The organism is Janthinobacterium sp. GW460-12-1-14-LB5 (assembly GCF_059423585.1).
The window spans coordinates 57,672-114,622 of the sequence record NZ_JBWKYD010000021.1; the positions used below are offsets into that span (position 1 = coordinate 57,672).

At 64.9% G+C, this 56,951-nt stretch carries 53 protein-coding genes (2 of these 53 cut by a window edge); 24 read left to right on the plus strand and 29 right to left on the minus strand.

Going from position 1 to position 56,951, the window contains the following annotated elements; genetic code table 11:
- The 4 genes from AC07X6_RS21020 to AC07X6_RS21035 form a co-directional block, all read left to right on the plus strand.
- Positions 1-498, plus strand: partial view of a peptide MFS transporter gene (locus tag AC07X6_RS21020; protein WP_494792284.1) — the 3' end only. Its footprint begins 951 nt before the window's first position; only the last 498 of its 1,449 coding nucleotides appear in the window; the start codon falls outside the window, past its left edge; it ends in the stop codon at positions 496-498.
- 131 nt (positions 499-629) lie between these two features.
- The gene (locus AC07X6_RS21025) at positions 630-1,316 is read left to right on the plus strand and encodes a UPF0149 family protein (protein ID WP_494792243.1); all 687 of its coding nucleotides are present in this window, start codon (positions 630-632) and stop codon (positions 1,314-1,316) included.
- 12 nt (positions 1,317-1,328) lie between these two features.
- Positions 1,329-3,032 (plus strand): hypothetical protein, encoded by a 1,704-nt coding sequence (locus AC07X6_RS21030; RefSeq protein ID WP_494792244.1) that lies wholly within the window; start codon positions 1,329-1,331, stop codon positions 3,030-3,032.
- Between the two features lie 13 nt (positions 3,033-3,045).
- Positions 3,046-3,429, plus strand: coding sequence for a hypothetical protein (locus AC07X6_RS21035; protein WP_494792245.1), 384 nt, complete (start codon positions 3,046-3,048; stop codon positions 3,427-3,429).
- Here the strand turns inward: AC07X6_RS21035 and AC07X6_RS21040 are convergent.
- Together AC07X6_RS21040 and AC07X6_RS21045 are read right to left on the minus strand one after the other, a co-directional pair.
- On the minus strand, positions 3,416-3,937 hold the full coding sequence (locus AC07X6_RS21040) for a GNAT family N-acetyltransferase (RefSeq protein ID WP_494792246.1): 522 nt from the start codon (positions 3,935-3,937) through the stop codon (positions 3,416-3,418). The genes AC07X6_RS21035 and AC07X6_RS21040 overlap by 14 nt on opposite strands.
- Positions 3,938-4,034: 97 nt before the next feature.
- Positions 4,035-4,262: a hypothetical protein gene (locus AC07X6_RS21045; RefSeq protein ID WP_230539487.1), complete on the minus strand. Its 228-nt coding sequence runs from the start codon at positions 4,260-4,262 to the stop codon at positions 4,035-4,037.
- Positions 4,263-4,402: 140 nt separating this feature from the next.
- On the opposite strand from AC07X6_RS21045, the gene AC07X6_RS21050 reads away from it, so the two are divergent.
- The gene (locus AC07X6_RS21050; RefSeq protein ID WP_494792247.1) at positions 4,403-5,596 is read left to right on the plus strand and encodes a prenyltransferase/squalene oxidase repeat-containing protein; all 1,194 of its coding nucleotides are present in this window, start codon (positions 4,403-4,405) and stop codon (positions 5,594-5,596) included.
- Complete coding sequence (locus AC07X6_RS21055) at positions 5,589-6,512, plus strand: AAC(3) family N-acetyltransferase (RefSeq protein WP_494792285.1); 924 nt, start codon at positions 5,589-5,591, stop codon at positions 6,510-6,512. Before AC07X6_RS21050 ends, AC07X6_RS21055 begins: the two co-directional genes overlap by 8 nt.
- A 79-nt stretch (positions 6,513-6,591) precedes the next feature.
- Here AC07X6_RS21055 and AC07X6_RS21060 read toward each other — a convergent pair whose 3' ends face one another.
- A complete protein-coding gene (locus AC07X6_RS21060) occupies positions 6,592-8,859 on the minus strand; it encodes an OPT family oligopeptide transporter (protein WP_494792248.1) in 2,268 nt (755 codons plus the stop codon).
- A 188-nt stretch (positions 8,860-9,047) separates the two neighbouring features.
- Here AC07X6_RS21060 and AC07X6_RS21065 point away from each other — a divergent pair, with 188 nt between their 5' ends.
- Positions 9,048-11,372 carry a penicillin-binding protein 1A gene (locus AC07X6_RS21065; protein WP_494792249.1) on the plus strand — a complete coding sequence of 775 codons (2,325 nt, stop codon included), beginning with the start codon at positions 9,048-9,050 and terminating at the stop codon, positions 11,370-11,372.
- Positions 11,373-11,468: 96 nt separating this feature from the next.
- Here the strand turns inward: AC07X6_RS21065 and AC07X6_RS21070 are convergent, their stop codons facing one another.
- The 4 genes from AC07X6_RS21070 to AC07X6_RS21085 form a co-directional block, all read right to left on the minus strand.
- On the minus strand, positions 11,469-11,723 hold the full coding sequence (locus tag AC07X6_RS21070; RefSeq protein ID WP_230539482.1) for a hypothetical protein: 255 nt from the start codon (positions 11,721-11,723) through the stop codon (positions 11,469-11,471).
- 114 nt (positions 11,724-11,837) lie between these two features.
- On the minus strand, positions 11,838-12,317 hold the full coding sequence (locus AC07X6_RS21075; protein WP_230539481.1) for a cupin domain-containing protein: 480 nt from the start codon (positions 12,315-12,317) through the stop codon (positions 11,838-11,840).
- Positions 12,318-12,357: 40 nt separating this feature from the next.
- Complete coding sequence (locus AC07X6_RS21080; protein ID WP_494792250.1) at positions 12,358-12,654, minus strand: hypothetical protein; 297 nt, start codon at positions 12,652-12,654, stop codon at positions 12,358-12,360.
- A 33-nt stretch (positions 12,655-12,687) separates the two neighbouring features.
- The gene (locus AC07X6_RS21085) at positions 12,688-13,341 is read right to left on the minus strand and encodes a TetR/AcrR family transcriptional regulator (RefSeq protein WP_230539479.1); all 654 of its coding nucleotides are present in this window, start codon (positions 13,339-13,341) and stop codon (positions 12,688-12,690) included.
- 358 nt (positions 13,342-13,699) lie between these two features.
- Here AC07X6_RS21085 and AC07X6_RS21090 point away from each other — a divergent pair, with 358 nt between their 5' ends.
- Together AC07X6_RS21090 and AC07X6_RS21095 are read left to right on the plus strand one after the other, a co-directional pair.
- Positions 13,700-14,614, plus strand: a complete 915-nt coding sequence (locus AC07X6_RS21090; RefSeq protein WP_494792251.1) for a lipase family alpha/beta hydrolase — start codon at positions 13,700-13,702, stop codon at positions 14,612-14,614.
- A 10-nt stretch (positions 14,615-14,624) separates the two neighbouring features.
- Positions 14,625-15,551 (plus strand): lipase secretion chaperone, encoded by a 927-nt coding sequence (locus tag AC07X6_RS21095; RefSeq protein ID WP_494792252.1) that lies wholly within the window; start codon positions 14,625-14,627, stop codon positions 15,549-15,551.
- A 3-nt stretch (positions 15,552-15,554) separates the two neighbouring features.
- On the opposite strand, the gene AC07X6_RS21100 is transcribed toward AC07X6_RS21095, so the two are convergent.
- The 4 genes from AC07X6_RS21100 to AC07X6_RS21115 form a co-directional block, all read right to left on the minus strand.
- Positions 15,555-18,269 (minus strand): ATP-binding protein, encoded by a 2,715-nt coding sequence (locus AC07X6_RS21100; protein WP_474291715.1) that lies wholly within the window; start codon positions 18,267-18,269, stop codon positions 15,555-15,557.
- 114 nt (positions 18,270-18,383) lie between these two features.
- The gene (locus tag AC07X6_RS21105; RefSeq protein ID WP_494792253.1) at positions 18,384-19,421 is read right to left on the minus strand and encodes a putative bifunctional diguanylate cyclase/phosphodiesterase; all 1,038 of its coding nucleotides are present in this window, start codon (positions 19,419-19,421) and stop codon (positions 18,384-18,386) included.
- Positions 19,421-21,019 (minus strand): methyl-accepting chemotaxis protein, encoded by a 1,599-nt coding sequence (locus AC07X6_RS21110; protein WP_329958050.1) that lies wholly within the window; start codon positions 21,017-21,019, stop codon positions 19,421-19,423. Before AC07X6_RS21110 ends, AC07X6_RS21105 begins: the two co-directional genes overlap by 1 nt.
- 344 nt (positions 21,020-21,363) lie before the next feature.
- The gene (locus AC07X6_RS21115; RefSeq protein WP_230539474.1) at positions 21,364-23,127 is read right to left on the minus strand and encodes a methyl-accepting chemotaxis protein; all 1,764 of its coding nucleotides are present in this window, start codon (positions 23,125-23,127) and stop codon (positions 21,364-21,366) included.
- A gap of 352 nt (positions 23,128-23,479) precedes the next feature.
- Here AC07X6_RS21115 and AC07X6_RS21120 point away from each other — a divergent pair, with 352 nt between their 5' ends.
- From AC07X6_RS21120 to AC07X6_RS21150, 7 genes are all read left to right on the plus strand, one after another.
- On the plus strand, positions 23,480-24,424 hold the full coding sequence (locus AC07X6_RS21120) for a 5'-nucleotidase (RefSeq protein ID WP_474291716.1): 945 nt from the start codon (positions 23,480-23,482) through the stop codon (positions 24,422-24,424).
- An 87-nt stretch (positions 24,425-24,511) separates the two neighbouring features.
- The gene (mfd, locus tag AC07X6_RS21125; protein ID WP_494792254.1) at positions 24,512-27,955 is read left to right on the plus strand and encodes a transcription-repair coupling factor; all 3,444 of its coding nucleotides are present in this window, start codon (positions 24,512-24,514) and stop codon (positions 27,953-27,955) included.
- A 55-nt stretch (positions 27,956-28,010) separates the two neighbouring features.
- Entirely contained in the window at positions 28,011-28,853 is an 843-nt protein-coding gene (gene serB, locus AC07X6_RS21130; protein ID WP_494792286.1) for a phosphoserine phosphatase SerB, read from the plus strand.
- Positions 28,854-28,944: 91 nt separating this feature from the next.
- On the plus strand, positions 28,945-29,673 hold the full coding sequence (locus AC07X6_RS21135; protein ID WP_494792255.1) for a hypothetical protein: 729 nt from the start codon (positions 28,945-28,947) through the stop codon (positions 29,671-29,673).
- Positions 29,670-30,584 (plus strand): TIGR04222 domain-containing membrane protein, encoded by a 915-nt coding sequence (locus AC07X6_RS21140; protein WP_494792256.1) that lies wholly within the window; start codon positions 29,670-29,672, stop codon positions 30,582-30,584. Before AC07X6_RS21135 ends, AC07X6_RS21140 begins: the two co-directional genes overlap by 4 nt.
- Complete coding sequence (locus AC07X6_RS21145) at positions 30,574-31,428, plus strand: MbnB/TglH/ChrH family RiPP precursor modification enzyme (RefSeq protein ID WP_494792257.1); 855 nt, start codon at positions 30,574-30,576, stop codon at positions 31,426-31,428. Before AC07X6_RS21140 ends, AC07X6_RS21145 begins: the two co-directional genes overlap by 11 nt.
- Entirely contained in the window at positions 31,425-31,691 is a 267-nt protein-coding gene (locus AC07X6_RS21150; protein WP_230539468.1) for a hypothetical protein, read from the plus strand. The genes AC07X6_RS21145 and AC07X6_RS21150 overlap by 4 nt, the downstream gene beginning before the upstream one ends.
- 4 nt (positions 31,692-31,695) lie before the next feature.
- On the opposite strand, the gene AC07X6_RS21155 is transcribed toward AC07X6_RS21150, so the two are convergent.
- Positions 31,696-33,573 carry a serine hydrolase domain-containing protein gene (locus AC07X6_RS21155; RefSeq protein WP_494792258.1) on the minus strand — a complete coding sequence of 626 codons (1,878 nt, stop codon included), beginning with the start codon at positions 33,571-33,573 and terminating at the stop codon, positions 31,696-31,698.
- An 86-nt stretch (positions 33,574-33,659) separates the two neighbouring features.
- On the opposite strand from AC07X6_RS21155, the gene AC07X6_RS21160 reads away from it, so the two are divergent.
- Positions 33,660-34,022 (plus strand): DUF4870 family protein, encoded by a 363-nt coding sequence (locus tag AC07X6_RS21160; RefSeq protein ID WP_230539466.1) that lies wholly within the window; start codon positions 33,660-33,662, stop codon positions 34,020-34,022.
- Between the two features lie 38 nt (positions 34,023-34,060).
- On the opposite strand, the gene AC07X6_RS21165 is transcribed toward AC07X6_RS21160, so the two are convergent.
- The 4 genes from AC07X6_RS21165 to phaC all read right to left on the minus strand — a co-directional run bounded on the left by AC07X6_RS21165 (position 34,061) and on the right by phaC (position 39,415).
- Positions 34,061-35,227, minus strand: a complete 1,167-nt coding sequence (locus AC07X6_RS21165) for a cystathionine beta-lyase (protein ID WP_494792259.1) — start codon at positions 35,225-35,227, stop codon at positions 34,061-34,063.
- Between the two features lie 113 nt (positions 35,228-35,340).
- Positions 35,341-36,696 carry a 30S ribosomal protein S12 methylthiotransferase RimO gene (gene rimO, locus AC07X6_RS21170; protein ID WP_494792287.1) on the minus strand — a complete coding sequence of 452 codons (1,356 nt, stop codon included), beginning with the start codon at positions 36,694-36,696 and terminating at the stop codon, positions 35,341-35,343.
- Between the two features lie 194 nt (positions 36,697-36,890).
- On the minus strand, positions 36,891-37,454 hold the full coding sequence (phaR, locus tag AC07X6_RS21175) for a polyhydroxyalkanoate synthesis repressor PhaR (RefSeq protein WP_219116002.1): 564 nt from the start codon (positions 37,452-37,454) through the stop codon (positions 36,891-36,893).
- A 224-nt stretch (positions 37,455-37,678) separates the two neighbouring features.
- Positions 37,679-39,415 (minus strand): class I poly(R)-hydroxyalkanoic acid synthase, encoded by a 1,737-nt coding sequence (gene phaC / locus AC07X6_RS21180; protein ID WP_494792260.1) that lies wholly within the window; start codon positions 39,413-39,415, stop codon positions 37,679-37,681.
- A gap of 138 nt (positions 39,416-39,553) precedes the next feature.
- On the opposite strand from phaC, the gene AC07X6_RS21185 reads away from it, so the two are divergent.
- Positions 39,554-39,787: a hypothetical protein gene (locus AC07X6_RS21185; protein WP_227741988.1), complete on the plus strand. Its 234-nt coding sequence runs from the start codon at positions 39,554-39,556 to the stop codon at positions 39,785-39,787.
- A 16-nt stretch (positions 39,788-39,803) separates the two neighbouring features.
- Here the strand turns inward: AC07X6_RS21185 and pgeF are convergent, their stop codons facing one another.
- Complete coding sequence (gene pgeF, locus AC07X6_RS21190) at positions 39,804-40,589, minus strand: peptidoglycan editing factor PgeF (protein ID WP_494792261.1); 786 nt, start codon at positions 40,587-40,589, stop codon at positions 39,804-39,806.
- Positions 40,589-41,614: an RluA family pseudouridine synthase gene (locus AC07X6_RS21195; RefSeq protein ID WP_034781141.1), complete on the minus strand. Its 1,026-nt coding sequence runs from the start codon at positions 41,612-41,614 to the stop codon at positions 40,589-40,591. The genes pgeF and AC07X6_RS21195 overlap by 1 nt, the downstream gene beginning before the upstream one ends.
- 89 nt (positions 41,615-41,703) lie before the next feature.
- Between AC07X6_RS21195 and AC07X6_RS21200 the strand changes: the two genes are divergently transcribed.
- On the plus strand, positions 41,704-42,507 hold the full coding sequence (locus tag AC07X6_RS21200) for an outer membrane protein assembly factor BamD (RefSeq protein WP_494792262.1): 804 nt from the start codon (positions 41,704-41,706) through the stop codon (positions 42,505-42,507).
- Between the two features lie 37 nt (positions 42,508-42,544).
- Here AC07X6_RS21200 and yaaA read toward each other — a convergent pair whose 3' ends face one another.
- Complete coding sequence (gene yaaA, locus AC07X6_RS21205; RefSeq protein WP_494792263.1) at positions 42,545-43,315, minus strand: peroxide stress protein YaaA; 771 nt, start codon at positions 43,313-43,315, stop codon at positions 42,545-42,547.
- Between the two features lie 30 nt (positions 43,316-43,345).
- Between yaaA and AC07X6_RS21210 the strand changes: the two genes are divergently transcribed.
- The 3 genes from AC07X6_RS21210 (at position 43,346) to AC07X6_RS21220 (ending at position 46,193) form a co-directional block, all read left to right on the plus strand.
- Entirely contained in the window at positions 43,346-43,780 is a 435-nt protein-coding gene (locus AC07X6_RS21210; protein WP_474291730.1) for a putative toxin-antitoxin system toxin component, PIN family, read from the plus strand.
- 83 nt (positions 43,781-43,863) lie between these two features.
- Positions 43,864-45,042, plus strand: coding sequence for a pyridoxal phosphate-dependent aminotransferase (locus tag AC07X6_RS21215; protein ID WP_494792264.1), 1,179 nt, complete (start codon positions 43,864-43,866; stop codon positions 45,040-45,042).
- 47 nt (positions 45,043-45,089) lie between these two features.
- Complete coding sequence (locus tag AC07X6_RS21220; protein ID WP_230539461.1) at positions 45,090-46,193, plus strand: HD-GYP domain-containing protein; 1,104 nt, start codon at positions 45,090-45,092, stop codon at positions 46,191-46,193.
- A gap of 27 nt (positions 46,194-46,220) precedes the next feature.
- Here the strand turns inward: AC07X6_RS21220 and AC07X6_RS21225 are convergent, their stop codons facing one another.
- Together AC07X6_RS21225 and AC07X6_RS21230 are read right to left on the minus strand one after the other, a co-directional pair.
- Positions 46,221-46,679, minus strand: coding sequence for a nuclear transport factor 2 family protein (locus AC07X6_RS21225; protein ID WP_494792265.1), 459 nt, complete (start codon positions 46,677-46,679; stop codon positions 46,221-46,223).
- 236 nt (positions 46,680-46,915) lie between these two features.
- Positions 46,916-47,587 (minus strand): DUF2625 family protein, encoded by a 672-nt coding sequence (locus tag AC07X6_RS21230; RefSeq protein ID WP_494792266.1) that lies wholly within the window; start codon positions 47,585-47,587, stop codon positions 46,916-46,918.
- Between the two features lie 207 nt (positions 47,588-47,794).
- On the opposite strand from AC07X6_RS21230, the gene AC07X6_RS21235 reads away from it, so the two are divergent.
- Both AC07X6_RS21235 and AC07X6_RS21240 read left to right on the plus strand, forming a co-directional pair.
- Positions 47,795-48,646 (plus strand): helix-turn-helix transcriptional regulator, encoded by an 852-nt coding sequence (locus AC07X6_RS21235; RefSeq protein ID WP_494792267.1) that lies wholly within the window; start codon positions 47,795-47,797, stop codon positions 48,644-48,646.
- Between the two features lie 29 nt (positions 48,647-48,675).
- Positions 48,676-49,710: a serine hydrolase domain-containing protein gene (locus AC07X6_RS21240; protein ID WP_494792268.1), complete on the plus strand. Its 1,035-nt coding sequence runs from the start codon at positions 48,676-48,678 to the stop codon at positions 49,708-49,710.
- Between the two features lie 7 nt (positions 49,711-49,717).
- Here the strand turns inward: AC07X6_RS21240 and AC07X6_RS21245 are convergent, their stop codons facing one another.
- The 8 genes in view from AC07X6_RS21245 to AC07X6_RS21280 are tightly spaced (at most 38 nt apart) and all read right to left on the minus strand, a layout consistent with a single transcriptional unit that may run on beyond the window.
- Positions 49,718-50,620, minus strand: coding sequence for an alpha/beta hydrolase (locus tag AC07X6_RS21245; protein ID WP_494792269.1), 903 nt, complete (start codon positions 50,618-50,620; stop codon positions 49,718-49,720).
- A gap of 25 nt (positions 50,621-50,645) precedes the next feature.
- A complete protein-coding gene (locus AC07X6_RS21250; protein WP_494792270.1) occupies positions 50,646-51,689 on the minus strand; it encodes a tetratricopeptide repeat protein in 1,044 nt (347 codons plus the stop codon).
- Between the two features lie 17 nt (positions 51,690-51,706).
- A complete protein-coding gene (locus AC07X6_RS21255; protein ID WP_494792271.1) occupies positions 51,707-52,612 on the minus strand; it encodes an ExeA family protein in 906 nt (301 codons plus the stop codon).
- Entirely contained in the window at positions 52,613-54,397 is a 1,785-nt protein-coding gene (gene mshL, locus AC07X6_RS21260) for a pilus (MSHA type) biogenesis protein MshL (RefSeq protein ID WP_494792272.1), read from the minus strand. It abuts the gene before it with no gap.
- Between the two features lie 38 nt (positions 54,398-54,435).
- Positions 54,436-54,813, minus strand: a complete 378-nt coding sequence (locus tag AC07X6_RS21265; protein WP_230539452.1) for an MSHA biogenesis protein MshK — start codon at positions 54,811-54,813, stop codon at positions 54,436-54,438.
- Positions 54,798-55,481, minus strand: a complete 684-nt coding sequence (locus AC07X6_RS21270) for a type II secretion system protein M (protein WP_230539451.1) — start codon at positions 55,479-55,481, stop codon at positions 54,798-54,800. Before AC07X6_RS21270 ends, AC07X6_RS21265 begins: the two co-directional genes overlap by 16 nt.
- Positions 55,481-56,149 carry an MSHA biogenesis protein MshI gene (locus AC07X6_RS21275; RefSeq protein WP_494792273.1) on the minus strand — a complete coding sequence of 223 codons (669 nt, stop codon included), beginning with the start codon at positions 56,147-56,149 and terminating at the stop codon, positions 55,481-55,483. Before AC07X6_RS21275 ends, AC07X6_RS21270 begins: the two co-directional genes overlap by 1 nt.
- Positions 56,146-56,951 carry the 3' portion of a type IV pilus biogenesis protein PilM gene (locus AC07X6_RS21280; RefSeq protein WP_230539449.1) on the minus strand. 154 nt of this gene lie beyond the right edge of the window, so 806 of the gene's 960 nt are visible here — the last part of the coding sequence; its start codon lies off the right edge, out of view; it ends in the stop codon at positions 56,146-56,148. The genes AC07X6_RS21275 and AC07X6_RS21280 overlap by 4 nt, the downstream gene beginning before the upstream one ends.

Here is a 56,951-nt window from a genome sequence, read left to right on the forward strand (position 1 = left end):
AACTCGGTCGCCATCATCGTCTTCGCGCCGATCATCGCCGCCGTCTGGGTCTTCCTGGCGCGCCACAACGTCAACCCGTCGATCCCGCGCAAATTCGGCCTGGGCTTGCTGGGCAATGCGCTGGCCTTCGGCCTGCTGATCTTCGCTCTGTCGAGCCTGGTTGGCGCCGATAACAAGATCCCGTTCTGGACCCTGACCACCGTCTACGTGCTGCAATCGATCGGCGAGCTGTGCCTGTCGCCTATCGGCCTGTCGATGGTGACCAAGCTGGCGCCAGTGCGCCTGGTGGGCCTGGGCATGGGCGGCTGGTTCCTGTCGACCGGTATCGGCAACAACCTGTCGGGCATCTTCGCCAGCCACGTCAGCGGCGAAAGCGGCATGTCGGTGCAGTCGGCCCTGTCCGGCTACACCTTCGGCTTCTGGTCCCTGCTGGGCGCCGGTGTCGTGCTGTTCCTGATCGCACCGCTGATCAACAAACTGATGCACGGCGTGAAATAAGGGTCTTGTTGTAGATCAGAACGGCGGCCTGCGGGCCGCCGTTTTTCATTCCCGCGCCGGTTGTTGCCTTGGCGGGCGGTACAATACCGCCAGGGCCACCGGCCACTCCACCCACATCACCAAAGAATATTATGTCCAGCATCTCCACCACCACGCCCCTCTCCGACGACGAATACGCCGAACTCGACACCCTGCTGGCCGCGCCCGCGCTGGAAAGCCGCGCCATGGACGTGTCGATGCTGGAAGGTTTTCTCACGGCCGTCGCCCTGAGCCCGAAACAGATCGCGCCGGAACAGTGGTTGCCATGGGTATGGGACAAGGCGGCCGGCAGCGCCGCGCCCGCAGCGGATGCGGCCAGCGAACGGGCGGCCAGCCTGGCCCGGCGCCACCACGCCTACATGGTCGAATGGCTGGCGAAGGATCCGGACAGTTTTGAGCCCATCTATGTGTGCGGCCCCGAATGGAGCGTGCCCGCCTGGTGCGCCGGTTTTATGCTGGGCACGAGCCTGGACAAGCCCCAGTGGGCGGCCCTGGCCGTCAGCCATCCCGAGTACCTGGCGCCGTTCCAGCACCTGGCCACGGCCACCGAACTCGATGACGATGCGGCCGAAACGGCCATGGATGGCGTGATTCCTGCCGTCATCGCCATCAACGCCGCCTGGGCGCGCCAGCGCCACCTGAAAAGCCAGGCGCAAAGCCAGCCCGGCGCCACCGTGCTGCGCGAACTGCCGAAAACGGGCCGCAACGACCCGTGCCACTGCGGCAGCGGTAAGAAATACAAGAAATGCTGTGCCGACGCCGATAGCGCGGCCGGCTAAGGACGCATCTCCTTGCACCTGCTGCTGACGGCCATCCTGCGCTTCCTGCTGCGCCACGCGCTGCAGTTCGCCCTGTTCATCGTCATCCTGCTTGCCGGCCGCCTGCTGCTGGCCGAATGGCGCGCCTACAGCGCCGGCAGCGAGGCCGTCGCCGCACTGCGCCAGGCTTCCGGCAGCGCCGGCAGCCATGGCGCCAGCCTGGCCGAGGCGGCCACGCTGCGCGTCAACGCCCTGCGGCTAGCATCACAAGCAAGCATCGCCACGCGCCTGACAGAAGTACAAGCGCAATTGACGGCCTTGCGCGCGCGGCAGCAACCGTCGCTGTTTACTATTCCCCTGCCCGACACGCACACCCTGGCCCTGCACGCGCAGGACGAAGCGGCGCGCCGCGTGGAAATCGAAGTGCTGGCGCAGGAAGCCCGTTATCTGGTCGCCCTGCAGGCGGCGCTGAGCGGTGAAGATGCACGCCAGACGCTGGCGCGCCTGCATGCGGAACACGTCAGCGCATATGCCGAACTGCAACACAACCTGCGCCAGCGCCGGCAGCTGGAAGCGCAGCACCCGCTGGCCGCGCGCCTGCCCGGCAGCGACGCTTACGCGCAGCTGTCGCGTCTCGAAGCGCAGGGCCAGCGCTTGCGCGAGGTCAACCTGCAAGCGTATCAGGCCTGGCTGGCGCAGCGCGCGCGCAGCAGCAATACCACCAACATCACCCGCCCCGCCCCATTCGCCATCGACAGCGCGGCGCTGGCTGGCGCGCTGGCGCCCGTACAAAAGGCGATTGCGGTCGGCGAAGAACAACTGGCGCGCAACTGGATCGCCCGCTGGCGCGCTCCCGTGCTGGACGTGGCGCCCACGGCCGCCCTGCTGGTGCTGTCGGCCATCCTGCTGCCCGTCGCCATCAAGGCCTTCTTTTACTTCGTGCTGGCGCCCATCGCTTCGCGCCTGAAACCCTTGTCCATCGCGCACGCGCTGAACGTGACGGCCACTGCGCTCCCCCTGCCGCCCGATGGCCAGTCGCGCATCTCCGCCGTCTCGCAGGCATTGCAGCTCAAACCCGGCCAGCGGATGCTGATCCATCCCGAATACCTGCAATCGTCGCCCGTCGGCACGCGCAAGCGCACGCAGTGGCTGCTGGACTGGCGCTATCCGTTCACCAGCCTGGCCGCCGGCATGGCGGCGCTGACGCGGCTGGAAAGCGATGCCCCGGCATCCGTGACGATTTCCGCCAGCGACGACCCGCTGCTGGAAGTAGCCGTCGTGCACCTGCCGGCCGGCAGCGCCCTCGTGTTCCAGCCGCGGGGCCTGGCGGGCCTGGTCTGCGACTCTGGCCATCCGCTGGCGCTATCGAGCCACTGGCGCCTGGGCAGCCTGCATGCCTGGCTCACCCTGCAGCTGCGCTTCATCGTCTTTCGCGGCCCCGTCACCCTGATCGTGCGCGGCTGCCGCGGCGTGCGCCTGGAGCGCGCGGGCCAGGGCCGCTCCATCAGCCAGTCCGCCACCCTGGGCTTTACTACCGACGTGCTGTACTCGACGCTGCGCAGCGAAACCTTCCTGCCCTACCTGCGCGGCCAGCAGGCGCTGCTCAACGACCGTTTCGACGGCGACAACGGCGTCTACCTGTACGAAGAAACCCCGCGCCACGGCAAGCAGCCGGGCAAGGTGGGCAGCTGGTTCGAGGGTTTTACGGACGCCATCTTGAAAGTGTTCGGCATCTAGCCGAGAAAACCTTATGAACGACTTCCTGTTTGCCGATTTTCTCGAGGATCAGGCCGTGTATGCGGCACTGCAAGCGTACTGGCAAACGCGCCTGGCCTTCCTCGACGGCCTGTGTTCGCCGTATCTGCGCACCAGCTTTGCCAACGGCCAGCCATTCAATGACGGCAATCCCATCGTCAACCTGGCGGACCGCAACGCCGGCAAGGCGGCGCGCATCGTGCAGCAATGCCCGCAGGAGTTCGGCCCCTGCTACACGAGCTTCGGACAAGCCATCGAGCTGGCCGGCAGCGATGGGCAGCTTCGTCCGGCGCAGGAAAAGATCATCGTGCTGACCTTGACGCAGGCAACGGCGCAGAGGGCCGGGGATGAACTGCGCGCCTGGTTCATGCCAGGCTAAGGGCGGCGCCATCCGGCACAAAATCGGGCTGCAGCAAGCCGTAGACGTGCAGGTCGACAAATACGCCATTCAGGCATTCCGCCTGCCGCAACACGCCTTCGTGCGCGAATCCCAGCCGTTCGGCCAGCGCCATGCTGGCGTGATTGCCGGCCGCGCACTGCAATTCGACGCGGTGCAATTGCAGCGCGCCAAACGCGTGCGCGAGGACGGCGCGCACCGCCGCGCTGGCGATGCCCCGGCCCTGGAACTGCTGCCCGAGGTAATAGCCGATGCGGGCATTGCGGTCCGCTGTGTCGATGTCTTTCAGGCGGATGCTGCCGCACAAGGCCGTGCCGGAGAAAACATGCCATTCCAGTACCTCGCCGCTGGCCGCGCGGGCGGCGGCGGCCTGCAGATAGGCCTGCGCCTCGCCGAACGAGTCCAGCTGCAGCACGGCAGGCAGGTAAGCGCGCAGGTGCTCGCGGTTGTGCGCCACCAGCCCGGCGAGGGTTTCGGCGTGTTCAGGCAAGGTTGGAACAATAGAAATATCAGGAAATTTTGAAGGATTCACGCGCAAAGAGCCCTGGCGGGCCGGTAAGTTAAAGAAACGGCACTGGGTTCGCAGGCTAGGCGGCGATCGAATGCGACACCGTCAGCCACTCGCCCGGCTGCAGATTCGCCGCCGCCTCGCGCGTGGCCAGCACGCTGTCCGGGTTCAGGTCGGACCGGTTCAGCTTGTAGGAATAGGCGAAATCGTCGGCATCGAAGGCCTGTCCCGCCTTGACGTAATACTTGAAGCCGACAAACGAGTCGGGATTGGTGACGACCGAATACTCAAGCGTGACATTGTTCATGGCGGGCCTCGTCGGCGATGGTGATACGGCCATTATGCGTCAATTCCGGCGGCGGCGACGCAACGGTCCTTGCGGCAAGTCAATAGCCCTGCCGGCTGCCGGCGCTACAGTAGCCTGAGTCCACCACCGAATGGAAAGCCATGCGCGCCTTGCTCGCGAAAATCAGGAACACACTGGCGCCGCAGGCGGGCCTGCCGGCGGCGGCGCGCATGGAGCGGACGGCGGACCGGCGCGGCCTGCCCGCCTTTGACCCCGGGCCGCAAGCCGTCGTCAAGGCTTGCACGGCCTGGCTATGCGCGGCGCAAGACCATTCCAGTTCAAGCGACGGCGGGGTCGCGCGCGACTACAGCCTGCTGACGGGCTGGGCTAGCTCCTATCCCGAAACCACCGGCTACATCATCCCCACCATGATCGCCCTGGCGCAGCGCGCTGGCGACGAGGGTGGGGATGATGCCCTGCACGCACGGGCGCGCCGCATGCTCGATTGGTGCGTCGCCATCCAGTTCCCCGCAGGCGGTTTCCAGGGCGGGAAGATCGATTCGCTGCCGCGCGTGCCCGTCACCTTCAACACGGGCCAGATCCTGCTGGGCCTAGCCGCCGGCGTGGCAGCGTACGGCGCGGCATACGAGGACGCCATGCACCGCGCGGCACGCTGGCTGCGCGACAGCCAGGATGCCGACGGCTGCTGGCGCCGGCATCCGACGCCGTTCGCCAGCGCCGGCGACAAGGTGTATGAGACGCACGTGGCGTGGGGCCTGTTCGAAGCGGACCGCATCGCGCCTGGCCACGGCTATGGCGCGGCGGGCCTGCGCCAGGTCGACTGGGCGCTGACAAAACAGCGTCCCAACGGCTGGTTCGCCTCGAACTGCCTGGACAACCCGCTGCTGCCCCTGACCCATACCATCGGCTACGCCTTGCGCGGCCTGCTCGAAGCGCAGCGCTTTTCGGCCCGCGCCGACCTGCTGGACGCGGCCAAGCGCACCGGCACGGGCGTCGCCAGGGCCGTGGCGGCCGACGGCTACCTGGCCGGCCGCCTCGGCCCGGACTTCCAGCCTGGCGCCGATTACGCCTGCCTCACGGGGTCCGCGCAAAACGCGCATTGTCTGTTCCTGCTGTACCAGCTCACGGGCGAGCGGCCCTACCTCGACGCGGCCCGCCGCCTGAACCGTTACGTGCGGCGCTCCGTCAGCATCGACGGTCCCGCGCACGCGCGCGGCGGCGTCAAGGGTTCGTTTCCCGTCGATGGCGACTATGGCAGCTGGGCTTACCTGAACTGGGCCGCCAAGTTCTGCATCGATGCCAACCTGCTGGAAATGCACATTGGCGATGCTTGAGCAGGCCAAACACGCCGCCAGGGCCGCGCTGGAAGCGTGGCGCCGCGCCGCCGGCGCCCGGCAAATGCGCCACGACGCCCCGCACGTGACGCGCGCCGCGCTGGCGTCCGGCCTGGCGCGGCTCGGCGTGGCGCCAGGCGATACGCTGTTCGTGCATTCTTCGCTGAAAAGCCTCGGCTACGTGGAAGGCGGCGCGGCGGCCGTCATACGCGCCCTGCAGGACGCCGTCGGCCCGCACGGCACCCTGCTGCTGCCCACCTACTATCTGCCCGGCGGCACCGTGCGCGCCACCTGCGCCATGCCGGGCTATGTGTTCGACCCGCGCCGCCATGGCACGCACATGGGGCGTCTGCCGGAAGCGTTCCTCGCCAGCGGCAATATCCTCCGCAGCATCCACCCGACCCACTCCGTATCCGCGTGGGGCCGCCATGCCGACGCTCTGACCGAGGCGCACCACCGCGCACCGTCGATCTTCGGCGTGGGCTCGCCCTGGCAGCGCTTCATCGGCTGCGACCAGGCCAAGGTGCTGGGCCTGGGCATTTCCATGGGACCGGTGACGTTCTATCACGCGCTGGAAGACGCCATGGGCGATGCCTTTCCCGTGCCCGTGTGGGAGGACGATACAAAGCTGCTGGCCTGCCTGGACCACGCCGGCCGGCGCTGGAACGTGCCCGTGCGCCCTTTTGATATGGCAATCGCACAGCGCCGCATCGACCATCCGGGCCGCGGCGACTTGCGCGATTACTTTGCGCGCGAATTCGACGCCGCCGGACTGCGCGTCAACGGGCAGGTCGGCGATGCCGCGTCGTGGCTCATTCCGGCGCAGGCGTTTTATGACCACCTGCGGCGGCTGGCGTCCGACCACGTGACGATCTACGCGAGCGCGGCGCAACTGGCGGCGCGGCCGATACCGTAGTCATCGCCGCCATGCGCACATAAAAAAACCGCCCGGATCGTCATGACACCGGGCGGTTTTCCTTGGGCTGGCTACAACATCAAGCCTGCGAACTGCCCGCTTTCTTCTCTCTTGCGACGATATACAGCAGCACGATGATGACGGCATACGGCAGCAGGGACAGCGCGTCCGAGTGCAGGCCCGCATAGAACGGATTGCCGTGCTCGGCCCAGTCGGCCATCATCTGGTCGAAGTGCGTCAGCACGCCGGCCGTGATGGCGATGATGATGCCGGCCAGCGCGCCGCCGGCGATGTAGCCGGACGCCAGCAGTACGCCCGAACTGCGGTCGCCCGCCAGCTGGCGCTCTTCCTCGTTCAGTTTCGCGTTGTGTTCCAGCTTGTTGTTGCGGCGGTCCGCCAGCCAGCGCACCAGGCCACCGACGAAGATCGGCAAGGTGGACGACAGCGGCAGGTACACGCCCACCGAAAACGCCAGCGACGGAATGCCGGCCATTTCCAGCACCACGGCGATCATCACGCCAAACAGCACCAGGGTCCACGGCAGCTGCTGGTCGAGGATGCCCTTGATGATGTAGGACATCAGCACGGCTTTCGGCGCATCGTATTTCTTCACTTCCGAACCGTCGGGGCGCTTGCTGTAGTGGCCATTGATGCCCGGGTCGACCAGGTACGCGAGCTGGCCGTCTTCCTTGACGAAGTATTTGCCGGCCGGGCCGCCCACGGTATCGGTCTTTTGCCAGACTTTATACGTATTGTGGTCGCTCTCGGCTTGCGGGCCATGCAACTCGCCCGTCACCGTCAGCTTCGATGCATCGACCGTCAGGCCAGGCGCCACTTGCGCGGCCGGCACGTAGACGGTGCTCGCTTCGTTCAGCTTCAGCAGAATCGGACCGAGGATCAGGGCCGACGACAAGGCGCCCGCCAAAATCGCGTACTGCTGCAGGCGTGGCGTGGCGCCGACCAGGTAGCCGGTCTTCAAATCCTGCGACGTGGTGCCCGCATTGCTGGCAGCGATGCACACGATGGCGCCCACCGACAAGGCAGTCACATAATAGCGCCCGCCCGTCCAGCCCATGATGAGGAAGATCAGGCAAGTGAACAGCAAGGTGGCCACGGCCATGCCGGAGATCGGGTTCGACGAGGAGCCGATTTCGCCCGTCAGGCGCGACGAGACGGTGGCGAACAGGAAGCCGAAGACGAGGATCAGCAGCGCGCCGAGGAAATTCATGTGCAGCGGCGTGGCGAAGGTGATCACGGCGATGATGGACAGGCAGCCGATGACGACCCATTTCAGGGGGATGTCCTGGTCCGTGCGCAAGGTGGAATCGGTCTTGACGCCCTTGCCGATGCCTTTCAGGCCGGCCGACAGGCTGCGCCAGATCATGGGCATGGCGCGCACCAGCGAAATCAGGCCGCCGGCGGCCACGGCGCCCGCGCCGATGTACAGCACGTAGGCGCTGCGCACGTCGTCCGCGCCCATTTCGCTGATCAATTTGGTGCCCGGCGAGAGCACGGTGGTCAGGCTGTCGCCGAAGAACTTGATCATCGGGATCAGCAGCAAATACGACAGCACGCCGCCGGCGGCCATGGTGGCGGCGATGCGCGGGCCGATGATGTAGCCCACGCCCAGCAATTCAGGGGAAATCTCGGCGCCGATGGAGCCGCCCTTGAGCGGCGCGGCAAATTCCACGCCCGGCGTGTCCTTCCAGCCCTTGAACGAGATATTGAAGACTTTATACAGCAAGCCGACGGCAAAACCGCCGAAGATGATCTTGGCGCGGCGCTTGGCGTCCAGCGCGGCGGCCGAATCCTTCTCGATGCTTTCGCCGGCGGCGATGCGCGATTCTTCCGTGGCGGCCGCCTTGAGCACTTCGGCGCAAGCCGTGCCTTCGGGGAATTTGAGTTCCTTGTGCTGGTCGACGATCATGGTGCGGCGCATGGGGATCATCATCAGGATGCCCAGCAGGCCGCCGAGGATACCGACCAGCATGACTCTGGAGATTTCCAGGTCGAAGCCGAGGATCAGGATGGCGGGCATGGTGACGCCCAGGCCGAAGGCCAGCGATTCGCCGGCCGAACCGGCCGTCTGCGTGATGCTGTTTTCCAGGATCGACGAATCCTTGCCGCCCACCTTCTTGGCCAGGCCGAACAGGGTGATGGCGATCACGGCGACGGGAATCGAGGCGCTGACGGTCAGGCCCACCTTCAGCACCAGGTACAGCGAGGAGGCGCCAAAGACCATCCCCAGGATGACGCCCATGAACAGCGCGCGGAAGGTCATCTCGGGCAGCTTCGCATCGGCCGGGATATAGGGCTTCACGGCGCTCGGCATTGCATCTTTTGCCATAAATAAATCCTTAATTTTATAAAATAAACAGCCCGGAGCGACGTCCGGGCTATTTGCTTGAAGCCGAGACTATCGCACAGCCGCGTTTCGATGAAAAGGTTTTTTGCAGCCGGTCCCGGCGCCGGGAGCGCCGCCGCATTGGTCTATAATCGCTGCCACCGTGCCCTGCACGCTCACGTGAGACTGCCTTGACTGCCCAACGATCCGGATTTCCCTGGCCTTCCCGCCGCGCCACCGTGCGCGCCATCATCATCGCCGGCTGCGCCGCGCTGGCCGCTGCCCTGCTGCTGGCCGCTTATCTGTTCCTGTACGTGCGCCCCCGCCTGCCCGAGCTGGACGTCATCACCGACTACCAGCCGAAGATCCCGCTGCGCGTGTACACGGCCGACAATGTGCTGATCGGCGAATTCGGCGAAGAGCACCGCGACTTCGTGCCGATCGCGCAAGTGCCGGAAATGATGAAAAAAGCCCTGCTGGCCATCGAGGATGGCCGCTTCTACGAACACCACGGCATCGACTTCGTGCGCGCCGGCGGCGCCGTGCTGTCGAACCTGCGCCACGGCTTCGGCCACGGCGGCGGCTCCACCATCACCATGCAGGTGGCGCGCAATTTCTTCCTGACGCGCGAAAAAGTCGCCTCGCGCAAGCTCAATGAAATCATGCTGGCCCTGAAAATCGAGGCGGCCCTGTCGAAAGAGCAGATTCTCGAGCTGTACATGAACCAGATGTACCTGGGCCAGCGCTCGTTCGGCTTCGGCAGCGCGGCGCAGACGTATTTCGGCAAGCCCTTGTCCGAACTGTCGATCGCGGAAATGGCCATGCTGGCCGGCCTGCCGCAAAACCCGTCGCGCCACAACCCGATCAGCAACCCGAAAAAGGCGCACGCGCGCCAGCAGCTGGTATTGAAACGCATGCGCGAACTCGATTACATCAGCGAAGGCCAGTACCGGCAGGCGCTGGCGCAGCCCCTGCATTTCAATACGCGCGGCAAGCAGGGTTTCGACACGCACGCCGAATACGTGGCCGAACTGGCGCGCCAGGCCGTCTACGCCCAGTACAAGGAGGACAGCTATACCAAGGGCATCAGCGTCTACACGACGATCCTGAAGGCGGACCAGGACGCGGCCTACGCCTCGACGCGCCGCAACGTCATCGCCTACGACCAGCGCCACGGCTACCGCGGCCCGGAAACCTTCATCGACATGCCGGCGGATCCCGAGCAGCGCGACGACGCCATCGATGCTGCACTGCAAAAACGGCCGGACAGCGACGGCCTGATCGCCGCCGTCGTCACGGAGGTATCCAGCGGCAAGGTGCTGGCCGACACGGGCGACGGCGACGCCAAGACCATCACGGGCGACGGCTTGCGCTTTGCCGCCCCTGCCCTGTCCGCCAAGGCGAGCGCCGGCATCAAGCTGCGCCCCGGCGCCGTGATCCGCATCAGCCAGGACGCCAAGGGCAACTGGGCCATCACGCAAGTGCCGCTGGTGGCCGCCGCCTTCGTCTCGCTCGATGCGGAAACGGGCGCCTACCACGCCATGGTGGGCGGCTTCGACTACAACCTGCAAAAGTTCAACCACGTCACGCAGGCCTGGCGCCAGCCCGGTTCGGCCATGAAGCCCTTCGTGTACTCGGCGGCGCTGGAAAAAGGCTTTTCGCCGGCCACCCTGATCAACGACGTGCCCCTGGAAATGCAGGCGGGCGGCAAGGTGTGGGCGCCGCAGAATGACGATTTCAAGTTCGACGGCCCCATCACCATGCGCTATGCGCTGGCGCAGTCGAAGAACGTGGCCTCGGTGCGCATCCTGCGCGCGCTGGGCGTGGCGTACACGCACGACTTCATGGAAAAATTCGGCTTCGACCCGGCGCGCCAGCCCAGCAACCTGACGATGGCGCTGGGCACGGGTTCCGTCACGCCCGTGCAGATGGCGGGCGCCTACGCCCTGTTCGCCAATGGCGGCCATCAGGTGGAACCGTATCTGATCGACCGCATCGTCGACGCCAGGGGCACGGTATTGATGCAGACCAAGCCGCCCGCGCCGAACGACGAGAAGACCCTGGCGCTCGATCCGCGCAACGCCTTCGTGATGGACAGCATGCTGCGCGAAGTAGCCCGCACGGGCACGGGCGCGGCGGCGACGAAAAAACTGGGACGCAGCGACATCGCCGGCAAGACGGGCACCACCAGCGACGCCGTCGACGGCTGGTTCGCCGGCTACGGCGGCGGCATCGTGGCGGTGGCGTGGATGGGCTATGACGAGCCCAAGTCCTTGGGCGGGCGCGAATTCGGTTCCACCCTTGCCATGCCGATCTGGATCGACTACATGCGCACGGCCCTGTCGACGCGCCCGCAAGTCACGCGCGCCGTGCCGGCGGGCCTGAGCCAGGTCGACGGCGAGTGGCTGTACGATGAATTCATCGACATGAATGGGATCAAGACCCTGGACATGGACGTGGAGACGCCGACGGATCCGGCGGCAGTGCCGGAGACGGTGCCGGTTGAGACGAACTGAGGCCGCATGGTCGGGCCGGGAGCCACCGTTACGCCGCTGGCCCGCGGCCCGTGGCCCGTGGCCCGCACCACCCGCCTGGGGCTCCGGCATTGTCGATCACGCTTGCCGGCAATCCGGCCAGTCACAATTTGCCTTGAGGATTTCTCCATCGACAATAATCATGGCAGGATTCTTTTTCCAATCCGCGTCGGACACAGTGAATTTCTCCTTCATTTCAGGCGTCATCAGGCAATCTGAAAACAGCATGGCATTCAGCCTGAATTCCGGCACGAATTTTGACATTTTTTTCGTCCCATCCGGATATTCAACCTGGAATATCACTTCCGTGACCTTCCCCCGCATATCGTTCATACCGCCTCCACATGAATATGCAATACATTCACTTACAAAGCACGGACAATCGGCCAACCGCGCCGCCGATCCGAATGACGCCAATATCGAGATGATTCATACGTCAACCATCGATTAATTTGGAACGCAGCAACATGCGTAACAATAAAACATGGTCGCGCCAAATTTACCCGCATTAAATGCATATGGCACGTTCTGCGGAATGAACATCCAATCGCCGGCCGTCAGTTCAAGCCCCGCGTATTCGATGGAGCCGGACACGATGACCCGTATGCCGTCGCCTTCCTCGTGCTGGTGCTCCTCGACGCCGGCGCCGGCTTGGGCGACGGAGACAAAGAACTGCGCCCCTTTGCCGGTCAACGCGAACGGCAATTGCCATTTCTGGAAGCCAGCAGGAAGCTTGCGGATACTGAGGCTCTCGCGTATGCGCTGCGCAAAGGGATCCCGCGAAGTCAGCACCGTCGTATTTTGCTCGTCCAATCCCAGTTCTTTTCTGGCATGTGCAATCCTTTCAAGCCCGGACTCAAAAGAAATAAACTTGAAATTTTCATTAGACATGGCGCCCCCAAATAAATTTTCAAATTGAATCAGCAAGAAGGGCAATCCACACCCGACCATTCGACTTTATCCCGGATCATGAAAATATATTTTGATACCAGTCAAATTCGCAGCGCGGAGTATTTTTGAGCATGGCGGCCATTCGAGATAAGGCATGCGGAATAAAAACTTTCACATTTTTAATGTCACGCACGACCAGATCCGCCGAACGCATCGGCGTACCGGCGGCCATCAGGCAGCCGCGTTCCGAGGCAGCGGCATTACTTTCAGGAAAATAGGAGAAGCAGGCCAGCCGAGGACAAGGCTGCGCCACAGCGAGCAGCGGCAGCTTGATGCAGACAAGGCCCGCAACGGGGCCATGCCCTGCCGACACGCGCCGCTGCCGGAGCCATGCGGGGACGTTGCGCTAAACGCCGCTCATGCTCAAATACCCGCGCACCGTGCTGACCACGCTATCGGCAAAATCGTCGACATTGACTTTCGCCGCGCGGTACTTCCAGCGTTTCACGTACCAGTCCTGAAACAGGGCCAGGCAGTGCGCGGCCAGCAAGGTGGGGTCACCCTGCGGCTTCGGCGCGATTTCGGCGATGGTGGCGGCGATCAGGGTCTGCACATACAGTTCCGAATTCTTCGCCATGCTGCGCTGCTCCACCTGCAGCACGCGCGAATCCATGAAAACAAAATAAAACCACGGCTGCAGCACTTCGGACAGGTAGATCGACGAGCGTATCATCGCCTCCAGGCGGTCCAGCGGCGACTTCACGTCCGCAAACAGCAGCGGCAAGGCTTGCGTGGCGTGGCGCACCACGTCCTCGATCATCTCGGCCAACTGATCCTTGCTGGTGATGTAGCCATACAGGCCGCCCATCGACAGCCCCGTCTCGCGGCACAGGTCGCGCAAGCTCATGGCGCGGAAACCCACGTCATTGGCCAGGCGGAAGGTGGCGACGAAGATGCGCTCAAGATTTTCCAGCGCCGGCTTGCGGCGCTTGACGCCGATGCGTTCCGCGTGGCGGTCAAGAATATATTCCCAGATGTTTTCGCCATTTAAAGGCGTCATCTGCTGAAACTGTTCAAAATTAAAATGGGTCGACAAGTGCATTCCCAAGTAACGGTGTATGAGCAATGTAAGACAGCGCCTGGTCGGCGCTGCAAGACGGCGGGACGGCGGATGCCGGGCCGATTATAGCTCAGGAAAACAACTATTTGACTTTTCAACTATGCAATGGGCGCATAAGCAACGCCAAATTCCCACAGTTATTGCGCTGCATCATGCAATTCACTGCAATTTAAATCCAGCAATGCTACATTCAAGAAACCGAGCGCTCGCTATTTTTAATGCATCGAGAATGTACAGGAGCGCACGGTTCATCGCTACAGCATCGACATTTCCATATTATTCAAATAACGGAGACAAAATGAAGACTCGCTTCTGGCAACTGCTATCCACCCTACTCCTCACCCTCGCCATCCTGCCCGGCAGCGCCGGCGCCGCCGGCTACACGCAAACGAAATACCCGATCGTGCTCGTGCACGGCCTGTTCGGCTTCGACAAGCTGGGGCCCGTCGAATACTTCTATGGCGTGCCCGACGCCCTGCGCAGCGGCGGCGCGCAAGTGTATGTGACCACCGTCTCGGCCGCCAACAGCACGGAAGTGCGCGGCGAGCAGCTGCTGTCGCAGGTGCGGCAAATCCTCGCCGCCACGGGAGCGGCCAAGGTCAATTTGATCGGCCACAGCCACGGCGGCCCCACGGCCCGCTATGTCGCGTCCGTACGGCCTGACCTGGTGGCGTCCGTCACCAGCGTGGCCGGCGTCAACAAGGGCTCCAGGGTGGCCGATATCCTCAGCGGCGCCATTCCCAATACCAGTAACGCGCTGGGCAACGCGCTCGCTTCCCTGATCGGCATTTTGTCGGGCAACAAGGGCTTGCCGCAAAACGCGGGTGCCTCGCTCGCATCGCTGTCCACGGCCGGCTCGCTGGCCTTCAACAGCCGCCACCCGCAAGGCGTGCCCACCTCCGCCTGCGGCGAAGGCGCCTACCAGGTGCAAGGCGTGTACTACTTTTCGTGGAGCGGCGCGCAACCGTACACGAATGTGCTCGACGTGGGCGACCCGGCCCTGGCGGCCATCAGCCTGGCCTTCGGCGGCGTCAAGAACGATGGCCTGGTCAGCAGCTGCTCCAGCCACCTGGGCAAGGTGATCCGCGATGACTACGCCATGAACCACCTCGATGAAGTCAACCAGTTCGTCGGCATCGTCAACCTGTTCGAGACGAACCCCGTCACCGTCTTCCGCCAGCAGGCCAACCGCCTGCAAGGCCTGGGACTGTAAGGAGCCTACGATGCACACGAACGCGAAATGGATCATCGGCGGCAGCCTGGCGGCCCTGGCCCTGTACCTGGCGCTGCGCCCCGGAGAGCCGCCCGCCCCGCCGCCGGAAAAGGCGGAACCGGACCTGTTCGCGTTCGTGCGCTCGATGCAAGGCACGCGGCCCGACGGCAACGTGACGGTGGCCGCCGGCGACAAGCTGGTGGTCGACGCGGAACTGGGCCACCTGTTCGACTACTACCTGGCGGGCCTCGGCGAAAAGCCGCTGGCCGCCATCCGCAGCCAGATCGAGGCGGAACTCGACAAGCGCCTGGCGCCCGTCCCCGCCCGCGAAGCGAAGCGCCTGCTGGGCGCTTATCTGGCCTACAAGCAGGCGCTGGCCGGCGCGGAACAGGCCTTGCCGGCGCAAGCCGATCCCGCCCTGGCGGCGCGCGCGCGCCTGCAAGCGATGCGCGCCCTGCGCGGCAATTATTTTACGGCGGAGGAAAGCGCTGGCCTGTTCGGCGCCAGCGACACGTATGACGACGACGCCGTGGCGCGCATGGCCATCCTCGGCGACACGTCGCTCGACGAGGCGCAGCGCCAGGCGCAACTGGCCGCGCTGGACCAGAAGCTGTCACCGGCCCAGCGCGATGCGCGCGACGCACCGGCCAGGGTGGCGCAGCTGGACGCCTCGGTCAAGGCCTTGCGCGCCCAGGGCGGCGGCGAGAATGAAGTCTACCGCCTGCGCGCGGCCACCTTCACGCCGGCGGCGGCGGCGCGCCTGGCGGAACTGGACCGCGAGGAATCGCAGTGGCAGCAGCGCATCATCGCGTATCAGGCACAGAAGGCGCAGCAGGCCGGCCTGCCCGGCGGCGCGCAGGATGCGGCGGCCCTGCAGCAATTGCGCGACGCCAGTTTCACGCCGGAGGAACAGCGCCGGCTGGGTGCCTACGAATAGCGTTCAAGCCAGCCGCGCCAGCAAAGCTGCCGCCGCCATCACGTCCGTGGTGTCGCGTCCCTGGCGGTAGCCGGCATGGATCGGGGCCAGCACGGCATGCGCAGCGGCGGCGCGGCCCTGCGCCTGCATCACGGCAGCCAGGCTGGTGGCGCAGCGCAGCTCCCAGCCCGGCGCCTGCTGGCCCCGGGCCAGCAGCAGCGCTTCTTCCAGCTGCACGCGCACCGCTTCCAGGCCGGCCGCATCGTCTTGCGCCAGCGCCCGCCAGCGGTGGTGCGCATCGCGGCGCAGCACTTCCGGCGCGCTCCATGGCGCCAGGCCCGTGCGCGCGCGCCGCAGCGCCTGGCTATCGGCGGCCGCGTCGTGCAGGGTGGCCATCAGATCGATCTGTATTGGCCAGCTGCGCACCGAAGGCCAGGGAAACTCCGTCACCGTATCGCCCGCGTCGAGCAGCCGCTGGTAGGCGGCGCCCCAGGCGCTCCAGTACAGCAAACCATAGCGGGCCGCATGCTCGCACAGCAGGCAGGTCCAGGCATGCGCCAGCCCCCGCTGCCCGCACCACAGGGCGACGGGAATGGCATTGATGGCCAGCGCCACGCACAGCGTGACGCCATTGTGCCCGAAGCCCACCGTCACCGCCTCGCGCGCCAGCGCCAGGGCGTCGTCGGGGCAGCCCTGCATCCACAGGCAACGCGCCAGCGTGCCGCGCAGGCAGACCTGGTGATCGGCCAGCAAGGCATTGTTGAAGCCGAGCTGTCCGGCGCCTTCGGGATGCGCGAGCACCATGCGCGCCAGCGCCGCCGACTCCGCGTACCGTCCGCGCAAGTACTCGCCCGCCGAACGCATGCGCGCCAGCACCAGGCGCATCGCCATATCGTCGCGCGCTTCGCACAGGACGGCCAGCTGCTCCACGTAACCGTCGGCGCGCTGGAAATCGGCCAGCTTCAGGCTGCAGACCCACATGCCGCAAATCGCATCAAAGCGGCGGCTGTCATCGTCCATGCGCATGGCCAGCGCATAACCGCGCTGAAACGAACGCAGCATGGTGCCGGTGACGCCCTGCGTATGCAGCAGCAGGTGCGCCAGCGACGCATGCAGCTGCATCTCGCTGCCGGGGTCGTCCAGCGCATGCGCGGCCATGCGCTCGAGCGCCCGCTCGACGCGCACGCGGTATTCATCCATCAGCGACAGCTGATAGAACAGGGTTTGCGCAGCCAGGGTCAGCGCCACGCCCAGCGCCACGTCGCCCTCCTCGCCGAAGGCCCAGTCGATAGCGGCGCGCAAATCATCGACATGGCGGCCGTAGCGCGCGCTCCAGTGGGCCGGCGGCATGTTTTCCCAGTCGGCGGCGATGCGTCCGGCCAGGCCCAGGCAATGGCGCGCATGGCGCAGCAGCACGGCGCCGGCATCCCCGCCCGCCGCCAGCTGCGCGCTAGCATACGCGCGCGTGGTGTCGAGCAGCCGGTAATACACGTGCTGGCGGCAAAATTCGATGCTGACGAGGGACTTGGCCGCCAGGTCGGCCAGCGTGTCGAATATGTCGCAGCCCGCCACGGCGCTGGCCGACTCCAGGCGGAAGCGGCTCTTGAACACGCTCAGCGCCTGCAGCACCTGGCGCTCTTGCGCGTCGAGCAGGCCGTAGCTCCAGTCCAGCGTGGCGCGCAGGGTCTGGTGGCGCAAGGGCATGTTGCGCGCGCCACGCGTGAGCAGGCGAAAGCGGTCGTCGAGCTGGCGGCGCAATTCGTGCAAGCCGAAATGGCCGATGCGCCCGGCCGCCAGCTCCAGCGCCAGCGGGATGCCGTCGAGGCGCCGGCAGATGTCCACCACCACGGGCACATCGGCGTCGGCCAGCACGAAAGCATCGTCGACGGCCGCGCAGCGTTCGCAAAACAGCTGCACCGCGGCGAAATGGCGGGCCGCCGCCGCATCGGGCACGGCATCGGCAGGCGGCAATTCCAGCGCGGGCAGGCGCTGCAGCTGCTCGCTGGTGATGCGCAGCGGCTCGCGGCTGGTGGCCAGCACGTGCAGCAGCGGCGCGCCCTTGAGCAAGGCGTCGGCCAGCGTGGCGGCCGCGCCGATCACGTGCTCGCAGTTATCGAGCACGATCAGCATGTGGCGCGGGCGCAAATAGGCCAGCAAGACCGGCATGGCGTCGCCGGCCGGCACCGCCATCCCCAGCGCCGTGGCCAGCGCCAGCGGCACCAGGCGGCCCTCGTCCAGCGGCGACAGGTCGACGAAACACACGCCGTCGGCATAGCGGCGCAGCACGCGCGTGGCCAGGGCGACGGCCAGGGTGGTCTTGCCGATGCCGCCCGGACCGGCAATGCACAACAGGCGCAATTGCAGCAGCTGGTTGGCCATCGTTTGCAGCACCTCGGCGCGGCCCAGCATGCGCGTCAGCATGACGGGCAGGTTATGCCGCGGCTCGGCGCCCGCCGCACCGGGCGCCGGCCGGCCCGTGTGCGCCAGCGGCGCCAGGAAGCCGTAGCCGCGCCCGGGGATGGTGGTGATGTAGCGCTGGCCGTCGCGGCCATCGCCCAGCGCCTTGCGCAGCGCCGCCAGGTGCACGCGCAAGGTCGCGTCGTCGACCACGGCATTGGGCCAGACGATGCTCACCAGTTCATGCTTGTCGACGATGTCGCCGGCGCGTTCCAGCAGGGCCAGCAGCAAGTCCATGGCCCGGCTGCCCAGGCGCAGCGCGCGATCGCCCTCGAATAGCACGCGTTCTAGCGGCAAAAGGCGAAACGGGCCGAATACATAGGCCGGGACGGGACTGTTTATCATTCTTGCGTGGGGGAGAAAGTGTTAAAGCATGCGGCTTGCAGTGGCCATATTCTACTGAGCATCCACGCCAGGCCGCATGGCGCCATGTTTCGGCGCTGTTACATGGCCGGCCGGCACGCCGGCGGCCAGCAGTGCGGCCACGTCGGACGCGCACGCCGGGCGGTGCAGGTAAAAGCCCTGCACCTGCGGGCAACCCAGCTGCCGCAGCCGCGCCAGCTGCCGGGCGTTTTCCACACCTTCGGCCAGTACCTGCAAACCCAGGCCGCGCGCCAGCGCAATGGTCGAGGCGACGATCACAGTGTCACTATCTGCGCTGCCCAGGTCGCCGATGAAGCAGCGGTCGATCTTGATGGTGTGAATCGGCAGCATCCTGACGTGGCTGAGCCCCGAATGGCCGGTGCCATAGTCGTCGAGCGAAATGGCCAGGCCCAGCGCGCGCAACTGGCGCAATACCTGCGTTGCCTGCGCCATGTCGTCGATGCAGCAGCTTTCCGTCACTTCCAGTTCCAGCAGGCCGGGCGCGATGGCGTGGCGCCGCAGGCAGCCCAGCACGAAGTCCGGCAAGTGCGGCTGGCACAGCTGGCGCGCCGAGATATTCACCGCGACAGGCACCAAAGGTAGGTCCGCCGCGCGCCACTGCGCCAGCTGGCGGCAAGCCGCGTCGATGCCCCAGTTGCCCAGCGCGACGATGGCGTCAGTCTGCTCGGCCAGGCCGATGAATTCGTTCGGATAGACCAGGCCGTGGCGCGGATGCTCCCAGCGCAGCAGCGCTTCCAGGCCGACCAGGCGCAGCTGCGCCGTATCGAACTTGCCCTGGTAGTGAAAGCGGAATTCGCCGCCGGCGATGGCGCCGTCCAGGCGCGCCTGCAATTCCCGGCCGCGCGCCGATGCCATCGGCTTGCCGCCGCGCCCATCCCGCGCCCGCCACAGCACGGCGCAGCCCAGCGCCAGCGCCGCCAGTGCCACCTGCAGCACGTGACGCGGCTGCGCCCCGTCCAGCCAGATGCCCAGCAGCAAGCAGGCGGCCAGCACAGCGCACAGCAGCGCCCGCGCGCGCGGGCCGTGCCAGAACCTTGCCAGGCGCGCCACTAGGCCAGCAGGCGCGGCACGGCCGGCGCGCTCCGGCGCGGCAAGGCGTCAGCCGGCCCCTGGCGCAGCCGGAATACGCTGACCACCCGCAGCAGGTTCGCCGCCTCGCCTTCCAGCGACTGCGAGGCGGCCGCCGCTTCCTCCACCAGGGCGGCATTCTGCTGCGTCACTTCGTCCATCTGCACCACCGCCTGGCTGACCTGGCCGATGCCCGTGCTTTGCTCGGCGCTGGCGGCCGTGATGTCGGCCACCATCTGGCTCACGCGCCCCACGGCCGCCACCACGTCCTGCATGGTGGCGCCGGCCTGCGCGACGAGGGCCGCGCCCGCGTCGACCTGCCGGGTGGAATTGGCGATCAGGGCGCGGATATCGCGCGCCGCCGCCGCGCTGCGCTGCGCCAGGCTGCGCACTTCCGTCGCCACGACGGCAAAGCCGCGCCCCTGCTCGCCCGCGCGCGCCGCTTCCACGGCCGCATTCAGGGCCAGGATATTCGTCTGGAAGGCCAGCATGTCGATCACGCCGATGATGTCGGCAATCTGCGCCGACGAGGCGCTGATGGCGTCCATCGTGTGGATCACCTGCCCCACGGCGTGCCCGCCCGCGCCGGCGATGTTCGCCGCTTCGACGGCAAGCACGCTGGCATGGCGCGCATTGTCCGCGTTCTGCTGCACGGTGGAGCTGAGTTCCTCCATGGCCGACGCGGTCTGTTCGAGCGAACTGGCCTGCTCCTCCGTGCGCGAGGACAGGTCGCTATTGCCGGCCGCGATCTGCGACGAGGCCGTGGCGATGGTGTCGGTGCCGCTGCGCACCCGCTGCACGATGTCGAGCAGGTTGCCGTTCATGATGCACAGCGCGTCGAGCAGTTTGCCCGTTTCATCGCCGCCGTGGCGGCCGAAGACCGAAGTCAGGTCGCCGGCGGCCACGGTCTGCGCCACCGTCAGGGCATGGCGCAGCGGATCGACGATGCTGCGCGTGACCAGCCAGGCCGTGACGAGCGAAAAGAACACTGCCAGCGCGCTCAGCGCCAGCATCATGTTGCGCGCCGTGGCGTATTCATGGCGCACCTGGGCGCCCGCCTCCTCCATCAGGTCGTGCTGGTGCGTGATCAGGCTTTCCAGCGCCGCCATGTAGCGCAGCTGGTCGCCGCGCACCGTACCGAGCAGCAGCGCCGTCGCTTCGTCGCGCGCGCCCTCTTCCAGCAGGGCCAGCACCTTGTCGCGCCCGCCGTTGAACGCGGCGCGCGCCTGCGTCACGGCCGCCATCAGCGCGCGGCCCTGCGGCGACAGCACCACCTTTTCCAGCTGCGCCAGGCCCTTTTCCGTTTCGCCGCCCGCCTGGGCGATGGTGGCGCGTTCCTGCGCCAGCTGCTGCGGTTCCGTCATCAGCAGCAGGTTGCGCGAGGAGCGCGCGATGATGTTGACATTCTTGATGATGTCGTTGGCCAGCACGGTTTTCGGATATTTATCATCGATCACGTCGCGCATGCGCAGCTCCAGGCTGGACAGGCGCAGCATGCCCAGCGCGGCAGTCGCCAGCAGCAGCAAGGTCAACAATGCAAAGGAGCAGCGCAGGCGCGTGCCGATTTTCATATTTGCCATCTTTATTCGCATCCTTCAGTGTGGTGCATCGGTGATCGCGCCGGGCTCGCATGCAAGGCTGACGGCAATGGCTGCCGCCTGCCACGAATGGCCGGACGCAGCAGGCGGAGGGGTCAGCCGGGGTGTGGCCGAGGCGGGAACAAGGGCGGTACGGCAGGCAGTGTGAGTTATCTCACAAGCAATGTCGCGTTAAGTTTTGAAAAGATTTGCTTAGATGGCAAAACAGCTATTTATATAACGCTGTTTTTTTAATAAGTAGAAACCGCAGTGCGCGCCTGTGCGCGCATGCAAGAACGGCCGCGCAAGGCGGCCGTCCGAAAGGGTGCGCTGGCGCCGTCAATCCGTCAGAACACTTCCCACTCGTCGTCGCGCGGCGCGCTCTGGCGCGCGGATGGCACGGCATGCAGGGCCGGGCGGCCCGCCGTGGGGCGTGATGCAGGACGCTTCGGCGCCGCGCTGGCCACCGCGGCGCGCGGCGCGGCCGGCCTGGCGTTCGCGTTAGCGCGCGCGGCCGGCGCCTGCGCACCATCGAGCTTGAAGACGCTGACCACCTGGGCCAGCTGGCCCGATTGCTCCTGCAGCGATTCGGCCGCGGCCGCCGCTTCTTCCACCAGGGCCGCGTTTTGCTGCGTCACCTGGTCCATCTGGCCGATGGCCTGGTTGATCTGGTCGATGCCCGAGCTTTGCTCCTGCGTGGCCAGGCTGATTTCCGCCATGATGTCCGTCACGCGCTGCACGCTGGAGACGATTTCGGCCATCGTGCTGCCCGCTTCGGCCACCAGCTTGCTGCCCGCATCGACGGCCACCACGGAGTCGCCGATCAGGGTCTTGATTTCTTTCGCTGCGCCAGCGGATCTTTGGGCAAGATTGCGCACTTCCGTCGCCACGACGGCAAAGCCGCGCCCCTGCTCGCCCGCGCGCGCCGCCTCGACTGCCGCGTTCAGGGCCAGGATATTCGTCTGGAAGGCGATGCCGTCGATGACGGAAATGATGTCGACGATCTTGCGCGAGGAGTCGTTGATGGCATCCATGGTCTCGACCACCTTGCCCACCACGGCGCCGCCCTTCACGGCCACGCCCGAGGCGGAGAGCGCCAGCTGGTTCGCCTGCTGGGCGTTGTCGGCATTCTGCCGCACGGTGGAGGTCAGCTCTTCCATCGACGACGCCGTCTCTTCCAGCGAACTGGCCTGCTCTTCCGTGCGCGAGGACAGGTCCAGGTTGCCGCTGGCAATTTCCGACGACGCCGTGGCGATGGTCTCCGTGCCGCCGCGCACCTGGCTGACGATGTTGACCAGGCTGGAATTCATGTCTTTCAGCGCCTGCAGCAGCTGGCCCGTTTCTTCCGTCGTGTGCACCTCGATATGGCTCGTCAGGTCGCCCGACGCCACCGTTTGCGCCACTTTCACGGCCGAATTGATCGGCTGCGTGATGGCGCGCGTGATGTAGGCGGCGCAGCCCATGCCCACGGCCGAAGCCAGCAAGCCGAGGATGACCATCAGGCTTTCCGAGCGGATCACGGCCGCGCTGCCTTCCTTGACGCTGGCGTCGGCCACGCCGTTATTGAGCTTGATGATCTCGTTGAGGGTGGCTTCGGCCTTGCTGAACAGGCTGCGCGAATCCTGGTACTGCTTGTAGAAGGCGACGAACAGCTCCTTCTGCCGCGGCTCGTCGCGGTTGTCGGCCAGCTGGCGCAGGATGGCGCGCACCTTGTCGTCATCGCCCTTCCAGGCGGCCCACTCCTCCAGAAAGCGCTTCCACAGCACGGCTTCCTCGGGCGTTTGCGGCAGCGGCTCGTACAGCTTGCGGCCCGCCTCGATATTCGTCCAGGCCTTGGTGCGCAGCTGCAGCGCTTCCGCGAACTTGTCCTGTGCCTGGTAATTGTTTTCATAGATGGCGGCCGTCAGGGTGGCGGCGGCGACGGCCGTCTGGCCTTCGTTCATCATCATCAGGCCCTGGATCGACGGCAGGCGCACCACGCCGATTTCATTGACGGCGTTGCCCACGGTGGCGATGCCCGTGTAGCCGCTGATGCCCACCACCAGCAAGGCCACCATCATCACGGCGACGAGCGTCGCCAGCTTCCATTTGATCAGTAAATTCTTAAACATGGCTAGGTCCTTTATAAAGTCACGACGACTGCTGGCGAGGTTGGGGCTGGCATGTTCGAGTAAAACAGCTGACACTTGTACTGACACTTGTATAAAGGTGGCGGGGATAGGGCGTACGCTTCGTTACAATTGGCGAGAATTCATAAGGGGAAGCATAGTGGAAAATACACGCGCTGGCTGCTACATACTTGATACAAGACAAGATTTATTTCTTTACTGTGGCGCGTGTTGCACAGCAGCGAAAAAAAAAGGCCCGGCGCCCCGTTTTGGTGCAGAAAATCCCCATGTACCACTATTGGCTACGCAGTTGATAGTCGTATAAGATGAGCAACAAGCAAACAACAGGCAGACCATGGCTTATCCTATCGAACACAAACTGGTGATCGGGGTCGCTTCCAGCGCCCTGTTCGACCTGGCCGAATCGCACCAGGTCTACCTCGACAACGGCCCCGAGGAATACCGCAAGTACCAGGAAACGCATATCGACACGGTCTTGCCGCGCGGCGTGGCCTTCCCCTTCATCCGCCGTTTCCTGAACATCAACAAGCACTATCCGCGCCAGTCGCCCGTGGAAGTGGTGCTGTTTTCGCGCAATTCGCCGGAAACGGGCTTGCGCGTCATGCACTCGATCGCGCACTACGGCCTCGATATCTCGCGCGCCGCCTTCATGACGGGCAAGTCGCCGTATCCTTATCTGCCCGCCTTCAACGCCTCGCTCTTCCTCAGCGCGAACGAGGACGACGTGCGCAGCGCCCTGGCCTGCAACTATCCGGCCGGCCTGGTGCTGCCGTCGCGCACGGAAGACGATGAAAACGACGAGGAACTGCGCGTTGCCTTCGATTTCGACGGCGTGATCGCCGACGACGAAGCGGAAACCGTGTTCAAGCGCAACAATGACGTCGATGAATTCCACGCCCATGAAACCCTGAACGTGGGCACGCCGCACCGCCCCGGCCCACTGGCCGACCTGTTCCAGAAGCTGGCCACCATGCAGCGCCTGGAAGAAAAGGCGCAGCGGCGCGACCCCGGCTACAGAAAGATCCTGCGCATCGCCATCATCACGGCGCGCAACGCGCCCTCGCACGAGCGCGTCGTGACGACCCTGAAAAGCTGGGGCGTGGCGGCCGACGAGACGTTTTTCCTCGGCGGCATGGACAAATCGCGCGTGCTGGCCGTGTTCAAGCCGCATATCTTCTTCGACGACCAGTTGAGCCACCTCAAATCGGCGGGCGGAACCATCCCCATGGTGCATGTGCCGTTCGGGATTGCAAATATCCGTGCGAGCGATGGTCTATAATCTCGCCTGTCAGCGCCGTCACTGGCGGCGCGGCGCGCATCACAGCTGTCCCACTCAACTGCCTCTGCCACTAGTGTCATCGCCTGCATGTCCTTAGACTTAACAAAAGCCCTCCCCAAGCCCGGCAACCGCTACGCGCTGCCCGCCCTGTATGGTTCATCCGACGCCTATGCCCTGGCGCTGGCCGCGCTGGCATTAAAAGCGCGGGGCCAGATGCTGGCCGTGGTGGTGGCGCAGGCCAGCGACGGCCAGCGCCTGCTCGATGAAATCCCGTGGTTTGGCGGCAAGGAACTGCGCTGCCATCTGCTGCCGGACTGGGAAACCCTGCCCTACGACGCCTTCTCGCCGCACCAGGACCTGGTCTCCGAGCGCCTGGCCACCCTGCACGAAATCCAGACGCGCCAGTGCGACGTCTTGATCGTGCCGGCCACCACGGCGCTGGTGCGCCTGGCGCCGCCGTCCTTTTTGGCCGCCTACACCTTCTTCTTCAAGAAGGGCGAAACGCTGGACGAAGCGCGCCTGAAGTCGCAGCTGACGCTGGCCGGCTACAGCCATGTGTCGCAAGTGATGTCGCCCGGCGAATACTCGGTGCGCGGCGGCCTGCTCGACCTGTTCCCCATGGGCTCGGCCCTGCCCTACCGGCTCGACCTGTTCGGCGACACCATCGAGACCATCCGCACCTTCGATGCCGACACCCAGCGCTCGCTGTATCCCGTGCATGAAGTGCGGCTGCTGCCGGGACGCGAATTTCCCATGGATGAAGCGGCGCGCACCACCTTCCGCAACCGCTGGCGCGAACAGTTCGAGGGCGACCCGTCGCGCTCCGTCGTCTACAAGGACATCAGCAGCGGCATCGCCTCGGCCGGCATCGAATACTATCTGCCCCTGTTCTTCGAACAGACGGCCACCCTGTTCGACTACCTGCCGCCCGACGCCTCGCTGGCCCTGGTGGGCGAGATCGACGCTGCCATCAGCCGCTTCTGGACCGATACCCAGTCGCGCTACCGCTTTTTGAAGGCCGACCGCGAGCGGCCGATTTTGCCGCCCGAAGCGCTGTTCCTGTCCGACGAGCAGTTCTTCGGCCTGGCCAAGCCGTATCCGCGCCTGGCGATTGCGAAGTCGAACGACGCGCTGGCGTCCGAACTGTCGGCGCCGATTCCCAACATCGCCGTCAACCGCCGCGCCGACGACCCGCTGGCCAACCTGCGCAGCTATCTGCTGCAAGCGGGCCGCCGTGTGATGATCTGCGCCGAATCGAACGGCCGCCGCGAAACCCTGCAACAGTACTTCGCCGAATACGATCTGCACCTGACACCCGTGGAAGGCAGCGACGGCTTTCTGCAGTCCGATGCCAAGCTGATGCTGGGCGTGGCGCCGCTGCACGCGGGCTTCGAATTGTTCCGGCCCGAGGGCAATCTGGCCTTCATCACGGAAACCGAACTGTATGCCGGCTCCGGCCGCCGCGTCGGCAGCAAGAAACAGGAAGGCGTGACGCAGGTCGAGTCGATGGTGCGCGACCTGTCCGAGCTGAAAATCGGCGACCCCGTCGTGCACATCAACCACGGCATCGGGCGCTACATGGGCCTGACCAGCATGGACCTGGGCGAAGGCGAGACGGAATTTTTGCACCTCGAATACGCCAAGGACACGAAACTGTACGTGCCCGTATCGCAACTGCATGTGATCTCGCGCTATTCGGGCGCCTCGCCGGAAGACGCCCCGCTGCACTCGCTCGGCTCAGGCCAGTGGGAAAAGGCGAAAAAACGCGCGGCCGAACAGGTGCGCGACACGGCCGCCGAGCTGCTCAACCTGTACGCCCGCCGCGCGCTGCGCCAGGGCCACTCGTTCGAATTCTCGTCGCACGACTACCAGCGCTTCGCCGACAGCTTCGGCTTCGACGAAACGCCGGACCAGGCCGAAGCCATCCACAACGTCATCAAGGACATGACGTCCGGCAAACCGATGGACCGCCTCGTGTGCGGCGACGTCGGCTTCGGCAAGACGGAAGTGGCGCTGCGCGCCGCCTTCATCGCCGTCATGGGCGGCAAGCAGGTGGCGATACTGGCGCCCACCACCCTGCTGGCCGAGCAGCATGCGCAAACCTTCGCCGACCGCTTCGCCGACTGGCCCGTGCGCATCGCGGAACTGTCGCGCTTCCGCACCGGCAAGGAGATCACGCAAGCGTTCAAGGGCATGGCCGACGGCACCATCGACATCGTCATCGGCACGCATAAACTGCTGTCCGATGACGTGAAGTTTACCCGTCTGGGCCTCGTCATCATTGACGAAGAACACAGGTTCGGCGTGCGCCAGAAGGAAGCATTAAAGGCCTTGCGCGCGGAGGTGGACGTGCTGACCCTGACGGCCACGCCGATCCCCCGCACCCTGGGCATGGCGCTGGAAGGCTTGCGCGACTTTTCCATCATCGCCACGGCGCCGCAAAAGCGCCTGGCCATCAAGACGTTCGTGCGCAGCGAGGGCGAAGCCATCATCCGCGAAGCATGTTTGCGCGAACTCAAACGCGGCGGCCAGATCTACTTCCTGCACAACGAGGTGGAAACCATCCAGAACCGCCTGGCCATGCTGACGGAACTGCTGCCCGAGGCGCGCATCGCCGTGGCGCACGGCCAGATGCATGAGCGCGACCTGGAAAAGGTCATGCGCGACTTCGTCGCCCAGCGCTTCAATATCTTGCTGTGCACGACCATCATCGAGACGGGCATCGACGTGCCGACGGCGAACACCATCATCATGCACCGCGCCGACAAGTTCGGCCTGGCGCAGCTGCACCAGCTGCGGGGACGCGTGGGCCGCTCGCATCACCAGGCCTACGCCTACCTGCTGGTGCACGACGTGCAGGGCCTGACGAAACTGGCGCAGCGCCGCCTGGATGCCATCCAGCAGATGGAAGAACTGGGCAGCGGCTTTTACCTGGCCATGCACGACCTGGAAATCCGCGGCGCCGGCGAAGTGCTGGGCGAAAGCCAGTCGGGCGAGATGACGGAAATCGGCTTCCAGCTGTATTCGGACATGCTCAACGAAGCCGTGCGCTCGCTGAAGGCGGGCAAGGAGCCGGACCTGGCCGCGCCGCTGGCGTCGACGACGGAGATCAACCTGCACGTGCCGGCCCTGCTGCCGGCGGACTTCTGCGGCGACGTGCACGAGCGCCTGTCGATCTACAAGCGCCTGGCCAACTGCGCCACGCAGGAAAAGATCGACGATATCCAGGAAGAGCTGATCGACCGCTTCGGCAAGCTGCCCGACGCCGTCAAGGCGCTGGTCGAGACGCACCGCCTGCGCATCGCCGCGAAAACCGTGGGCATCGTCAAGATCGACGTGCATAGCGAGGCGGCCACCCTGCAATTCATGGCCAAGCCGCCCATCGACCCGATGCGCATCATCGACCTGATCCAGAAAAACCGCCACATCAAGCTGCATGGCCAGGACAAGCTGAAAATCACGGCTGCCATGCCGGACCTGGCCGCGCGCGTGACGCAGATCAAGACCACCATCAAGCAATTGACGGTGTAGACCATTTCGACCATTTATGCAGGCCTGACCCATGACCAATACCAAGACCATCACCATGAACCTGATCCTGCAGGGCCTGGACGGCGACAGCGCCCGTCTCGAGCGCATCGCCGCGCTGGCCGCGCCCACGTCCGTCACGCGCCTGGGTCCAAACGCCGTGCGCTGCGAACAGATCGCCTATTCGCCCGCGCTGCGCCCCACCATCGAAGTGGCGGCCCAGGCGGCGCAGCTGGACGCCACCTACATGATGGGCCAGCGCGAGCTCGGCGAATTCAAGCTGGTGGCGATGGACATGGATTCGACCCTGATCACCATCGAATGCATCGATGAAATCGCCGACATGCAGGGCTTAAAACCGCAAGTGGCGGCCATCACGGAAGCGGCCATGCGCGGCGAACTCGATTTCGCGGCCAGCCTGAAGCAGCGCGTGGCCCTGCTCGAAGGCCTCGATGCGTCGGCCCTGCAGCGCGTCTACGATGAGCGCCTGAAGCTGTCGCCGGGCGCGGAAACCATGCTGGCGGCCGTGCAAAAGGCCGGCCTGAAAACCCTGCTGGTGTCGGGCGGCTTTACCTTCTTCACCGAGCGCCTGAAGGAACGCCTGGGCCTCGACTACACGCATGCGAACGAACTGGAAATCGTCGACGGCAAGCTGACGGGCAAAGTGTTAGGGGGCATCGTCGACGCCGAGGAAAAGCAGCGCACGGTGGAACGCGTGTGCGCGGAGATGGGTATTGTGCCAGCGCAAGCCATCGTCATGGGCGACGGCGCCAACGACTTGAAGATGATGGGCATCGCGGGCCTGTCCGTGGCCTTCCGCGCCAAGCCCGTGGTGCGCTCGCAGGCCGACGTGGCGCTGAACTTCGTGGGCCTCGACGGCTTGCTCAACGTCTTGTCCTGAGCCGGTGCCAGGCGGTGCGCGCACGATGGCATAAGTTTGCTATATTGCAAACTTATGCGCATCCCGCCAGCCCACCGTGAAAGAACACCGCATGCCGCCCTCGTTGCCCGAAGAAATACAACGCCACCTGGACTTGTTTGTTGCTGCCGCGCAAAACGCCTTTGGCGCCGACCTGGCCGCCGCCGTGCTGTTTGGCTCGGCCGCCGATGGCCAGTTGCGCGCCACGTCCGACGTCAACCTGCTGTTGCTGCTCAAGCGCTTCACGCCGCAGGCGGCCGACGCGCTGCGCAGCCCCTTGCGCCTGGCGCACGCCGCCATCGATTTGCAGGTGATGTTCCTGCAAGAAAACGAACTGGCCGATGCCGCCGACGCCTTCGCCGTGAAGTTTGCCGACATCATCGCGCGCCACCGGGTCTTGCTGGGCAATGATCCTTTCGCCAGCCTGCGCACCAGCCGCGACGCCGTGCTGCGCCGGCTGCGGCAAGTGCTGCTGAACCAGCAGCTGCGCATGCGCGAACGCTATCTGCTCCTGAGCGTGAACGAAGAACAGCTGGCCGGCGCCATCGCCGACGCGGCCGGCCCCCTGCGCTCGGCCGCCGCCTCGCTGGCGCAGCTGGAGGGCAAATCTGCGCTGTCCGGCAAGCAGGCGCTCGAAGCGTTTGTCGACCAGCTGGGCGAACCGGCCCTGCACGCCGCCCTGCAAGCCATGTCAAAGGCGCGCGAAACGGCGCGCCTGGCGCCGGGGCAAGCCCTGCCCGCCTTCACGGGCCTGATGACGATTACCGAACGCCTGCGCGAGCACGCGGAGACCATGCGGTGAACGGCGTCAATCCGTTCGACTGGAGCGGGCCGTGGTTCCTGCTGGCCTACCTGATCTTCGGCGCGCTCGTGTACTACGGCGTGCGCGAGCTGCTGATCCGCCAGGAATTGCGCAATCCGCACGCCCAGCTGTCGCTGGCCGACGATCCCTACCGCATCGCCTTCCTGCGCGGCGGCGCCCTCGAAGCCGTGAAGATCGCCGCCATCGTGCTGGTCGACCGCGGCTTGCTGCGCGCCGACGGCCCGCTGCTGGAAACGGCCAGCGCCGACAGCCTGCGCTTCGCCAGCCATGACATCGAACGCGACGTGCTGCGGCTGTACCTGGGCCGCCAGGGCCACAGCAGGGAACTGGCCGTGCAGGCCGAGATGCTGCCCGCGTGCCGCGCCTACCAGGAGACCTTGACGCAGCAGGAATTGCTGGTCGGCCCGCCGCTGCTGCGCCGGCGCGAACGCCTCACCTGGGCCGCACACTGGCTGCTGGTGACGGTAGCCGGCGTCAAGGCCGTCATCGCCATCAGCCGCCAGCACTACAACCTGCTGTTCCTGGCGCTGCTGCTGGCGATTTTTCTCCTCATGCTGCGCGGCTTGCGCACCCACGCGACCAGCTGGAGCGCGCAGCGGCTGCTGACCGACCTGCGCATGCTGTTTGGCCGCCTGAACATGCGCGCATCGCGCCTGCAGGCGGGCAGCAACAGCGCCGACATGGCCCTGCTGGCCGCCATCTTCGGCATGGGCGCCCTGCCGCCGTCGGTGTACGCGTATGTCGCCGAGCTGTACCCGGTGCCCCGGCAAGGTACGGGCAGGGACTCGTCGTCCGGCGGCACGGGCGACTCGTCATCGGGCGATGGCGGCGGTGATGGCGGCGGCAGCGGCTGCGGCGGTTGCGGCGGTGGCGGCGGCTGTGGCAGTTGAGTTGGGGGCAGCGCGCGACCGTGTCGGCCTGGGCTGGCGCGGCGAGCTGGCTGCCGGCATCCTGTCCCACCTGGCGCGGATCGACGTGCTGGAAGTGATCGCCGACGATTATTACCATGCCTCGCGCGCCGGCATCGCCGCCCTGCGCAGCCTGGCGCGCCAGGTGCCCGTCAGCCTGCACGGCGTGGGCATGGGGCTGGCCTCGACGATACCCGCCGACCCGCGCCGCCTGCAGGCGATGGCGCGCCTGATGAAACAGGTGCAGGCGGAATCGTGGTCCGAACACCTGAGTTTCGTGCGCGCCGGCGGCGTCGAGATCGGCCACCTGGCGGCGCCGCCGCGCACGCCGCACAGCGCCGCCGGCGCCATCGCCAATATCGGGCTGGCCACGCGCATCGTCGGCAGCGCGCCGCTGATGGAAAACATCGCCACCCTGGTGCAGCCGCCCGCCAGCACCTTGGACGAAGCGCAGTGGCTGACGCGCATTCTTGACGGCGCGCAAGTGCCGCTGCTGCTGGACCTGCATAATCTGTATGCGAATGCCGTCAATGCGGGCGAGTCGCCGCCGGCACTGCTGCTGCGCCTGCCCCTGGACAGGGTGGGCGCCGTGCACCTGAGCGGCGGCCACTGGATAGCTGCGCCGGGCGGCGGCCAGCGCCTGCTGGACGACCATCTGCACGATGTGCCGCCCGAAGTGTTCGCTTTATTGACCCTGCTGGCGCGCCATGCGCCCCAGCCCCTGACGGTGATCGTCGAACGCGACGGCAATTACCCGTCGTTCGAGCACGTGCTGGGCCAGCTGGAGCTGGCGCGCGCGGCCTTGCGCGCGGGGCGCAGCGCATGAGTTCTCCCGCGCTGGAAACCTATCTGGCCAGGCTGTACACGGACGACGCCGTGCTTGGCGCCTTCCTGCTCGCGCCGCATGCGCAAGCCTTGCTGCACGGCTTGTCGCCGCAGGAAGCGGAGGCGATGGCGGCGATGGACCGCGTCGGCCTGCAAATGGCGGCGGCCAGCTATCGCGCCAAGCGCGCCGGGCGCGCCGGACATGGCCGCCAGGCCCGGCCGGCGCAACGCTGGTGGCGCCGGCTGCTGGCAGGCTGGATCTGACGCTCTACAACTGCCATAGCCGCAGCGGCAGCAAGCCCCACCAGGCCAGCACCAGCAGCAGTTGCAGGGCCGCCAGCAAGGCCACCCAATCCCATTTCGCCCACAACCCCGCCTCGGCCGCCGTACCGCGGCTGCGCCAGCAGCGGGCCAGGCCGAATGCCGTGGCCAGCGGCAGCGCGCCCGTCACCATTGCCAGCAGCACGCTGGCGATGGTGACGTCGCCCAGACGCAGGTAGGACTGGAAATAGAAAAACGGCAGCGGCAGGAGCAGCGCCAGCAGCGACAGCAGGGGCGCGAACAGATGGTCGCCCCGTCCCAGGCTGCGCAGCGCGGCGCGCCAGACACCCACCACCAGCACGTACAGCAAGCCGGCGGCGCCCAGGGCCAGGCTGCCCCACAGCACCAGCATGCGCAGCATCGATACCCGCTCATAGCTGCGCAAGCCGTCGCTGAGCACATGCTTGCCATCCTCTTGCATCAGCACGTGCGACGGCGTGCTGCGGTCGCTGGCGCGGAACAGCAAGCCGCCCACCGGTTCCAGCTCCTTCGGCTCGCCCTGGAACGGGATCAGGAACAGCGATTCGCCATCCCATTTGAGGCGCGTAAAACCGAAGACGGCATCGACCCAGGCCATGCTGGCCATGGGACTGGGCGACGGCACGTAGACGCCCTGCCAGTTTTCCACCGTGGGCGCGGGCGTGCCCTGCGGGGCCGGCGCGCGCAGGGGCAGCTCCAGGTCGCGCAGCAGCAGGCGGTTGAAGCGTTCATAGTCGGCTGCTTCCGCATCCGTATTGAAGGCCACGAAGAAGGCGCTTTTCTGTTCAGGATAAAGGCACAGCATGGCGCGAAAACCCACGGCCGTGCCGGGGTGGCAGGCGCCCACCACATTGTGGCGGTCGCGCACGGCCAGCGCCAGGCCGTGGCCCGTTGCCAGTCCCGCCTGCGCCGCATCCGTGCCGGCCGGCTCGGACAAGGCGCCCATCAGCGCCAGGTCGATGAAGCGCTTGCCCTGCAGCTTGCCGTCGCCCATTAAAAATTGCGCCAGCTTGGCCATGTCGGCCGCCGTGGTGGTAAATTGCGCGGCCGGACGCAAGTACTGGGGCACGGCCGGCTGCGCCACGCCATGCTCGAAGTGGCCCATCGCCAGGCGCGGGTCCGCCTGCGCGCCCGCCTGCGTGCTCATTTGGGTGACAAAGGTAAACGTGCTGTCCGCCATACCCAGCGGCTGCAGCAGCTGCGCATCGAGATAGCGTTCATACGGCTGGCCCGTGACCTTCTCGATCACCATGCCCAGCAAGCCATAGCCCATGTTCGAGTACGCGTAGCGGCTGCCGGGCCGGGCGCGCACGCGCAGCAGCTTGCGTCCGCCGTCAAAAGCGGCCGCCAGCGGGGTCTGCGGCGCCGGATTCAGGCTGAATGCCTGCCAGAAGCGCACATTATCGAGGCCGGACGTGTGCGCCAGCAGGTGGCGGATGCGCACGGGGTCGCTGGCCTGCCACGGGTTGTTCAGCGCCAGCTCGGGCAGCACCTGCTGCAGGGGCGTGTCGAGCGTGAGCTTGTCTTCGCTGACGAGGCGCAAGACGCCCAGCGCCAGCGCCACCTTGCCCACGGAACCCACCTGCATGCGGGTGTCCGCCTGCATCGGTACTTGCTTGGCGGTATCGCGCAGGCCGGACGCGCCGACTTTGACTGTGCCATCGGGCAAGACTTCGCTCCAGACTGCACCCGCCAGGCCCTCTTCCTTCAAGCCGGCGGCAAACTCCGCCTCCAGGCTGTCGCCGGCGGCATGGGCCACCGTGGCGCACAGCAGCAACGCCGGCGCGGCGCGCCGCAGCCAGGACCTGGCCCGCGCGGCCAGGGTGGCATATTGATTTCGTTTCAACAATGTATTCTGCCTTTTTGCATGGACTGCGCTCCCGCGCCGCTTTGCTTGTTACAATTAAAAATTGAGCAACGACGGGAGATTTCATGTCACAAGATATTGTTTTGGATACCCAACTCCAGCAAACCAAAAACCTGGCCTGGTGGTTGTACCTGATACATGGCGCCAGCTTTGTGTTTTCGCTGGGCGCGTTTTCCTTCATTCCGCTCATCATCAATTACGTGAAGCGGGACACGGCGGCCGGGACCTTCGTCTACAGCCATCACAGCTGGATGATCCGTTCCTTCTGGTGGTATGTAGCCTGGATCGTCGTCGGCGCCATCCTGTGGGTCACCATCATCGGCATTCCGCTGGCCTTCCTCGTGTGGGGCGTGGCCTGGCTGTGGAAAGCGTATCGTTTGCTGCGCGGCTTCATCGACCTGAACAACAACACGCCCGTACCCATGTAAGGACTTGCGGGCAAGCCATCGTGCTTGCCCCGCTGCCGCTACATCGCCGCGAACGCCCGTTCGATATCGGCGATCAGGTCTTGCGGATCTTCCAGCCCCACGTTCAGGCGCACGAGCTGGCCCGGCAACTGCCAGCCCTTGCGCATGGCGGCGATGCGGTACGGCATCACCAGGCTGTTCGCGCCGCCCCAGCTGTAGCCAATCTTGAACAACTGCAAGGCATCGACGAAGCGGTCCGTCTGCTGCTCCGTGTAGCGGGCATCGAACAGCACAGAAAACAGGCCGCCCGCACCCGTGAAATCGCGCTGCCAGATGGCGTGGCCCGGGCAATCTTCGAATGCCGGATGCAGCACCGTGGCAATCTCCGGCCGGCCCTTGAGCCAGGCGGCCACCGCGCGCGCACCCGTATCGTGGGCGTCGAAGCGCAGCTTCATCGTCGGCAAGCCGCGCAGCACCAGATAGGCGTCGTCCGCCCCCACGCCCATGCCCAGACGCATGTGCGCCTGCGCCAGGCGGTCGTGCAGCGCCCTGTCCCGCGTGATCAGGGCGCCCATCAGCACGTCCGAGCCGCCCGACTGGTATTTCGTCAACGCCTGCATGATGATATCCACGCCCAGGTCGAAGCCACGCAGGGCCAGGCCGGCCGACCAGGTATTGTCCAAAGCCACCAGCACGCCGCGCGCGTGGGCTGCCGCGCAGATGGCGGGCAAGTCCGGCACTTCCATGGTCACGGAGCCCGGTGCTTCAGTCCAGATCAGCTTGGTATTGTCCTGGATCAAGCCGGCGATGCCGGCGCCGATGAGCGGATCGTAATAGCGGGCCGTGATGCCGAAATCCTGCGACAGCCAGCGGCCCAGTTCGCGGTTCGGGTTGTAGATGTTTTCGGGAAGCAAAACATCGTCGCCCGTTTTGAGCAGGGCGAAATCCGCCATGGCGATGGCCGCTAGGCCCGATGGCGCCAGCAGGCAGTGATTCCCCCCTTCGATCCCGGCCAGCCGCGCTTCGAGGGTGAACGTGGTGGGCGTGCCGTGCAAGCCGTAGGTGTAGGCGTTCTTCTCTTTCCAGTCGCCCGAGCGCATGGCCGCCACGTCCTTGAACAGCACGGTCGAGGCGTGATGGATGGCGTTGGGAAAGGCAGCAAAGCCTTGCGGCGCCTGGTAATCGCTGTGGATCAGCGCGGTTTGCGGAGATTTGGGTGTGGTCATGGCGTCAGGAAATAAAAAAAGGCGGATCAGCCTGTGCTGGTCCGCCTTGATTGTAAGGGCTTATGCTCTTGCCTGCCGTACGTATGACAGAGTGTTACACCTGCATAAAATTTTTATTCTGCGGCGCCCCACAGGTCATGCGCATCCGCGGACGTGATGGTCACGTCGACGAACTGACCGACCGCCAGCTTGCGGTGCGGCTCGAACGGCGGTTTTACATACACGACGCCGTCGATTTCCGGCGCGTCGGCGGACGAGCGGCCCACGCCGCCCGAGCGGGTGACTTCATCGATCAGCACGCGCACGGTCTTGCCGACCTTGGCTTGCAGGCGCTTGCGGGAAATTTCTTCCTGCAGCAGCATCACGCGGCCGCGGCGCTCTTCGCGCAGCTCTTCCGGCACGGGGTTGGCGATGGCGTTGGCCGTCGCGCCTTCGACGGGCGAATAGGCGAAGCAGCCCAGGCGGTCGATCTGCGCTTCCTTGAGGAAGTCGAGCAAGTACTCGAATTCCGCTTCTGTTTCGCCTGGGAAACCGGCGATGAAGGTCGAGCGGATCGTCAGGTCCGGGTTGATGGCGCGCCAGGCCTGGATGCGGTCGAGGTTTTTCTCGCCGCTGGCCGGACGCTTCATGCGCTTCAATACGTCAGGATGCGCATGCTGCATCGGGATGTCGAGGTAGGGCAGGATATGGCCGCCGCTCATCATCGGGATGATCTGGTCCACGTGCGGGTACGGATACACGTAGTGCAGGCGCACCCAGGCGCCGTAGGACTTGGCCAGCTCGCCCAGCGCTTCCGTCAGCTGCGTCATGTGGGTCTTCACGGGACGGCCGTTCCAGAAGCCGGAGCGGAATTTCACGTCCACGCCATACGCCGAGGTATCTTGCGAAATCACCAGCAATTCCTTGACGCCCGACTTGAACAGGTTTTCCGCTTCCATCATCAGTTCGCCGATCGGGCGCGAAACGAGGTCGCCGCGCATGGACGGGATGATGCAGAAACTGCAACGGTGGTTGCAGCCTTCGGAAATTTTCAGATACGCGTAGTGCTTCGGCGTCAGCTTGACGCCTTGCGGCGGCACCAGGTCGAGGAACGGCGCATGCGGTTTCGGCAGGTGCAAGTGGACGGAATCCATCACTTCGGCCAGCGCGTGCGGACCGGTGACGGACAGTACTTTCGGGTGCACCTTCATGATGATGTCGTCGCCGGCAGCATCTTTCTTGGCGCCCAGGCAGCCGGTCACGATGACTTTGCCGTTTTCCGCCAGCGCTTCGCCGATGGCGTCGAGCGACTCTTGCACGGCAGCATCGATGAAACCGCAGGTATTGACGATCACCAGATCGGCGCCAGCATAGGATTTCGCCGTTTCGTAGCCTTCGGCGCGCAGCTGGGTCAGGATTTGTTCGGAGTCGACCAGCGCTTTCGGGCAGCCGAGCGAGACAAAGCCCACTTTCGGCGCCGCACCTGGCATGGCCAGCATGGCCTCGGGCTGGGCGGAAGGAACGGGAATACGGTGAATTTCAGACATAGTTGGCAGCTAGTAATATGGTGAGGCGAATCGGCTATTGTACCCCGAGCCGCCCCTTGCTGACAGAACTATGCTGTTTTGATGACGCAGATACAACTCCCGGGCGATCGAATCACCCGGTGAGCATGTGGCATTGATTACTTCTTGTCGCTTGGAGGAACCGGCGGCACAAACGGGAAGGTGCCGAACAGGTTCTTGCTCTGGCTTTGCATCTGTTCCTGCATCTGCACGAACAGGCTCTTGCTCTGGTCGATGTAGTTGTTCATCATGCCTTGCATCATCGGGCCCTGGACATTCATGAACTGGGTCCACATTTCAGGGCTGAATGGCTTGCCTTCGAAGCTGCCGGCCGAGGTGCCCGTGAATTTGTGCTGGATATCGGTGAACGCCTGCACGTTCTTTTCCAGGTAGGATCCCATCATGCCCTGCATGGCGTGGCCATAGTAGCGGATGATCTGCGACAACACGCTGCTCGAGAACATGGGCGCGCCGTTCGCTTCCTCTTCCAAAATGATCTGCAGCAAGATGCTGCGCGTCAAATCTTCATTGGATTTGGCATCGACGACGGTAAACACCTCATTGTCCAACACCAGCTGCTTGACGTCCGTCAAGGTGATGTAGGAACTGGTTTGCGTGTCGTACAGACGGCGGTTGGGATATTTTTTAATCAGGCGGTCTATACTTTTTTTTGCACTACTCATCACAAGTTCCACTTATTGCGCCGCAGCGCATACTGAGTTAATCCGAAAAAAAAGCGAACGTGGGTCCGCTTTCGCACCTGCCTACGTTTTCCATTATAGAGTGGAAAACGGCTCCATTGCACATCAGGGTAGTAGATTCCCGCATTTATTGCAACGCAACTAAAAGTAGATTCCTGACAAGACCGGAGTTTACCCCGGTCTTGCCCGGCAAAACGCTTTGTGACTTAATCCGCCCTGACTTTAACATACCGCCCCGGCGCCGGCTCGATTGCCGCGTGGCGCTTGTTGCCCGGCTTGCCCGGCGCCTTCACCTGCGCGCCGCCGTGTTCGGCCAGGAAGGCCGCCCATTCGGGCCACCAGCTGCCCACGTGTTCGGTCGCGCCTTCCATCCATTGCTCGGCCGTCAAGGGCCTGGATTTCGCCGTGCGAGGCTTGTCGTTGCTCCAGTAGCTGCGCTTTTTCTTCGACGCCGGATTGATCACGCCGGCGATGTGGCCCGAGGCGCCGAGGATAAAGCGGTTGGCTTTCGGTTTTTTCGGGTTCAGCAAAGCCGTGCTGGCGTAGGCCGCGCCCCAGGGCACGATATGGTCTTCGCGCGAACCGTAGATGAAAGCGGGCGCATCGATGCTGCTCAGGTCGACCTTTTCGCCTGCCACCGTCAGCTTGCCCGGCACTTTCAGGCTGTTTTCCAGGTAAGTGTTGCGCAAATACCAGCAGAACATGGGCCCCGGCAAGCCCGTGCCGTCGCCATTCCAGTACAGCAAGTCGAACGCGGGCGGTTCCTTGCCTTTCAGGTAATTCGACTGCACGTAATTCCACACGAGGTCGTTCGGCCGCAGGCTGGAAAAGGTGCTGCCCAGGTCGCGCCCGGACATCAGGCCGCCCTTGGCCAGGGTCTGCTCGCGCAGCGCCACTTGCGGTTCGTCAATAAAGACGTCGAGCGCGCCCGTATCGCAGAAATCGAGGAAGGTGGTCAGCAGGGTCAGGCTGGCGGCCGGATTCTCGCCGCGCGCCTTGAGCACGGCCAGCGCCGTCGAGACGATGGTGCCGCCCACGCAAAAGCCGAACATGTTCAGCTTGTCCTGGCCGGAAATGTCCTGCGTGACCCGGATGGCTTCGATCACGCCTTGCTCCACGTAATCGTCCCACGTCAGGTGCTGCATGCTCAGGTCCGGATTGCGCCAGGACATGAGGAACACGGTATTGCCCTGCTCCACCGCATAGCGCACGAGCGAGTTTTCCGGCTGCAAGTCAAGGATATAGAATTTATTGATGCACGGCGGTACCATCAGCAGGGGCCGCTGGTGTACCGTGGCGGTGCTTGGCGTGTACTGGATCAGCTGGAACAAGGCGTTTTCAAACACCACCGTACCCGGCGTGGTGGCCACGTTGCGGCCCACCTCGAAGGCCGATTCGTCCGACTGCGAAATGCGGCCCTTCTGCATGTCGGCCAGCATGTTCGTCAAGCCCTTGGCCAGGCTCTCTCCCTTGGTTTCGATCAGGGTTTGCTGGGCGTCAGGATTGGTGGCAAGAAAGTTGGCGGGCGACATGGCGTCAACGATTTGCTGTACCGCAAAGGCAATCTTTTGCTTCTGGTGCGGCGTCGCTTCCACGGCATCAGCCATGGCGGTGAGAAACTCCGCGTTCAGCAGGTAGGCGGCCGCGTTGAAGGCCGACAGGGGGCTGGCATGCCAGGCGGGCGCGGCGAAGCGGCGGTCTTTCAGCTCCGGCGACTTGCCGGCCATAAAGTCGGCCCACAAGCCCGTCAGCTTGGCCACATAGGCATTTTTCAGTTGCTCGATCGCTTCCGGCTTGATGCTGGCGCCCGCATCCTGCAAAATACCGGCAATCGGATTGCCCTGGGGCTGCGGCACCATGTTGAACCACGTCTTCCACTGCTCAGGATTGCTGATCTGCGCCATCCATTCCTTGGTCATCGCTTGAGGATCGGGCATATTCATAGATAGTTAAGTCCATTCAAGATTGAGGGACGCCGAACAAAACCTGCTGCGCGTCGGTTTTGTCAGGCGTCGCAAACGTCGTCAAAAATAAATACTTCTGGATCAAAGCATGCAAACTCTTACTGACTGCCAATACCAATGATGCTCATGACCGCTGTTGCCTGGATCTATGTCGTCGGCCTCATGGCGCTGACGGAACCTTCCATCGTCGCCGGGGTGATGACCTTCGTGCTGTACTGCGTCATCCCGCTGTCCATCCTATTCTATCTGACGGGCTCGCGGCGACGCAAACGCAAGGCGGCGCGCATCGCCGAACTGAACGCCCGCGCACTCGCCTCAGCAGACGATAAAACAAAAACGGCAGACACATAAGTGCCTGCCGTGCAGATTATTTGCGCCAGATCAAACTGGCCTGTCTTCCCGTGACGCCATCGCGCCGGTACGAGTAAAACTGCGCCGCATCGCTGACGGTGCAATATTCCCCGCCGGCCACTTGTGCCACGCCATCGCGCAGCAGCATGGTGCGCGCCAGCGCATAGATGTCGGCCAGGTACTTGCCCGGCTTGCCGGCGATGGCGGCAAACGCAGCGGACAACACTTGCCGCTCGGCATCGTCGCGCGCGCCGTCGCGGAACGCTTGCAGCACGTCCTGCCCCACTTCGAATTGCTGCGGACCAATGGCTGGCCCCAGCCAGGCGAGGATCTCCGTCGCGCCCTGCGCGCGCATGCCGTCGACCGTGCGCTGCAAGACACCGTTGGCCAGGCCGCGCCAGCCCGCGTGGGCCGCGCCGACGACCAGGCCATCGCTTGAGCAAAACAGCACGGGCAGGCAATCGGCCGTCATCACCACGCACACGGCACCAGGCTGCGTGGCGATGCTGGCGTCCGCATCGGGCACGCAACCGCGCAGGCTGGCCGCGTCGGCAACGGCCACGCCATGCACCTGCGACAGCCAGGCCGGCTCGGACGGCAAGATTGACGCCAGGCGCGCGCGGTTGGTGGCCACGTGCGCCGGTTCGTCGCCCACGTGCGTACCGAGGTTCAAGCCGCCGCCGCCCTGCCCGTCACCATATGGCCCCTGGCTGACGCCGCCCGCGCGCACGGTCGCCAGCGCGCCCACGTTCGCGGGCAGGCCGGGCCAATGGGGAATAATGCAGGGCAACGGCGACGTCATCAGACCTGTTCCGGCTCGGGAATGCCGGCCGTGGCGATCAGTTGCGCGAAATCATCGGCCAGCGGCACGATCCATTCGCACGCTTCCAGCGTGCCCGGATGCACGAGGCCCAGGCGGCGCGCCTGCAGCGCCTGGCGCGAGAACACGGACACCAGGTGCTGCTTGCCGTACACGTAGTCGCCGACCAGCGCAAAGCCCAGGTGCTGCATGTGCACGCGGATCTGGTGCGTGCGGCCCGTTTCCAGGCGGCATTGCATCAGGCTCACGGGACGGCGGTCGAGTTCGCCGCTGCCGATCAATTCATAGTGCGTGATGGCGGGCTTGGCGGTGAAATTCTCCGAGACGGCCATCTTGACCCGGTCGCGCGGGTGGCGCGCGATGGAGGCGTCGATGGTGCCCGCCATTTTCGGCGTGCCCCACACCAGCGCGAAATACTCGCGCTTGACGGTGCGCGCCTGCAACTGGCGCACGAGGTCCGTTTGCGAAGCGAGCGTCTTGCCGACGACCATCAGGCCGCTCGTATCCTTGTCCAGGCGGTGCACGATGCCGGCGCGCGGCACGCCGGCCAGCTGCGGGCAGTGGTGCAGCAAGCCGTTGAGCAGGGTGCCCGACCAGTTACCTGGGCCCGGATGCACGACCAGTCCGGCCGGTTTGTTGATGACGATGATATGCTCATCTTCGTGCACGATGTTCAATTCCATCGCTTCCGGCTTAAAAGCCTCGTCTTCCGGCGCGCTTTGCGGCAGAATGACGATCTTCTCGTCGCCATAGGCGGTCATGTTGCGTTTGGCAACTTTTCCATCGACGGTCACGAAACCGGCTTCCAGCCACAATTGCAAGCGGCTGCGCGAGTATTGCGGCACCAGCTGGGCGATGACTTTATCGAGGCGGTGGCCGCAGGCGTCCGGCGTCAGTTCCAATGTAATCGGGGCCATTTCCTCGAAGACGTCGTCGGCGGCAAAATCGCCGTCAAACGCCTCTTCGGCAGCATGGTCAGAAAGGGAGTCAAACGCGGGGTCAGCCAAATTAGGCTTCGGAGTTAATATCACAGCATTCCCATCGGCTATAATCAGCCTATTGTAAAATCTTGGTTAAAACCTTCTTGCAAAACGTCATGCAAAAAAAATTATCGTTGGTAGTCGCTTCAGTCGTTCTGCTCGGCATGTCCGCTTGCAGCTTGTTGCCTGAAAAAGTGGATGAGACCAAAAACTGGTCCGTTACGAAATTATACTCGGAGGCGCGTGAAGAAATGGCCGGGCAGCACTATGAAGCTGCAATCGGCCTGTTCCAGAAGCTGGAGGCTAACTATCCTTTCGGCAACTATGCTCTGCAAGCGCAGATGGAGATCGCTTACGCGTATTATAAGGCGGGAGACCAGGCTCAGGCATTGGCAGCCGTCGAACGCTTCATCAAGTTGCATCCGAACCACGCCAATGTGGATTATATGTACTACTTGCGTGGCCTGATCAGCTTTAACGACCAGATCAGCTTCCTGAACTTCCTGTACGAGCAAGACCCGACCGAGCGCGACCCGAAAGCGACGCGCGAAGCGTTTGCCGCCTTCAAGCAACTGGTTGACAAGTTTCCAAATAGCAAATACGCGCCCGATTCCCTGGCCCGCATGAACTATTTGATCGATGCCATGGCGAAATACGAAGTCCACGTGGCCCGTTATTACTACCGCCGCGGCGCCTACCTGGCCGCCGCCAACCGCGCGCAAACGACGGTCAGCGACTTTGCCGCCTCGACCGCCATCGAAGAAGCGCTGTTCATCATGTACCGCTCGTACGACAAGCTGGGCTTGACCGACTTGCGCGACGACACCTTGCGCGTGCTGACCAAGAACTACCCGAACACGGCATTCCTCAGCCCGGAAGGGGTGAACAAGGAACGCAAGTGGTGGAAATTCTGGCAGTAAGTTGCAATAAAAAACCGGGCTAGCCCGGTTTTTTTACTTATTCACCTACTTTGCGCCGGAACACCCAGCTCTTGTCGTTCGACGCTTCCGGCACGAAGCCATAGCCATCCACGTCGAACTGCTTCAGCTGCTCGGGATCGCGGATCTGGTTGACGGCCGCATAGCGGGCCAGCATGCCGCGCGCGCGCTTGGCGTAGAACGAGATGATTTTATACTTGCCGTTCTTCCAGTCCTCGAATACGGGCGCGATGACGGGCACGTCCAGCTGGCGCGGCTTGACGGATTTGAAATATTCCTCGGAAGCAAGATTTACCAGCACCTTGGCGCCCTGCTCTTTTGCCGTGCGGTTCAGGCCGTTGGTGATGGTGTCGCCCCAGAACGCATACAAATCCTTGCCGCGCGTGGTCGACAAACGCGTGCCCATTTCCAGGCGGTGCGGGTGGATCAGGTCGAGCGGGCGCAGCAAGCCGTACAGGCCCGATAAAATGCGCACGCGCGACTGGGCGTAGTCGAGCTGGGCCGGCTGCAGGCTGCGCGCCTCGAAACCGGCATACACGTCGCCATTGAAAGCCATGATGGCCTGGCGCGCATCGGTCAACTGCGGGGTCCAGGACGCGTAGCGGGCTACGTTGAGGGCCGACAAGGCATCGGAAATGCCCATCAGGCTGCCCACTTCGGCGGGCGAAAACTGGCGCATGCGGGCGATCAGCTGGGCGGAATGGTCGAGAAAATCGGGGGTGCTGTGCAACGAGGTTGTTGGCGGCGTCTCCAGGTCGAGACTCTTGGCGGGCGAAAGCACGATCAACATAAATTATCACTACAGAATAGAATTGCCGACATGATACCTGCTCCACAAAAACTCGTCCTCGACACCAACGTTTGCCTCGACCTGTTCGTCTTCAACGACCCCCGCTGGGCGGGCTTGCTGGCGGCCATGGAAAGCGGCGCCGTGCACGCCATCACGCGTGAAGATTGCCGCGCGGAATATCTTGTCGTATTGCATTACAAACATCTGCCGCTCGATGAAGCCAGCCGCGCCGTTGCCGCCGCCCGCTTCGACGCCCACATCACGGTGGTGGCGCCGTCCGTCTCCGGCGTGCGCCTGCCCGTCTGCACGGACAAGGATGACCAGAAATTCCTCGAACTGGCGCGCGACGCCAACGCCGACATCCTCATCACCAAGGACAAGGCCCTGCTGAAACTGGCCCGCAAGACGGCCAAGGCCGGCATGTTCAGGATCATGGTGCCGGAAGGCTGGGCCTTGCCGGGCTGAGCCGCCAAAGCCCCGCACACAAGGGGGCGCGCTGCGCTAGAATGGGAAACGATTCCACTTTCCGCACCGCGCCCCTACCGTTCATGAACAGCCCATCCCTGCCCCACCTGACTCCCGCACTGGCCACCCGTTTGCCCGCTGTCGGCACCACCGTGTTTACCCGCATGTCCAGCCTCGCGGCCCAGCATGGCGCCGTCAACCTGGGCCAGGGCTTTCCCGACTTCGATTGCGACCCGGCCTTGGTCGAGCTCGTCAGCGATGCCATGCGCGCCGGCCACAACCAGTACCCGCAGATGACGGGCGCCGCCCCCTTGCGCGAGGCGATTGCCGCGAAGATCGCCAGCCTGTACGGCCATGGCTACGATGCGGGCACGGAAATCACCGTTACGGCCGGCGCCACGCAGGCGCTGACCACGGCGATTCTGTGCTGCGTGCACCCGGGCGACGAAGTCATCGTCATCGAACCGGCCTACGACAGCTACCTGCCCGCCATCGCGCTGGCCGGCGGCGTGCCCGTGCTGGTGTCCATGCAGGTGAGCGAACAGGGCTACAGCGTGCCGTGGGACAAGCTGGCGGCCGCCGTCAGCCCCAAGACGCGCTTGATCATCATCAATACGCCGCACAATCCGACGGGGACGATCCTGCGCCCGGCCGACGTGGCGGCGCTGGCCGACATCGTGCGCGGCACGCAAATTTTGATTTTGTCCGACGAAGTGTACGAGCACATGGTGTACGACGGCGTGCCCCATGAGTCGCTCGCCCGCCACCCGGAACTGGCGGCGCGCAGCTTCATCGTGTCCAGCTTCGGCAAGACGTATCACGTGACGGGCTGGAAGGTCGGCTATGTGGCGGCGCCCGCGGCCCTGACGGCGGAGTTTCGCAAGGTGCACCAGTACAACGTCTTTACCGTCAACACGCCGATGCAGCACGGCATTGCCGGCTACATGGCGAACCCGCAGCCCTGCCTGGACTTGCCCGCGTTTTACCAGCGCAAGCGCGATTTATTCCGCGACGGCCTGGCGGGCAGCCGCTTTACCCTGCTGCCGGCCGACGGCACGTATTTCCAGTGCGTGCGCTACGATGCCATTTCGCAAGAAACCGAAGCGCAGTTCGCCGAATGGCTGACGGCGGAAATCAAGGTGGCCGCCATTCCCGTGTCCGCGTTTTACGCGCAGGGCAAGGAGTCGGGCATCGTGCGTTTCTGCTTTGCCAAGAAAGATGACACCTTGCGCCTGGCGCTGGAGCGCCTGCGCAGCATATAACCGAGCACTGAGCACGGCTCCGCCCCGGCGGGGCAAAGGATGACAGCATGGTACAGCGTCGCATCGGCCCGGCCGACCTGGTTCCCGGCGAACCCCTGCCCTGGGATTTGTTTTTGGCCGACCATAGTGCCGGCCCGCAACTACGCAAGGGGCAGATCATCACGGACGGCGCCCAGCTGGGCCGTTTGCTGCAGCTGGGCCTGTACGTGGGCGCGCCCGACCAGCCCTCCGTCTTGCGCCTGCTCAATGAAGCGGCGCAGCGCCTGGAACGGCTGTTGCTGGACATGCGCAGCGAAAGCAATGCCGAGCGCGACGTGCGCGACATCGCCCGCGAACTGCTGCGCGCGCTCGAACACGACGCCGACATCGCCCTGGCCAGCATCCTGCTGAACCAGATCGCCGGCAGCTACGCCGTGCGCCACTGCATCGAAACGGCGCTGCTGGCCATGCTGGTGGGCCGCAGCATGCACAAATCCCACGATGAACTCTTATTGATCGGCGCGGCCGCGCTGACGATGAACGTGGGCATGCTGCGCCACCACGACAGTTTCCAGGACCGGCGCGGCCCCCTGAACGACGAGGAAATGCGCATCGTGCGCCTGCATCCGCAGGAAAGCACGGAATTGCTGCGCTGCGCCGGCGTCGACGACGAGGAATGGCTCAGTTGCGTGCTGCTGCACCATGAAAACGACGACGGCAGCGGCTACCCGCAGGGGCGCACGGCCGATGAAATCCTGCAAAACGCCAAGCTGATCGGCCTGGCTGACCGCTATTGCGCGCGCGTCTCGGCGCGCAACTACCGGCGCTCCATCGTGCCCGACCAGGCGCTGCAGCACATCTTCCTCGACCAGGGCCTGCCCATCGACCCGCTGCTGGGCGAACAGTTCGTCAAGCTGCTGGGCAAATATCCGCCCGGCACATTAGTGCGCCTGCGCAGCGGCGAACTGGGGGTGGTGACGCAGCGGGGCGCCGCCCTGGTCCACCCGCTCAGCGACCCGCTGGGCGCGCCGCTGGCCGCCGCCGAACTATCGCAGATGGCGCCGCGCGACACGGGCGACAGCCAGTTCGCCATCGTTTCGTCATTGCACGAAGACGATGCCGGCGTGCATTTCAGCATGCGGCACGTGTGGGGCGATGAGGCGCGGCTCTAGCCTCGCCGGGCAAGTCCCCCTGTCACGTCACGGTTTCGGCGGACGGATGCCCGTGTACTGTGCGCTGACGAGCAGCCATTGATTATCGACAAGCCTGGCGACATAGCCGGCGCGCATGGCGAAGGTGCGGCCCGCCCCTTCCTGATTGAGGCGGTAGGACAGCCGCGCCGAGATGAGCGCCGTATCGCCGAAGAGGCGCACGGCCGGCTCATCGACCTGGACTTGCGGACCCGGCCGCTTCTGCTCCGGCGCGTAGAAGGACAGCATTTTTTCACGCGCATCCACCTCGCCGACGGGCGATATTTCCACATAATTCTCGGCCGTGACGGCTTTCAAGGCGGCTTGGTCGAAGCTGCTCTGGGCCTGCGCATGGCGCTGCACCAAAGCGACCAGTTCGGCGTCGGCGGGAGCCGCCTGCGCGCCACCGGTCGCGCCCAAGGTGCCAAGCAGGCAGGTGGAAAGAATATGTGGCAGGGTCAATTTCATGCGTATGTCATCCTGGTCGAAGTCATGGAGAAGCGTCCGCTGCTGACTGCGCTTCCGTCAGCATCGAACACCCGCTTGCGGGCAGCCCATCGTGAGTAACCCACTGCATGCTATCGCCTTGCCATTTTCCGGCACATGCCATTGCGACAAACCGCTGGATTGGTGGATTGAAATGCCATTTCGCCGGCGCGGGATGCGCATGGCGATGCTTTCAGAGATGCCCCGCAAGCCCTGCCTCAGCGCGCGTCCGCAGGCGTATCCAGCAACTTCTGTTTCAGATCAAGGTTGAGCGCCCACTGCTCTTGCACGGGAATGGCGCGCCGCGAACTGGTCTTGAGGGAACCCTCTTGCGTCCACAGGAATGGATAAAAATTCAGGCAGAGCTCGCCGGGCAAAGGCAATTCGGGCAATTCGTCAAAGCCCTCCGCGCCGCCAGGCTGCCGGCCGTAAAACTGCCGCAGCTGGCTGGTAAAGGCCCACTCGACAAACGTCGTGAAGCCGATTTCCAGCGCTTCCCACTCCAGCGTCTCGGGAGCAAGGTAATACATATTGCCCTGGTCGTCCCCGAGTGCGCCGCCGTTGATGGCAAAAAAGCCGCCCAGCACGTCGTCGGCGACCAGCAGAAAACCATCGGCCTTCCCTTCATTCCACGTAGCAATATCCCGCCCCAGCCTGGCGTGGCCCGACCCCAGTATGCGCAGCCAGCCGTCATCCACCAGGATGCCCCCCGTTTCATAGGCTAGCGCGCCCAGGGGCGAACGCGTGGTGACCTGCAGGCTCAGCAGCACATCCGCCCTGCCGGCCGACGGTGGCAGCAATTCCACCGGCAAGTCGGCCTCGCTGGCCCATTGCTTGATCAGCGGAAACGCCGGGTCTTCACTATCGAGTAATTCATTCAATGTACGCATGTAATTTGACCTTATCGATGACGACATCTGACTTCTCCGCTAATTTTACACAGACACACCCGGGCACGGCCGCACGCTTGCCACGGCAAGCCGGCTTGATGCAGCCCAACTCCCGTGCATTCCCCTGTATCGACCGTTCATCCTGCGCCTGGCGCCATTCGTCGGCCCGCGCTGGCCTGGCCTGGCGGCCGCACTTACCATGCCAATATGACCACTCCACTCCAGTTCAAGTCCGGCCAGTTCTATGGCGACGTGCATCACGGCGCGCGCGGCAGCATCTTCGATATCCGCCGCCTGAAGGCCACGCGCGGCGAGGATGAAGTCGAAACGCACCGGCATGACGATGCCCACTTCGTTTTTGTCCTGTCCGGCACCTATATTTCCAGCGCCCTGCACGCCCCGCCGCGCGCGCCTTCGCCCACCCTCGTCTTCAATCCGGCCGGCACGACGCACCGCGACCGCTTCGTCGATGGCAAGGGCAGTTTCATGACGGTATCGCTCGACCCGGCCCTGCTGTCGGGCGCCGAGGAATTGCATGCGGCCCAGGAGTGCGCCACCGTGCTGCGCGATACGGCCAGCGCGGCCGCCGCGTTCCGGCTGGCGCGCGAGATCGGCCGCGGCGGCGATGGCGCCTTGATGGAAGCGGGCGCGTGGGAAATGCTGGCCAGCCTGCACAGGTCGCCCCGGGAGGCGCGCCCGTCCCTGCCCGGCTGGGCCCACCAGGCGTATGCGGCCGTGATGGACCTGGCCAATGACACGCATCTGCGCATCGCCGACGTGGCCGCCGCCCTGGACGTGCATCCCGTGCACCTGGCCCGCGTCTTCCGCCAGGCATGGGGCTGCTCGCCGGGCGACCTGCTGCGCTGGCGCCGCGTCGAGCAAGCCGGCGGCCTGCTGCGCCGGCCGGAACTGAGCATGGCCGAGGTGGCGCTGAGCGTGGGCTTCGCCGACCAGAGCCACATGACCCGCGCCTTCCAGGCCCGTTACGGCATGACGCCCAGCAACTATCGCCGCCAAATGTTTCAAACGTCCAAGACAATGCCCGATTTGCAAGACTAGACTGCACTTTTCCAACCTCGGAGTACACCATGTTGCGATATCTACCCCTACTTCTGGCCTTCGGCAGCAGCGTCCACGCGGGCGAGCTGGACGGCATCACCACCGCCATCGAAGCGGGCGACTTCAAGCAGGTCACCAGCGTCGTGGTGGCGCAACGTGGCAAGTTGCTCTACGAACACTACTTCGACAAGGACGGCGCGGAAAGCCTGCGCAACACGCGCTCGGTGGGCAAGACGGTGGCGGGCATGCTGGTCGGCCTGGCCATCGAACGCAAGCTCTTGCGCGCCGACACCCCCGTGCTGCCCTACTTTCCGGAACTGCGCCCGCTGGCCTACGCCGACCCGCGCAAGGACAGGATCACGGTCGAGGATTTCCTGACCATGAGCTCGCTGCTCGAATGCGACGACGACAACCAGCATTCGCGCGGCAACGAAGAGCGCATGTATCTGGTGGAAGACTGGAGCCGCTTCGTGGCCGACTTGCCGATCCGCGGCTTTCCAGAATGGCAGCCCCGCCCCGAGCAATCGCCGTACGGCCGCGCCTGGAGCTATTGCACGGCGGGCGTAACCCTGCTGGGACCGCTGCTGGAAAAAGTGAGCGGCCAGAGCGTGCCGGACTTCGCCGCCGCCAACCTGTTCCAGCCGCTTGGCATCGACAAGGTCAAATGGCAATTCCAGCCCAAGGGCAGCGCCATGACGGGCGGCGGCTTGCAGTTGCGCAGCGTGGATCTGCTGAAGCTGGGCCAGCTCTACCTTGACGGCGGACGCTGGAATGGCAAGCAGGTAATGCCCGCCGACTGGGTCAGGCGCTCGATCGCGCCCCACGCCAACGCGCGCGAAGGCATGGACTACGGTTACCTGTGGTGGCTGCAGCCGTTCACGGCGAATGGCCGCACGGTGCCAAGCTATGGCATGGCCGGTTCGGGCGGCAATAAAGTGCTGGTATTGCCGGAACTCGATGCCGTGGTCGTCATCACCACGACCAACTTCCAGGTGCGCGACGCCCATGGCCTCAGCGAAAAATTGCTGACCAAGCTGATCCTGCCGGCATTGATGCGCCCCTGAACGCCCTTCATTTCGAGGACGTCAGATACGCGCGCAAGCCATGCGTGAGCACAAAGGGAAACACGCTCGCGTGGTCTTCGTCCTCGAAGACGCGCAAACGGGTTTTCAGGCCGGGGAACTTGCGCGATTTCAACTTTCCATCGAACTCGCGCAAATCGGCCAGCATGTCGGCGTCTTCCTCCGCACGCGAACGTTTCTTGCCCGCCGCCAACTTTTCCAGGCCGCCGATGCCGAAGAACACGGACGCGGGCAAGTCCTTGTGGCTGGCCGCATACGCCTGTTCGCGGTCGAACATGACGCCGGCGTCGTACCACAGCGACGGACTGCCGAGGATGTAGTGCTCGAAGGTGCGCGGTTCCGTCAGCAAAAATTGCAGGCCCAGCAGGCTGCCGTAGGAATGGCCGATAAACACCTTGCGCTGCATGTTCGCGCGATAGTTACTGGCGATAAAGGGAAACACCTCGCCCGCGATGAACTGGCCGTACGCCTTCGCTTCGCCGAATGCCGGCTGCCGCCCCGGCATGTCCGAGCGGTAATCGTGCTTGCGCGGCGTGGTGGGCGTGTAGTCGCGGCGGCGGCTGTACACCCCGCCATCGCCGTTGGCGTACGACAAGCCGACCACGATGACTTCTTCCATCCCCGCATGCTTGTTCAGGCGCTGCGCGATATTGCGCACGATGGCAAATGAATAATTGGCGTCGGTGACGAACAGCACCGGATAGCGTTTATTTCCCTGCCGATAGGAATCGGGCAAGGCGACATACAGCTGGTAGTCGCGTTTCAGGGCTTGCGCGCGGATGTCGCGCACTTCCGTATTCTCAAGAACGTAGCTGGCAGGCGCGCTGGCGGGAGCGGCCTGGGCGCTGTTGGCCAGGCAGCACAGGACGAGGAGCAGGCTGAGAGGCTTCAAGCTGTTTCTTTCATTGAGGTCAAAATTACTTCGCCGCAGCCGCCGTCAGCTGCACCAGCTTGCGCTCGACGAACGCCTGCAGCTGCGGCGACAGGGTTTGCAAGCCCTTGGCCCGCTCGAACGCCTGGCGCGCCTGGGCCGGGTGGTTGTCCGCTTGCAAGGCGATGCCGAGACCCATCCACCAGACGCCGTTGTCGGGCGCCGCCTGCAGGGCCTGCTGGTAGTGCTCGGACGCCTCGCGGTAGCGCTGTTCGCGCTGCAGCACGCCGGCCAGGAAGGCGTGATACTCGCCGCTGTCGCTGGCGTAAGGCAAGCTGCGCATCAGGGTATCGAGGGCCGCCGCGCCGCCATTGGCCTTGTCCAGCTGCAAACGGGCCAGCATCATCGCCTGCGCCGGCTGTTTCGGGTCCAGCGCCAGGCTCAGCTGCAACTGGCGGGCCGCCTCGTCGGGACGCTGCGCTTCGAGCAGCAGGCGCACCAGGGTTTCGCGCGCGCCCTGGTGGCGCGGATCGAGCTGCAGGGTCTGCTGCAAGGCCAGCATGGCGTCGGAGACGCGGCCATCCTGCAACTGCGCCAGCGCGCGCCGGTATTCATTCTCCACGCGCTGCTGCGGCGTGACTTGTTTTCCATCAATGATGCGTTCGCTGGCGACAGGCACTGCCGTCTTCACCACGGGCGCCACGGCAGGCTTGGCCGGCTTTGCAGTCATGCGGCGCAGATCCTCAGCGCGCAGGCTGGCTGGCGCGACCGTCTCCTCGGCCTGGAACACGGGCTCGGGTTCCGCCGCCGGGGCCGCCACCACGGGCGCTACGGCGACAGGCACAGGCACCGGCGCCGGAACCGGGTTGCTGGCCACATTCACCAGCACGGGCGGCACGGGCGGCCGTTTCAGGTAGACCCAGCCCAGGGCGATGGCGGCCGCCGTCAGGCCGGCCGCGCCGCCGAAGACCAGCGCGCGCGACACGCCCCGCTCGCGTTCGGGCACGGAGCGGATGCCGGCCGCGTCGCCGCGTCCATCGGGGGTGCCGCGGGCATCGAGGTCTTGCAACATCTTGTTAATCAGGCTCATCTACAGGCTCATCTTCGTCATCGGTTCAATAAAGTCCAGCTCACGCCGCAGGCGGCGGCCAGCACGCCGGCGCCCGCCAGCCACGGCCACGGCCGCTGCCAGAAGGGGCGCGGCTTGCTGGCCAGGGTATCGCTGGCGGCCAGCGCCACGTGGCGGCCGCTCACCTGCTGCCGCCCTTCGCCATACGCCACCATCAGCGCCTTGTGCGCCATGATGTTGATCAGGCGCGGAATGCCGCCGGAAGCCTTGTACAGCTTGTTCACGCCGCCACGGCTGAACAGGCGCGCGCCGTCGAAGCCGGCCACGCGCAAACGGTGCGCCACATAAAAATCCACGTCGTCGCGCGACAACGGCCCCAGGTGGTAGTGAAAGGTAATGCGCTGCGCCAGCTGGCGGATTTCCGGCAAGGCCAGCTTGACGTCCAGTTCCGGCTGGCCGAACAGCACGATCTGCAGCAGCTTGCGCTTTTCCGTTTCCAGATTCGTCAGCAGGCGCAAGGCTTCCAGGCTGTCGACGGGAATCGCCTGCGCTTCATCCAGGCACAGCAGCACGCGCTTGCCCTGCGCCGCCAGGTTGAGCAAACGCAAGTTGAGCGACTTGAGTAGTTGATGCTGATCAGCATCTTTCTCCAGCAACACATCAAGGTCGTCGGCCAGGGCCAGGATCAGCGAACGGGGCGGCAAGTTCGGATTCGGAATGTAGGCCGTGACGAAGTCCGGCCCCAAGGATTGCATGAACTTGCGGCACAAAAAGGTTTTACCAGTCCCCACTTCGCCAGTGATCTTGATGAAGCCCTCGCCGTTGCGCGCCGCCACCAGCAGGGTGTTGAGCGCCTTTTGCGACTGCGGGCCGTTGAAGAAGAAACTGGTATCGGGCGTGAGGCCGAACGGCGCCTCGCGCAAGCCGAAATGGGCCTGGTACATTTAGCGCCGCTCCGACGGACGGCGCGGGTCGAGCGCCTCGATGCGCTTGCCCGAATCGAGCAAGTCCTCGTTCCAGCTGTTGGCGCCATCGACGATGGTCGGCTTGATCAGCACCACCAGCTCGCGCTTCTGGATCACCTGCCCCGTGTTGCGGAACAGCGCGCCCAGCACGGGAAGGTCGCCCGCGCCCGGCACTTGCGAGCGGTCCGCCGTCGTTGCCTGGCGCATCAGGCCGCCGATGGCGACGATGCGGCCATCCTGGCTGCGCACCATGCTGTCCATTTCGGACGTGCTGGAGGCGGCCAGCGGCAGTTTCAGCGAACCGGCGCTGCCCAGGTCGATTTCCTTGCTGATGGTCGACACCTGGCTGACGGACGGGTGCACGTGCAGGATGATGTTGCCATCCGCATCGATCTGCGGCGTCACGTCCAGCACCACGCCGGAAAAGAACGGCTGCAAGGTCACGTTGGGGCTGGTGGTGGCGCCGCTGGCCGTCGTATTCGTCGTGGTCGACACGCCCGTCACGTAAAACTCGTCCGTGCCGATCTTCAGCACGGCTTTCTGGTTGTTCATGGTGGCGATGCGCGGACTCGACAGCACGTGCACGGACCCTTGCGACTCCAGGAAGGAAATCATGGCGGCGAAATTGGCTGTCTGGAAGGCCAGGCCGAACATCGAGCCGGCCGCATTTGCCGCCGAACTGAGGCCAAAGCCGCTGCTGGCCGTCAGGCCGTTGCCAGTTGTCATGTTGGGCGGCTGGCCGCCATTGAACGGCAGCGGCGCCAGCGTGCCGCCCGGCTGGATGAAGCCCGTCGAGATGCGGTTCGTGTGGCCGCTCTTGATCGAGGCGAACGAGGCCCAGTTGATGCCCGTCTGCGTGTTGTCGTTGAGCTCGACTTCGAGGATTTTCGCTTCCAGGATCACCTGGCGGTCGACGGACAGCTGCGTGGCCTTCAAATACATGTCGACATTGCGCAACTCTTCCGGCATGGCGCGGATGACGATCACGCCCGACTGCGGGCTGAGCACCACTTGCCGGCCGCCGTCGCTGCTGCCGACGATGGCTTCCAGCGCCGCCTTCAATTCCGGCCAGAAATCAGCCGTCGACGAGGTGGTCAGGTTGCTGCTGTCCAGGGTGCGGCCGCCCTGGCCGCCATTCGTCTGCTGGTTCTGCTCGTTGTTCTGGTTATTGCCCTGGTTGTTGTTGCCGCTGTTGCCCGAGCCGCCCGAATTGGTCGAGCCGACCGAACCCACCGACGTCGACGACACGCGCAGGTTGGAACTGCCGCGGCGCGCGCCCGTCAGGTAATTGACGTGGAACAAACGCGTCTGCATGGTCAAGGGCTTGATGTAGATCTGCGTGCCCTCGACCTTGTAGTCGTAGCCATACAGCTCGCGCACGGCGTCGAGCGCCTGGAACAGGGTCACGTCCTTCAGATTGGCGGAAATCGTGCCGCCGATGTCGGGATGGACCAGCATGTTGTAGCGCGTGCCGGCCACGATGGAGGTGAAGAACTGGCGCGCCGGCACATTGTTGAAAGCCACGTTGAAGCGCTCGTCGAGCGCGGCGCGGGCCTTCGGCAATTGCTGGGCCAGGGCCGCCACGGGCGGCAGCAGCGCCGCTTCCACGGCGTCCGGCTGGGACGCTGGCGCCGTGGTGGCTGCCGCGCCTTTGACGGCATCGGTAATCGCATTATAGGTGTCGCGCTTGACGGGCGCGACGTTGCAGCCGCCCAGGCCCAGGCTGACGCTGATGACAGCCGCCATCGTACTGATCTTGAACATGCTCGCCTTGTGTTGATTGAGTTGCTTGGCCACTTCTTCTACTCCTGCTTGCGGTCGGTCTTATTGTCGGTCTTGCTGCTCGGGTACAGCTTGAAGGTTTCCAGGGATTTTCCACGCCGCAACAGAACGGCCGTGTCGTGTATCTCCGTCACCACGGCATCGCCCACCTTGCTGCCGACCCTGACCGTCTGGCCATCGATGACGGCCAGGCGGCGTCCGCCCGGCTGGGTGGAGATGAGCACCGATTGCAGCTGCGGCCGGGCCGCGACAACGGGCGCGGCGCTGGCGGGCGCCCACAGGGCTGCCGGCGGACGCGTCGGGTCGTCGAGCGCCTGTGCCTGCGCGCCCGGCCATGCCAGGCTCAGCATCAAGACAGGCGCCAGCAGTGCGGGAGCAAAGGTCAAAGTGCGATCCATGTATCGTCCATGCTGAGGGTATGTAAGGTCAGGGTCAGGGTGGCGCCCGGGTAGCTGGCCGCATCGAGGTGGGCGGCGCCCCAGAAGACGCGCGTCGGCATCGCTTGCAGCGCCTGCATGTATTGCACCATGTCCGCATAACTGCCTTGCAGCACCACTTCCACGCCGTGCTGGTGCAGCAACGGTGCCGGGGCCGCCGCCTTGGCGGAGGCGTCGCCGTTCGCGCTATCGGCCTGGTGCGCGCCCACGGCGCTGGCAGGCAAGGTTTTCAGCGACACCACGCGCAGCCCGGCGTGCCGGCGCAGCAGGTGTTCGAGCAAGGTGACCATGCGCTCGGGCGCCACCAGGCCGTGCTGTTTCTCGCGCAGCGCCCGCGCCAGGGACGCCGTTTCCGCCTGCAAGGCCACCAGGCGCGTGCGCGCTTCCCGGTCGGGATCGGTGGCATGGGCGAGCATGCTCAGCTCGATTTCCTTGTTCGTCGCGCTCAGCAGACTTTGCTTTTGCGCAATGCTCGCCTCCAGCGCGGCGCGTTTCGCCAGCAAGGGATTGAAGCTCATGAAATAGAACACGAACACGATGGCGGCCGCGCCGGCGCCGAACACCATCAGCCGCTCGCGCAGGCTGAGGGCATCGAAGGCGGTGGCCCATTTCTTCAGCAAGGGCAGCATCAGTGTGTTCCTCCCGCAACAGCTTTGGGCGGCGTGGCGCCGGCGGCGCGGTCGGCCGACTGCAGGCTGAACGCGATATACGGCAGGCTGGCCGCCTTGCCCTCGGCCACGGCCGGCTGCGCCGGCTGGCCGATGTCGAGGCTGGCGAAGGTCTTGCCTTTCAGTATCTCCTGCTGGCCCAGGCGCGTGATGTACGCGGGCAGCAGCGAGGCGTGCAAGGCGCGGCCCTGCAAGCCGAAATCATTGCCGGCGCCGGCGATGTCCACGCCCGTCAGCCATACGCCCTCGACCCTGGCCTGCGCCAGCGCGCGGAAATAGCCGGCATAGCCACGGGTATTGCCCAGCTTGCCGCTGTCCAGCACGGCCGACGCGTCCTGCAGCAACTGGCGCTGCGCCTCGACGGCCGCCAGTTCCTGCGCCAGCGCGGAATCCTTCTTGCGTGGAGGAAAATCGCGCAATACCTGGTCGCGCTTCGCCTCGACTTGCGCCAGCGCCGCCTTGACGCCCGCTTCGCGCTGTTCCAGGTCCGCCATGGCCCGCTGGGCCAGCACGCCCACGGCCAGCAAGAGCAGCGCCAGCGCGCCCAGGCCCAGGCCGGCCGTGCGCGCCGACATATGGTGTTGTTTCAGTTCAAACTGGGGATTGAACAGGTTGATTTGCTGGCTCATGCGCCCTTCCCTTCGTGCTTGCCCGCAGGCAGGCCGACTTCGCGCAAGGCGGCGCCGATGGCCAGGAAGTAGCGCGCCTGCATGGCGGGCGCGCGCAGCTCGGCGGCCTGGGAAAAGTCCAGCACCGTGGCCAGGTCCAGCTGCTCCACCGGCATGTAAAGGTTGTCGGCCAGATACGCGTGCAAGCCATCGGCCGCGCCCGTCATCAGCATCAGGCGCGCCAGCGAAATGAAATGGAACTGGCGGTCGAAATGGTCGAACGAGCGCTGCAGTTCCAGGGTGACGCGGTCGTAATACTGGCTGGCATCGGGCGACTGCAACTGCGCCAGGGTCACGTCGATGCGGCGTGCCTGGTACAGCTCGCCATTGAAGCTCATGGTCAGCAAGCCGCCGTCGCCATCGAAGAACAGCACGGCGATGCCGCGTCCCGGCGTTTCCAGCAAGGTGGCGATATTGCGCTGCGCCATTTCGGGGATGTCGATCACGGACAGGCCGATCTTGCATTCGGCATACAGCGCCTGGCGCCGCGACACGGCGCTATTGCGCGCGGCGACGGCAAACACGCTGCTGCCCCGCTGGGTGCCGTTCGGGTCGCCGGGGATGTCGAACACGTCGATGGTGGCTTCGGCCAGGGGAAAGTCCAGCATGTCCTTCAGGCGCCAGCCCACGGCTGTCTTCAATTCTTCGCGCGGCACGGCCGGCGCTTCCAGCGACAGCAGCTGGTAATCGCCGCCGGCCAGCACGGTGGTGCAGTGGCGCGCTGCCGCGTGCAGCTCCTTGCCCAGTTTTTCCAGTACCTCGG

Coding starts and splice junctions, on each gene's coding strand:
- AC07X6_RS21110 (WP_329958050.1), bottom strand. CDS start 21,019: ATGGCAAATATGAAAATCGGCACGCGCCTGCGCTGCTCCTTTGCATTG.
- phaR (WP_219116002.1), bottom strand. CDS start 37,454: ATGAGTAGTGCAAAAAAAAGTATAGACCGCCTGATTAAAAAATATCCC.
- AC07X6_RS21185 (WP_227741988.1), top strand. CDS start 39,554: ATGATGCTCATGACCGCTGTTGCCTGGATCTATGTCGTCGGCCTCATG.
- AC07X6_RS21265 (WP_230539452.1), bottom strand. CDS start 54,813: ATGGATCGCACTTTGACCTTTGCTCCCGCACTGCTGGCGCCTGTCTTG.
- rimO (WP_494792287.1), bottom strand. CDS start 36,696: ATGCCAGGTGCGGCGCCGAAAGTGGGCTTTGTCTCGCTCGGCTGCCCG.
- AC07X6_RS21240 (WP_494792268.1), top strand. CDS start 48,676: ATGTTGCGATATCTACCCCTACTTCTGGCCTTCGGCAGCAGCGTCCAC.
- AC07X6_RS21210 (WP_474291730.1), top strand. CDS start 43,346: ATGATACCTGCTCCACAAAAACTCGTCCTCGACACCAACGTTTGCCTC.
- phaC (WP_494792260.1), bottom strand. CDS start 39,415: ATGAATATGCCCGATCCTCAAGCGATGACCAAGGAATGGATGGCGCAG.
- AC07X6_RS21135 (WP_494792255.1), top strand. CDS start 28,945: ATGCCGCCCTCGTTGCCCGAAGAAATACAACGCCACCTGGACTTGTTT.
- AC07X6_RS21115 (WP_230539474.1), bottom strand. CDS start 23,127: ATGTTTAAGAATTTACTGATCAAATGGAAGCTGGCGACGCTCGTCGCC.
- AC07X6_RS21085 (WP_230539479.1), bottom strand. CDS start 13,341: ATGACGCCTTTAAATGGCGAAAACATCTGGGAATATATTCTTGACCGC.
- AC07X6_RS21060 (WP_494792248.1), bottom strand. CDS start 8,859: ATGGCAAAAGATGCAATGCCGAGCGCCGTGAAGCCCTATATCCCGGCC.
- AC07X6_RS21055 (WP_494792285.1), top strand. CDS start 5,589: ATGCTTGAGCAGGCCAAACACGCCGCCAGGGCCGCGCTGGAAGCGTGG.
- AC07X6_RS21235 (WP_494792267.1), top strand. CDS start 47,795: ATGACCACTCCACTCCAGTTCAAGTCCGGCCAGTTCTATGGCGACGTG.
- mshL (WP_494792272.1), bottom strand. CDS start 54,397: ATGTTCAAGATCAGTACGATGGCGGCTGTCATCAGCGTCAGCCTGGGC.
- AC07X6_RS21220 (WP_230539461.1), top strand. CDS start 45,090: ATGGTACAGCGTCGCATCGGCCCGGCCGACCTGGTTCCCGGCGAACCC.
- AC07X6_RS21050 (WP_494792247.1), top strand. CDS start 4,403: ATGCGCGCCTTGCTCGCGAAAATCAGGAACACACTGGCGCCGCAGGCG.
- serB (WP_494792286.1), top strand. CDS start 28,011: ATGAACCTGATCCTGCAGGGCCTGGACGGCGACAGCGCCCGTCTCGAG.
- AC07X6_RS21250 (WP_494792270.1), bottom strand. CDS start 51,689: ATGAGCCTGATTAACAAGATGTTGCAAGACCTCGATGCCCGCGGCACC.
- AC07X6_RS21200 (WP_494792262.1), top strand. CDS start 41,704: ATGCAAAAAAAATTATCGTTGGTAGTCGCTTCAGTCGTTCTGCTCGGC.
- AC07X6_RS21095 (WP_494792252.1), top strand. CDS start 14,625: ATGCACACGAACGCGAAATGGATCATCGGCGGCAGCCTGGCGGCCCTG.
- AC07X6_RS21070 (WP_230539482.1), bottom strand. CDS start 11,723: ATGAACGATATGCGGGGGAAGGTCACGGAAGTGATATTCCAGGTTGAA.
- AC07X6_RS21270 (WP_230539451.1), bottom strand. CDS start 55,481: ATGCTGCCCTTGCTGAAGAAATGGGCCACCGCCTTCGATGCCCTCAGC.
- AC07X6_RS21275 (WP_494792273.1), bottom strand. CDS start 56,149: ATGAGCCAGCAAATCAACCTGTTCAATCCCCAGTTTGAACTGAAACAA.
- pgeF (WP_494792261.1), bottom strand. CDS start 40,589: ATGACGTCGCCGTTGCCCTGCATTATTCCCCATTGGCCCGGCCTGCCC.
- AC07X6_RS21035 (WP_494792245.1), top strand. CDS start 3,046: ATGAACGACTTCCTGTTTGCCGATTTTCTCGAGGATCAGGCCGTGTAT.
- AC07X6_RS21120 (WP_474291716.1), top strand. CDS start 23,480: ATGGCTTATCCTATCGAACACAAACTGGTGATCGGGGTCGCTTCCAGC.
- AC07X6_RS21230 (WP_494792266.1), bottom strand. CDS start 47,587: ATGCGTACATTGAATGAATTACTCGATAGTGAAGACCCGGCGTTTCCG.
- yaaA (WP_494792263.1), bottom strand. CDS start 43,315: ATGTTGATCGTGCTTTCGCCCGCCAAGAGTCTCGACCTGGAGACGCCG.
- AC07X6_RS21025 (WP_494792243.1), top strand. CDS start 630: ATGTCCAGCATCTCCACCACCACGCCCCTCTCCGACGACGAATACGCC.
- AC07X6_RS21215 (WP_494792264.1), top strand. CDS start 43,864: ATGAACAGCCCATCCCTGCCCCACCTGACTCCCGCACTGGCCACCCGT.
- AC07X6_RS21225 (WP_494792265.1), bottom strand. CDS start 46,679: ATGAAATTGACCCTGCCACATATTCTTTCCACCTGCCTGCTTGGCACC.
- AC07X6_RS21255 (WP_494792271.1), bottom strand. CDS start 52,612: ATGTACCAGGCCCATTTCGGCTTGCGCGAGGCGCCGTTCGGCCTCACG.
- AC07X6_RS21090 (WP_494792251.1), top strand. CDS start 13,700: ATGAAGACTCGCTTCTGGCAACTGCTATCCACCCTACTCCTCACCCTC.
- mfd (WP_494792254.1), top strand. CDS start 24,512: ATGTCCTTAGACTTAACAAAAGCCCTCCCCAAGCCCGGCAACCGCTAC.
- AC07X6_RS21165 (WP_494792259.1), bottom strand. CDS start 35,227: ATGACCACACCCAAATCTCCGCAAACCGCGCTGATCCACAGCGATTAC.
- AC07X6_RS21045 (WP_230539487.1), bottom strand. CDS start 4,262: ATGAACAATGTCACGCTTGAGTATTCGGTCGTCACCAATCCCGACTCG.
- AC07X6_RS21150 (WP_230539468.1), top strand. CDS start 31,425: ATGAGTTCTCCCGCGCTGGAAACCTATCTGGCCAGGCTGTACACGGAC.
- AC07X6_RS21160 (WP_230539466.1), top strand. CDS start 33,660: ATGTCACAAGATATTGTTTTGGATACCCAACTCCAGCAAACCAAAAAC.